The organism is Marinobacter orientalis, assembly GCF_004792665.1.
GTDB lineage: Bacteria > Pseudomonadota > Gammaproteobacteria > Pseudomonadales > Oleiphilaceae > Marinobacter > Marinobacter orientalis.
The window spans coordinates 1-57,671 of record NZ_SRZX01000005.1; the positions used below are offsets into that span (position 1 = coordinate 1).

Annotated in this window: 43 protein-coding genes and 2 tRNA genes (1 of these 45 running past the window's edge); 33 read left to right on the forward strand and 12 right to left on the reverse strand. The window is 56.0% G+C overall.

The genetic code is table 11. From position 1 onward, the window contains the following. Positions 1–116: 116 nt before the first annotated feature. On the reverse strand, positions 117–977 hold the full coding sequence (locus DIT72_RS13540; protein ID WP_135955783.1) for an ion transporter: 861 nt from the start codon (positions 975–977) through the stop codon (positions 117–119). A gap of 231 nt (positions 978–1,208) precedes the next feature. Between DIT72_RS13540 and DIT72_RS13545 the strand changes: the two genes are divergently transcribed. From DIT72_RS13545 to DIT72_RS13555, 3 genes are read left to right on the forward strand one after another with little or no spacing between them, the layout of a single operon-like run. Then, positions 1,209–3,617: a Lon protease family protein gene (locus DIT72_RS13545; RefSeq protein WP_135955784.1), complete on the forward strand. Its 2,409-nt coding sequence runs from the start codon at positions 1,209–1,211 to the stop codon at positions 3,615–3,617. Between the two features lie 37 nt (positions 3,618–3,654). Continuing rightward, complete coding sequence (fixJ, locus tag DIT72_RS13550; protein ID WP_135955785.1) at positions 3,655–4,281, forward strand: response regulator FixJ; 627 nt, start codon at positions 3,655–3,657, stop codon at positions 4,279–4,281. Positions 4,282–4,326: 45 nt separating this feature from the next. Next, on the forward strand, positions 4,327–5,916 hold the full coding sequence (locus DIT72_RS13555) for an ATP-binding response regulator (RefSeq protein ID WP_135955786.1): 1,590 nt from the start codon (positions 4,327–4,329) through the stop codon (positions 5,914–5,916). 5 nt (positions 5,917–5,921) lie between these two features. Here the strand turns inward: DIT72_RS13555 and DIT72_RS13560 are convergent, their stop codons facing one another. Beyond that, positions 5,922–6,800 (reverse strand): MaoC family dehydratase, encoded by an 879-nt coding sequence (locus DIT72_RS13560; RefSeq protein ID WP_135955787.1) that lies wholly within the window; start codon positions 6,798–6,800, stop codon positions 5,922–5,924. 128 nt (positions 6,801–6,928) lie between these two features. Here DIT72_RS13560 and DIT72_RS13565 point away from each other — a divergent pair. Then, positions 6,929–7,005, forward strand: a tRNA-Asp gene (locus DIT72_RS13565). Between the two features lie 204 nt (positions 7,006–7,209). Here DIT72_RS13565 and DIT72_RS13570 read toward each other — a convergent pair. Continuing rightward, entirely contained in the window at positions 7,210–8,268 is a 1,059-nt protein-coding gene (locus DIT72_RS13570) for an AraC family transcriptional regulator (RefSeq protein WP_135955788.1), read from the reverse strand. A 130-nt stretch (positions 8,269–8,398) separates the two neighbouring features. Here DIT72_RS13570 and DIT72_RS13575 point away from each other — a divergent pair, with 130 nt between their 5' ends. The 22 genes from DIT72_RS13575 to DIT72_RS13680 all read left to right on the forward strand — a co-directional run bounded on the left by DIT72_RS13575 (position 8,399) and on the right by DIT72_RS13680 (position 35,915). Continuing rightward, entirely contained in the window at positions 8,399–10,465 is a 2,067-nt protein-coding gene (locus tag DIT72_RS13575) for an NADPH-dependent 2,4-dienoyl-CoA reductase (protein WP_135955789.1), read from the forward strand. 127 nt (positions 10,466–10,592) lie between these two features. Next, positions 10,593–11,843 carry a DNA repair protein gene (locus tag DIT72_RS13580; protein WP_135955790.1) on the forward strand — a complete coding sequence of 417 codons (1,251 nt, stop codon included), beginning with the start codon at positions 10,593–10,595 and terminating at the stop codon, positions 11,841–11,843. Positions 11,844–11,974: 131 nt separating this feature from the next. After that, on the forward strand, positions 11,975–12,859 hold the full coding sequence (locus tag DIT72_RS13585; RefSeq protein ID WP_135955791.1) for an NAD(+) kinase: 885 nt from the start codon (positions 11,975–11,977) through the stop codon (positions 12,857–12,859). Between the two features lie 4 nt (positions 12,860–12,863). Further along, positions 12,864–13,877, forward strand: coding sequence for a metallophosphoesterase (locus tag DIT72_RS13590; protein WP_135955792.1), 1,014 nt, complete (start codon positions 12,864–12,866; stop codon positions 13,875–13,877). 3 nt (positions 13,878–13,880) lie between these two features. Further along, positions 13,881–14,756, forward strand: coding sequence for a rhomboid family intramembrane serine protease (locus tag DIT72_RS13595; RefSeq protein ID WP_135955793.1), 876 nt, complete (start codon positions 13,881–13,883; stop codon positions 14,754–14,756). A gap of 127 nt (positions 14,757–14,883) precedes the next feature. Next, positions 14,884–15,183, forward strand: coding sequence for a YeaC family protein (locus tag DIT72_RS13600; protein WP_135955794.1), 300 nt, complete (start codon positions 14,884–14,886; stop codon positions 15,181–15,183). Next, positions 15,180–16,022 (forward strand): DUF2797 domain-containing protein, encoded by an 843-nt coding sequence (locus tag DIT72_RS13605; RefSeq protein ID WP_135955795.1) that lies wholly within the window; start codon positions 15,180–15,182, stop codon positions 16,020–16,022. Before DIT72_RS13600 ends, DIT72_RS13605 begins: the two co-directional genes overlap by 4 nt. Before the next feature lie 30 nt (positions 16,023–16,052). Continuing rightward, positions 16,053–18,701, forward strand: coding sequence for an aminopeptidase N (gene pepN / locus DIT72_RS13610; protein WP_135955796.1), 2,649 nt, complete (start codon positions 16,053–16,055; stop codon positions 18,699–18,701). Positions 18,702–18,883: 182 nt separating this feature from the next. Beyond that, complete coding sequence (locus tag DIT72_RS13615; RefSeq protein ID WP_135955797.1) at positions 18,884–20,272, forward strand: DUF1329 domain-containing protein; 1,389 nt, start codon at positions 18,884–18,886, stop codon at positions 20,270–20,272. A 153-nt stretch (positions 20,273–20,425) separates the two neighbouring features. Continuing rightward, positions 20,426–21,571 (forward strand): YCF48-related protein, encoded by a 1,146-nt coding sequence (locus DIT72_RS13620; protein WP_228260821.1) that lies wholly within the window; start codon positions 20,426–20,428, stop codon positions 21,569–21,571. 49 nt (positions 21,572–21,620) lie between these two features. Then, positions 21,621–24,005 carry an efflux RND transporter permease subunit gene (locus tag DIT72_RS13625; RefSeq protein WP_135955798.1) on the forward strand — a complete coding sequence of 795 codons (2,385 nt, stop codon included), beginning with the start codon at positions 21,621–21,623 and terminating at the stop codon, positions 24,003–24,005. Positions 24,006–24,194: 189 nt separating this feature from the next. Continuing rightward, on the forward strand, positions 24,195–25,178 hold the full coding sequence (locus tag DIT72_RS13630; protein WP_135955799.1) for a TAXI family TRAP transporter solute-binding subunit: 984 nt from the start codon (positions 24,195–24,197) through the stop codon (positions 25,176–25,178). Positions 25,179–25,267: 89 nt separating this feature from the next. Then, a complete protein-coding gene (locus DIT72_RS13635) occupies positions 25,268–27,865 on the forward strand; it encodes a TRAP transporter permease (RefSeq protein ID WP_135955800.1) in 2,598 nt (865 codons plus the stop codon). A 144-nt stretch (positions 27,866–28,009) separates the two neighbouring features. After that, a complete protein-coding gene (gene thrS / locus DIT72_RS13640; protein WP_135955801.1) occupies positions 28,010–29,935 on the forward strand; it encodes a threonine--tRNA ligase in 1,926 nt (641 codons plus the stop codon). Then, positions 29,932–30,474 (forward strand): translation initiation factor IF-3, encoded by a 543-nt coding sequence (infC, locus tag DIT72_RS13645; RefSeq protein WP_135955802.1) that lies wholly within the window; start codon positions 29,932–29,934, stop codon positions 30,472–30,474. The genes thrS and infC overlap by 4 nt, the downstream gene beginning before the upstream one ends. A gap of 94 nt (positions 30,475–30,568) precedes the next feature. Next, entirely contained in the window at positions 30,569–30,760 is a 192-nt protein-coding gene (rpmI, locus tag DIT72_RS13650; protein WP_135955803.1) for a 50S ribosomal protein L35, read from the forward strand. A gap of 51 nt (positions 30,761–30,811) precedes the next feature. Next, positions 30,812–31,165: a 50S ribosomal protein L20 gene (gene rplT, locus DIT72_RS13655; RefSeq protein WP_135955804.1), complete on the forward strand. Its 354-nt coding sequence runs from the start codon at positions 30,812–30,814 to the stop codon at positions 31,163–31,165. A 138-nt stretch (positions 31,166–31,303) separates the two neighbouring features. Next, positions 31,304–32,302, forward strand: coding sequence for a phenylalanine--tRNA ligase subunit alpha (pheS, locus tag DIT72_RS13660; protein WP_135955805.1), 999 nt, complete (start codon positions 31,304–31,306; stop codon positions 32,300–32,302). A 58-nt stretch (positions 32,303–32,360) separates the two neighbouring features. Continuing rightward, a complete protein-coding gene (pheT, locus tag DIT72_RS13665; RefSeq protein WP_135955806.1) occupies positions 32,361–34,733 on the forward strand; it encodes a phenylalanine--tRNA ligase subunit beta in 2,373 nt (790 codons plus the stop codon). Between the two features lie 3 nt (positions 34,734–34,736). After that, complete coding sequence (gene ihfA / locus DIT72_RS13670; protein WP_071264800.1) at positions 34,737–35,039, forward strand: integration host factor subunit alpha; 303 nt, start codon at positions 34,737–34,739, stop codon at positions 35,037–35,039. After that, positions 35,020–35,385 carry a MerR family transcriptional regulator gene (locus tag DIT72_RS13675; RefSeq protein ID WP_135955807.1) on the forward strand — a complete coding sequence of 122 codons (366 nt, stop codon included), beginning with the start codon at positions 35,020–35,022 and terminating at the stop codon, positions 35,383–35,385. Before ihfA ends, DIT72_RS13675 begins: the two co-directional genes overlap by 20 nt. A 158-nt stretch (positions 35,386–35,543) precedes the next feature. After that, positions 35,544–35,915 carry a VOC family protein gene (locus DIT72_RS13680; RefSeq protein ID WP_135955808.1) on the forward strand — a complete coding sequence of 124 codons (372 nt, stop codon included), beginning with the start codon at positions 35,544–35,546 and terminating at the stop codon, positions 35,913–35,915. 96 nt (positions 35,916–36,011) lie between these two features. Here DIT72_RS13680 and DIT72_RS13685 read toward each other — a convergent pair whose 3' ends face one another. From DIT72_RS13685 to DIT72_RS13695, 3 genes are all read right to left on the reverse strand, one after another. After that, on the reverse strand, positions 36,012–36,221 hold the full coding sequence (locus DIT72_RS13685) for a hypothetical protein (RefSeq protein WP_135955809.1): 210 nt from the start codon (positions 36,219–36,221) through the stop codon (positions 36,012–36,014). 272 nt (positions 36,222–36,493) lie between these two features. Then, a tRNA-Pro gene (locus tag DIT72_RS13690) sits at positions 36,494–36,570 on the reverse strand. A gap of 113 nt (positions 36,571–36,683) precedes the next feature. Further along, on the reverse strand, positions 36,684–38,330 hold the full coding sequence (locus DIT72_RS13695) for an FMN-binding glutamate synthase family protein (protein WP_135955810.1): 1,647 nt from the start codon (positions 38,328–38,330) through the stop codon (positions 36,684–36,686). Between the two features lie 241 nt (positions 38,331–38,571). Here DIT72_RS13695 and DIT72_RS13700 point away from each other — a divergent pair, with 241 nt between their 5' ends. Together DIT72_RS13700 and DIT72_RS13705 are read left to right on the forward strand one after the other, a co-directional pair. Next, the gene (locus DIT72_RS13700) at positions 38,572–40,161 is read left to right on the forward strand and encodes a BCCT family transporter (protein ID WP_135955811.1); all 1,590 of its coding nucleotides are present in this window, start codon (positions 38,572–38,574) and stop codon (positions 40,159–40,161) included. Between the two features lie 172 nt (positions 40,162–40,333). Continuing rightward, positions 40,334–41,923: a BCCT family transporter gene (locus tag DIT72_RS13705; protein ID WP_135955812.1), complete on the forward strand. Its 1,590-nt coding sequence runs from the start codon at positions 40,334–40,336 to the stop codon at positions 41,921–41,923. Positions 41,924–41,988: 65 nt separating this feature from the next. Here the strand turns inward: DIT72_RS13705 and DIT72_RS13710 are convergent, their stop codons facing one another. From DIT72_RS13710 to DIT72_RS13720, 3 genes are read right to left on the reverse strand one after another with little or no spacing between them, the layout of a single operon-like run. After that, complete coding sequence (locus DIT72_RS13710) at positions 41,989–42,939, reverse strand: alpha-L-glutamate ligase-like protein (RefSeq protein ID WP_135955813.1); 951 nt, start codon at positions 42,937–42,939, stop codon at positions 41,989–41,991. Then, positions 42,939–44,456, reverse strand: coding sequence for an inactive transglutaminase family protein (locus DIT72_RS13715; RefSeq protein WP_135955814.1), 1,518 nt, complete (start codon positions 44,454–44,456; stop codon positions 42,939–42,941). The genes DIT72_RS13710 and DIT72_RS13715 overlap by 1 nt, the downstream gene beginning before the upstream one ends. Continuing rightward, positions 44,453–45,238, reverse strand: a complete 786-nt coding sequence (locus DIT72_RS13720; RefSeq protein WP_228260822.1) for an ATP-dependent zinc protease family protein — start codon at positions 45,236–45,238, stop codon at positions 44,453–44,455. Before DIT72_RS13720 ends, DIT72_RS13715 begins: the two co-directional genes overlap by 4 nt. Before the next feature lie 291 nt (positions 45,239–45,529). Between DIT72_RS13720 and rmuC the strand changes: the two genes are divergently transcribed. Together rmuC and DIT72_RS13730 are read left to right on the forward strand one after the other, a co-directional pair. Then, positions 45,530–46,885, forward strand: coding sequence for a DNA recombination protein RmuC (gene rmuC, locus DIT72_RS13725; protein ID WP_228260833.1), 1,356 nt, complete (start codon positions 45,530–45,532; stop codon positions 46,883–46,885). Between the two features lie 5 nt (positions 46,886–46,890). Next, positions 46,891–47,748 carry a hypothetical protein gene (locus DIT72_RS13730; protein WP_135955816.1) on the forward strand — a complete coding sequence of 286 codons (858 nt, stop codon included), beginning with the start codon at positions 46,891–46,893 and terminating at the stop codon, positions 47,746–47,748. Here the strand turns inward: DIT72_RS13730 and DIT72_RS13735 are convergent. After that, the gene (locus DIT72_RS13735; RefSeq protein WP_135955817.1) at positions 47,733–48,752 is read right to left on the reverse strand and encodes an AraC family transcriptional regulator; all 1,020 of its coding nucleotides are present in this window, start codon (positions 48,750–48,752) and stop codon (positions 47,733–47,735) included. The genes DIT72_RS13730 and DIT72_RS13735 overlap by 16 nt on opposite strands. Positions 48,753–48,937: 185 nt before the next feature. Between DIT72_RS13735 and DIT72_RS13740 the strand changes: the two genes are divergently transcribed. Further along, positions 48,938–50,062 (forward strand): CaiB/BaiF CoA transferase family protein, encoded by a 1,125-nt coding sequence (locus tag DIT72_RS13740; protein ID WP_135955818.1) that lies wholly within the window; start codon positions 48,938–48,940, stop codon positions 50,060–50,062. Between the two features lie 173 nt (positions 50,063–50,235). Next, positions 50,236–52,944 (forward strand): penicillin acylase family protein, encoded by a 2,709-nt coding sequence (locus tag DIT72_RS13745; protein ID WP_168355062.1) that lies wholly within the window; start codon positions 50,236–50,238, stop codon positions 52,942–52,944. A gap of 125 nt (positions 52,945–53,069) precedes the next feature. Here the strand turns inward: DIT72_RS13745 and DIT72_RS13750 are convergent, their stop codons facing one another. Next, entirely contained in the window at positions 53,070–55,874 is a 2,805-nt protein-coding gene (locus tag DIT72_RS13750; protein WP_135955819.1) for a hypothetical protein, read from the reverse strand. Positions 55,875–56,170: 296 nt separating this feature from the next. Next, positions 56,171–56,944 (reverse strand): enoyl-CoA hydratase, encoded by a 774-nt coding sequence (locus DIT72_RS13755; RefSeq protein ID WP_135955820.1) that lies wholly within the window; start codon positions 56,942–56,944, stop codon positions 56,171–56,173. 202 nt (positions 56,945–57,146) lie between these two features. Here DIT72_RS13755 and DIT72_RS13760 point away from each other — a divergent pair, with 202 nt between their 5' ends. Then, positions 57,147–57,671, forward strand: the beginning of a protein-coding gene (locus DIT72_RS13760; RefSeq protein WP_135955821.1) for a fumarate hydratase. Its footprint extends 990 nt past the window's final position; only the first 525 of its 1,515 coding nucleotides appear in the window; it begins with the start codon at positions 57,147–57,149; its stop codon lies off the right edge, out of view.

Here is a 57,671-nt window from a genome sequence, read left to right on the forward strand (position 1 = left end):
TGCCTACTTCGATCGGCTGAAAGTGCCGCGTCTCTCCTGACCTCAACTTCTCGAACCGCCCGGTGCGGACCCGCTTGCCGGGTGGTGTGGGAGGGGCGGAGCCTGACGGCTCCCCCCTATCCCGATTCTTTGCGGGGGTCAATGGTGTCCTCGTTAAGCCAGGTTCCGCAGAATTTGCAGTAGCGCGCATCCCGTTCGTGGCGATCTCTCCCGCAGCCGGGGCAGGCTTCAGCAGAGTAGCGTTCTTCCCGTAGAGCCCGGATCACCTCTGCCGAGAAAACACCGGCAGGCAGTGCAATTATCGAGTAGCCGATGAGCATGATGGCTACCGATATGAACTGTCCCAGCGGGGTGACCGGTGTGATATCGCCATAGCCTACGGTTGTCAGGGTAACAATGCCCCAGTAGATTGCCTTCGGAATACTGGTGAACCCCGCCTCGGCAGGTTCAATCAGGTAAAGAACGGAAGAGAAGATAGTGACCAGCATCAGGACGCTAAACAGGAATACAAGGATCTGATGTCGGCTTCGTATCATCGCATCCATCAGGAGTCGCTTTTCTCCTTCCAGGACCATCATGTCAAACACCCGGAATAGCCTTAATCCTCTGAGTATCCGGACAATAATCAGGGTCTGGGAGCCCGGTATGATCAATGTCAGCCATGTGGGCAGGATTGCGAGAAGGTCGATGATGCCGTAGAAGCTCTTCAGGTAAAGCCAGGGCTTTTGCAGGCAGTAGATCCTCAGAGCCAGTTCGACGGTAAAAAGAACGGTGATGCACCATTCGGTATAGAAAAACAGGTCACCATAGCGCTGGTGATAGCTCTCTATGCTGTCGAGCATGACAATGCCGACACTGGCAAAGATCAGTATGATCAAGCCAATATCGAAGGCCTTGGCTGCGGGGCTGTCGGATTCAAAAAGCAACTTGAAAAGCCGGGTACGCAGTCCCAGGCCGGCAGGCTCAAGGGTTGGCATGTTTTAAAATCTCCAGTCCGGTATCGGGCGTCGGAACCAGTCTAGATGCTATCGGAAAGGTCTGGAAGTGGGGTTCTGGTGCGATTGTCTGGAAAACCGTCAAATCGGGAAGTGTGATCGATTTGTCGGCGAGTCTGGCGAAATATTTAGCCTGACCGCGACAGGGCGGGCCCCAGATTCTACAATGACCGGCCAACACCAAATGCTTTCCTACCGTTACAGGACCGAACCTTGAAGTCACTGTCCCTGAACCAGCTCTATAAAGCCTGTGTTTTAAAAGATTTACCGTTCAAGACCACCCGCCAACTCGAACCACTGGCAGAAATCGTCGGACAGAACCGGGCCCAGGCGGCGGTACGTTTTGCCCTGGCCATGCCCCATGGTGGCTACAACGTGTACGCGGTCGGTCGTAACGGCCTGGGCAAGCGTACCATGATGCTACGCTACCTCGAACATCATGTGGACACGGATAACCAGAGTCATGACTGGTGCTATGTGGCCAACTTCGAAGAGCCCCGTGTGCCCAGGATGCTCCAGCTGCCCAGCGGCAGGGGCACCGAACTGAAGCAGGACATGGAAAAGCTGATGGGGCGTCTGATGAAGATGATTCCCCAGACCTTCGATAGCGACAGCTTTCTGGAGCGTGCGGAAAAACTGAAGAACGAGTACGTCAAAAAACAGGAAGAGGAACTGGAAAAGGTCGCCGCACAGGCAAAGCGGAAGAAAGTCAGCCTGAACATCACAACGCCCGGCGGTTATCGTCTGGTGGCCATGAATGGGGATGAACCCCATACCGCCGAGTCGTTTCAGGCCCTGACCGAGGAGCAGCGTGACAGGTTTGAAAGCGATATCAACAAGCTTGAGAAAAAACTGCGCCAGGCACTGCGCAAACTGGCAGACTGGGAGCAGGAATACGCTGAGGACCAGCAGGCGCTGAATGAGGAAACTCTGGAGGGGATCTCGGGCCACCAGATTGATGAACTGGTAGAAAAATATCGGGACCAGCCGGACGTAGTGGCCTACTTCGAGGCTGTCCGTAAAGACCTGTCTGAAAGTCTGGAAATTTTCCTGGAAGACAATGAAGAGCAGGCAGCCATTGCCTACGCGTCCCTGGACAAGAAAATGCCCCGCCGCTATCTGGTGAACGTGCTGGTGCACCAGAAAACCGATGAGGTGCCTGTGGTGGTGGAGGATAATCCCACCTACCACAACCTCTTCGGTTACGTGGAAAGTGTGACCTTCAAAGGGACCGTGTTTACCGATTTCTCCCTTATCCGTCCCGGCAGTCTCCACCGTGCCAATGGCGGCTACCTGCTGATGGATGCCATCAAGGTCCTGGAGCAGCCGTTCGTCTGGGATGGCCTCAAGCGGGCGTTGCGATCCAAGTCCATCCAGATCAATTCCCTGGAACGGGAACTGACACTGTCGGGCACTATTTCGCTGGAGCCCGAGGCAATTCCGCTGGAGGTGAAAATCGTCCTGTTCGGCGACCGCGAAACCTGGATGCTGCTGCAGGACTACGACCCCGAGTTTGCCGAGCTGTTCCGGGTGACGGCAGATTTCGAGAACGAAATGATGCGCACGGATGAGAGCCAGGTTCTGTACGCCAAGTTCATCGCCAGCCTGGTGGATGAAAAGAAGCTGCTGCACTGCAGCAACAAGGCCGTCGCCCGCATTATCGAGCACAGTGCGCGCATGGCCGAGCACCAGGATCGCCTGTCACTCCATGCAGCGGACATTGCCAACCTGTTGCGCGAGTCGGACTACTGGGCGCGCCAGGCCGGTGCCCGTCTGATTCAGAACGCTCATGTGGACCAGGCACTGGAAAGCGCCCGTTATCGCAGTAGCCGGATACGGGATCAGTTCCATGATTCCATTCGTGACGGGTCGACACTGGTGTCTACCACGGGCACCTGCGTGGGGCAGGTGAATGCGTTGTCGGTGCTCTCGACAGGGGGCTTCGAGTTCGGTCTGTCCAACAGAATTACCGCCACCTGCTATTATGGGGATGGCGGCGTGATGGATATCGAGCGTGACGTGAAGCTGGGGGGCAATATCCATTCCAAGGGCGTGATGATACTCAGTTCCTGGCTTTCCGCCCATTTTGCGATCACTGATCCCATGCATTTGTCGGCCAGCCTGACGTTTGAACAGAACTATGGCGAAGTTGATGGTGACAGCGCTTCCCTGGCAGAGATGTGCGCACTGGTATCTGCTTTGTCCGAGCTGCCTGTGCGTCAGGACCTGGCGATCACCGGGTCCGTTAACCAGTTTGGCGAGGTTCAGCCGATTGGCGGCGTCAATGAAAAGGTCGAGGGTTTTTACAGCACCTGTAAACTGATCGGGGAATTGACCGGAACCCAGGGTGTGATTGTGCCTGCAACCAATGTGCAAAACCTGATGCTTGATCAGGAAGTGGTTCAGGCTGTCCGCGACGGCAAATTTATCGTTCACGCGGTGACCCGGGCAGAAGAAGCCATCGCGCTGTTGCTGGGCAAGCCAGCTGGCAAGGCAGATAAGAAAGGCAGGTATCCCCGACAGAGTGTTTTTGGCATGATTCAGCAACGTCTGGAAAAAATGCGCGAGCATGAGCGCCAGGAGCATGCCCGGGACGATCACAAAGATCCGTCGATTCACTGAGCCCCATTGACGGTAATTGAAGGGAGAGGCAAGGCACATGACTGATACCCAGCAAACGGTATACGTGGTTGAGGACGACGAGGCAGTTCGTGACTCGCTGGAGCTGCTGCTGAAGTCCGATGGCAAGTCCGTCAGCACCTACGAGAATGCCAACGCATTTCTCAAGGATTATTCCGACAAGATGGCTGGCTGCATTGTGCTGGATATCCGTATGCCCGGCATGGACGGAATGGAGCTTCAGAAAAAGCTGAACGAAAAGCATTCGATTCTTCCGATCATCTTTGTGACCGGCCATGGTGATGTTCCGATGGCCGTTGATGCCATGAAAGAGGGGGCGGTGGACTTTATCCAGAAGCCTTACCGGGAAGAAGCGTTGTTGCAGAAAATCGAGGCTGCGCTTGAGCAGGACAGGGAGCAGCGTAAAACCCTCGGCGAGAAACAGGAAATCCTGCGCCGGGTGAAAAGCCTGACGCCTCGTGAACACGAGATAATGGACCGTATGATTGCAGGGCAGGCCAACAAGGTCATTGCCATCGAGCTTGAAATCAGCCAGCGAACCGTCGAAATACACCGTTCACGGGTGATGCACAAGATGGGTACCCATTCACTGGCACACCTAGTTCGTATGGTTCTGTCCGTAAAGGACCTTATCGACGAGCACTGATTTGGCCGGCATTATACGATGACTATCGTAACCGGCTGTATTCATATGACAGATGCTGTCCTGGAGACAACAGACGTAACGGTCCTGCTGGTTGATGACAACCCGCAGAACCTGAAAGTTCTCTATGAAACGCTCAAGGACAAGGGCTATCGCCTGTTAATTGCCAACGATGGTGAAAAGGCTCTGGACCTCGCCCACCGCCACCAGCCCGAAGTGATCCTGCTGGACATCATGATGCCGGAACTCGATGGCTATCAGGTGTGTGAGCGTCTGAAAGCGGACCCGGTCACGTCAGACAGCGCTGTTGTATTCCTCTCCGCCCTGGACGATCTCCAGGCCAAAGTCCGTGGCTTTTCCCTTGGGGGCGCCGATTACATCTCCAAGCCCTTTCAGGCCCAGGAAGTAATTGCCCGAGTGAAAACCCATGCCCGGGTTATCCGCCTGGAGCGGGAGCTCCAGGCCCGTAATCGCCAGCTTGAAAACGACCAGGCCCGCATACTGAACTCCATCAGCGAAGGCATCTATGGCCTTGATGCCACTGGTACTATCATATTTGCCAACCCTGCTGCAGCCCTGATCATGCGCAGCTCTGCGGATGAGTTGATCGGCCAGAATTTCTTTGTTCTGCATTTCCGCACGGCGGGTCAGGGATGCGCGTCGTTACCGGTTTATGCCACCTGCAGCCAGGGTGTCGCGGAAAACCAGCGAAATATTGAAATGCTGCGCGCGGATGGCACCTCATTTCCGGTGGAATACCGCGCTACGCCCAAACTTGACGGGAATGAACTGCACGGAGCGGTGGTTGTTTTTCGTGATATCACCACCGAACTTGAGAGTGAACAGGCTCTTGAGGATGCCCGCAACCTGGTCCAGGAGCAGCGCGAGCAGATTGCCCATTTCTCACGCCTGACCACCATGGGCGAGATGGCTGCGGGCGTGGCTCACGAAGTGAATCAGCCGCTAACCGCCATTACCAACTATGCGCGTGTTGCCAGGCGGGTGCTGGCGAAGGAGCAGCCGGATCAGCAGTTGCTTGAGGACACGCTGGAGAAGATTGAAGCCCAGTCACACCGCGCCAGCGAAGTGATTCGTCGGATTCGCCGGTTCATGAAAAAGCCGGCGGCAGGTAAAGACGTGCTTTCCATTTCTGCGCTGCTTGAAGATACCCGCCAGTTTGCGGAAGTGGATATTCGCAATAATGAAGGTGGTGTTGAAATTTCTGTCGCTGATGACGTGCCGGAGGTAGTGGCTGATCCCATTCAGGTCCAGCAGGTAGCGCTGAACCTGATCCGCAACGCCCTGGAGTCAACCCGCAGTGCGAACTCCTCGGCACCGGTGGAAGTGTCAGTCTCGATGTCTGACGGTCGCTGCGTAAGAGTTGCGGTGACCGATCATGGCGTTGGTTTGCCGGACGATGCAGAAGAAAAACTGTTCCTGCCGTTCTACACCACCAAGGAAGAGGGCATGGGGATCGGGCTGCCAACGTGCCGCTCCCTGATTCAGGCACAGGGGGGCGATATCGGCTTCGAGCGTCCGGCACAGGGCGGCGCCCGTTTCTATTTCACCTTGCCGGTGGCCGGAACCGGGGGCGCTGCCTGTGCACCCGAGCCCGGCCCGTCAAAGCCGGCAGACTAACCGGTTCAGCCTTCCCGGCTCACTTTGCCGCTAAGGTGAGGGGCGTCTCCGGCCGCGTTCAGCAATTGATATTCCCAGCCAGATTGCCCGGTCTGCCAGTTCAGCTGTGCGGTTCCCGGCAGAAACAGCGGTTTCTTGAACTGGCATGACACCGATACCGCACCATTTGGCCAGCCCTTCTGCTGCTCCAGCAATGCCAGCACCCGGGCCTGGCTCCACATTCCGTGGGCGATGGCCCTGGGGAAACCGAATGCCTTGGCTGTCAATGCATGCAGATGTATCGGATTCCTGTCCCCGGAAACGCCGGCGTATTGCCGGCCAATGGATTCCGGTGCGCTGATATTTGTGGTCTCCGGGTAGCTCGGCAGTTCTGGTGGCTTGTCACCGGCGTGTTTGCTGCTTTTGTCCGGTTGCCGGAACAGGTTGGTGCTGGTTTCTTCCCATACCAGGCGGCCGGCTGCCCGGGCTTCGGTTACCAGATCAAATTCCAGCCCCCTTGGGGTGGTGTTCTGACCTTCCAGCCTCACAGTAATATCCAGGTTCTCCCCGGCACCGATAGGTCGGTGCTGGATTATATGGTTACGTAGATGCACCAGACCCAGCAGTGGCAGCGGAAAAGCCCTCTCTGTCAGCAGCTTCAGATGTAGTGGAAATGCCAGAATGTGGGGCCAGGTGATGGGCACAGTCGTTCGTGGTCCGAATCCACATACTTTCTGGTAGCGCCCCAGGTTATCGTTGACGGTACTGACGCCAATCAGTCTCGCGCACAACCCGGGAATCCGGATATCACTGCCGGAGGGCGGTTTCCCTTTGGGGCGCAGCACCTTGCTGTAAAGCGACCACAGGCCTGGCGGGTGATTGTGATAGATCGCGTTATCTGTCATGGCGTTAATTCTCCTGGAACACCTTTTTTCATGAAAAACGTTGACATGCAGGGCGGCGTCTTTATAATGCGCCCTCGTTGTCACCGAGCAATCACACCCTTGATTGCGCCCGAGGTGGCGGCTCACGCGGAGCGGTAGTTCAGCTGGTTAGAATACCGGCCTGTCACGCCGGGGGTCGCGGGTTCGAGTCCCGTCCGCTCCGCCATTTTTCCTTCCCTGCATTGCCGTATCTGTTGTCATCCCTGCTTCATCACAGTGTAACAATCGCCTGTCATCGTTTGCCTGTCTGATGCACAGGAGATGAATGATGTCTGATTATGAAGAAGAGCTGATCGACTGTCAGTTTGAAGATTATGACGACGACGATGCTGCGGATGACGCCACCGAATTGTAAATCCGGTTTCAGCGCCTAGTGAATGCCTTTGGTTGCCTGCTGCGCGAGGTAATCTTTTCTGTATTCCCCCGGGCTGGTTGCAAACCAGCGGCGCCAGGCCTTGTGAAACGCTGCCGGATTGGCAAAACCCAGTAGCCAGGCAATTTCCGATAGCGATGTCCGGGTCTCACGGATGTATTCCACTGCCAGTTCTTTGCGGGTTTCATCCACCAACTCCCGAAATCCGGTTTCTTCTTCCGCCAGATGTCTCTGCAGTGTCCAGGGTGCCATGCCAAGTCTTTCCGCAATAGCGGCCAGTGTCGGCGTGCCTCCCTGCAGCAGGGAGGGGAGAAGATCCTTTATCCGGTCGCCAGTGCTCCAGCCGGCGCGGATTCTCGAGAGCTCCTTCTGACAGTCACCTGACAACTTTTCAAACATGGCCGGCTGCGCCTGCAGTGAGACTGCTTCCGCTATGCCCGGGGCCAGCCTCAGGCTGTTGCTCCCGGCACCAAACCGCACGGGGCAACCGAACCATTGCTCAAACACGCCCTCCATACCTTGCGACGGATACTCGATGGTCACTCTTTCGATGACTTTGTCATGGCCGGTAATTATTCTCAGGAACCGAGTCCAGGCCGCCAGTACTGAATCCACCACGAAAAAGTTGAAAACGTTGTAGGGTTTGATCGAGTAGAAGTGAGCCTCCCTGCCGCGATTGGTTGTCCAGGGAGCCCCCCGGCTATTGCGACTGGTCAGCAGGGCATAATGAATCAGGGTGCGGATAGCTTCACCGGCGGTGGGGGCAGACTGGCCGGCAAGCCCTGCTATCCCCGCGTCCACTGGCCGCGAAAGCTGGCCCATGGTGAGACCCAGCGCCGGGTTACCGGTGAGTGTAATGGCTGCCTGACCCATCCGCATGAATCGCGGGATGCTGATGCGGGCCTGCGGTGCCCCCAGTGCCTGTTCATCCAGCCCGAAACGGCCCAGCAGATCCGTCGGATCGGCGCCTTCAGCCCGGACCGCGCGGACCATGACAGCAACGTACAGCACGCTGATATCACCGAGCGGATTCTTGTGTCTGCTGGTGGTGTTCATGGCTCAATATTGTCTTACAAGTTTCTCAGGGATATCAGATTGTGCCTCAGGGATATTGTCTCCCTCAAGTGCGGAAGCTACTTTAGAGCCCGTGATTCGGCGCCGCCGACCTGATAAGAGGAGACAGACCATGACTGCATCAACACCGGGGGTTACGCGCTATCCCAACCTGCTGGAACCCCTGGATCTGGGATTTACACGCCTTCGCAATCGCACCCTGATGGGGTCCATGCATACCGGACTGGAGGAGGCAAAAAACGGCTTCGAGCGGCTTGCAGCCTTTTACTCCGAGCGAGCACGCGGCGGCGCCGGCCTGATCGTGACCGGTGGTATTTCTCCGAATGTTGAGGGTGCCGTATTCCAGCATGCCGCCAAGATGAGTACTCAGGAAGAGGCCGACAGGCACAGGGTCATCACCCGCGCAGTGCATGAGGCAGATGGCAAGATCTGTATGCAGATCCTTCACGCCGGCCGCTATGCGTATCATCCGGAACTGGTTGCACCATCTGCCATCCAGGCGCCCATCAACCCGCTGAAGCCGAAAGCGCTCGATGAAGCCGGCATCGAGAAACAGATCGAGGATTATGTGAACTGCGCGGCGCTGGCCCGGGAGGCAGGGTATGACGGCGTGGAGATCATGGGTTCAGAAGGCTACTTCATCAATCAGTTCATCGTCGCCCATACCAATCACCGTACTGATCAGTGGGGCGGCAGTTATGAAAACCGCATTCGCCTGCCAGTCGAGGTCGTTCGCCGGATTCGCCAGCGTGTGGGCAGCGATTTTATTCTGATTTACCGACTGTCGATGCTGGATCTGATTGAAAATGGCAGCACCTGGGACGAAGTGGTGCAGCTGGCCAGGGAAATTGAAAAGGCCGGAGCCACTATTATTAACACCGGCATTGGCTGGCACGAGGCCCGGGTACCAACCATCGCCACATCGGTGCCTCGGGGAGCCTTCACCAAGGTTACGGCGCGCCTGAAAGACGAAGTCAGCATTCCCCTGGTGACCACCAACCGCATCAATATGCCGGATGTTGCCGAAAAAATTCTGGCGGAAGGTGATGCCGATATGGTTTCCATGGCCCGTCCGTTCCTGGCGGATGCGGACCTGGTTCTCAAAGCAGCAGAAGACCGTGCCGACGAGATCAACACCTGCATAGGCTGCAACCAGGCCTGCCTGGACCATACCTTCAGTGGCAAGCTGACCTCATGCCTGGTCAACCCCCGTGCCTGTCATGAAACCGAGCTTGTCTACCTGGAAACGGCAGCGCCGAAAAATATCGCTGTGGTCGGTGCCGGCCCCGCTGGTCTGGCATTCGCTTCCGTGGCAGCGGAGCGGGGTCATAAAGTCACTCTTTTTGATGCCGGCAGTGAAGTGGGTGGCCAGTTCAATGTTGCCAAGCTGATCCCGGGCAAGGAAGAGTTCTATGAAACCCTGCGTTATTACCGGGTGATGCTGGACAAACACGGCGTGGACGTTCGCCTGAATACGCGGGTGGATGTGGATGACCTGAAGGCCGGTGACTTTCACCATGTAGTGCTGGCTACCGGGGTCAGACCCCGTACACCGGACATCGAGGGTGTGGATAATCCCAGGGTGATCGGCTACCTGGATGCCCTGCTGGGGCGGAAACCCGTTGGCCCGAAGGTGGCGGTTATTGGCGCCGGCGGTATCGGTTTCGACGTCTCTGAGTTTATCGTTCACATGGGCACGTCGGCGGCGCTGGACCCGGAGCACTTCATGCGCGAATGGGGCGTGGACCTGAGTGTTGAGCACCGTGGCGGTATCGAGGGTGTGAAACCAGAGGTGCCCGAGCCGGCTCGTGAGGTATACCTGTTGCAGCGCAAGACCTCCAAGGTGGGCAAGAACCTGGGCAAGACCACTGGCTGGATTCACCGTACCGCTCTGAAAAAGCGCCAGGTTCAGATGGTGGCGGGGGTCAGTTACCGCAGGATCGATGACGAGGGGCTGCACATCACCGTCACCCCGAAAGGCGCCGAAGAGGGTGAAGGCCGGGTGTTGCCGGTGGATACCATCATAATCTGTGCCGGCCAGGAGCCGCTGCGCGAATTGCAGGAGGGGCTGGAGGCTGCCGGCATGCAGGTTCACCTGATTGGTGGTGCGGATGTGGCGGCGGAGCTCGATGCCAAGCGCGCCATTGATCAGGGCAGCCGCCTGGCAGCGGAGCTCTGAAAGTAAAGACCGTGCTTCAGGCCACATGATCACAAAACGTTGCAGTTTTCCTGTGTTCAGCGGGCATTGACCCGCTAGACTATTAGCCGGAAGTTTTTTCAGTATTTCGGAGAGCGGGGAGTCTGCAATGGGGTCTGCCGACCAGGCAAGTGATGGTTATTCGGCGGTGATGTTCATGGAAGGCAGCAATGTATCGCGGCAGATGCGGGCATCGGAGTTCGGTGCCTTTCTGGATGGCTATGTGGGGCTTTCGGATCTGGCGGACACAGACGTCAGGGCTGTGTATGTGCTCCTGGGTAGCGACCTTCTGGTGCGTTCCCTGGTGTTTTTTCGCATCTATTTCGATGAAGAGGGCCGGGCTGATAGCAGCTGGAATCTGCCGATAGAGAAGCTTGCGAAAAAGGGTGCCAAGGGTCCCGATATGGGGGGCGGTCCGATCCGCCTGGTGTGCCGTAGCCAGCGCCCGAAGTCCGCCAATGGCGAGGATCTCTGGGATCCGGACATGACTCCCGGGAGTAACCACTTCCAGGCGATTCGCCGGGCCGTGGAAGCCAACGGTCTCAAGTTCCGGAAAGTGGAGCCCGCCCCCGAGGAAGACATTCCCGTTCTGGGTGACGATTCCCGCTCTGCGGAAGATTCGGAGGCATCTGCTGACCGCGCCCGCCTGGCGCAGGTCATCCGTGAACAGCGGCTTCGCATCAAGACACTGCAAAGTGTTCACAGGGATGCCCTGTCTGACATCCAGCGCGAAAACCGCCACGAAATGCAGGCCCTGCGTAACGAGATGGCCGAACTTCAGCAAAAGTTCGAGCGCCAGAAGCTCACTAACGAACAGCTGAAAAAACGCCTTGCCGAGCGTAATGAACAGTATCTGTCAATGCAGGAACAGATTGCCGGCGGAGATGAGCGCCAGCACCGTGAAGACGCAACCACCGATGCAGAGGTTGTGTTGCTGAGGGAGCAATTGGAGCGCCGGCAGCGGGAGCTTGAGCTCCGGGACGAGAAAATCGTGGCTCTTGATCAGGAAAACCACGAGCTTCGTCACCAGGCGCCCACGGAAGACTCGGTGATGGACCATTTGCAGAGCCACTCGGTTTTCCTGGTGGCTTATCACCCCGGCGTTGGTCACATTACTTTGCCGTATGACGATATCGAAACCTACTTCCGTAACCCGGTGGCCTACGCCGCCGAGCGCTGCGGCCTCAACGAGCCTGCCTACAGGGAATGGCTGGAGCACTACGAGAAGCCTGTCTGTTACCATCAGGATGAAGATGGTACCCGCTGTGAAGAGCCGGTCATGCGGGTCAGCCAGCCTGCCGATTTCCGGGCGGGAATCGATGATCGCTGCGAAAAACACCAGCCCCAGGGTGAGAATTAACACCGCATTACCCGCCCGGAACGGGATCTTTTTTCAGAATCAGGCCGTATTTCGTTACTATGGTCTCCCAGACGTGTCCGGGAGACCAGTCAGATCGCCCCCGGCCCATACAGATATCCACAGGAAGCTACATGGATCAATTCAGAAACATTGGCGTGATTGGCCGCATGGGCAGTGTCAAAGTGGTCGAATCGCTACGTCAGCTCAAGCAGTATCTGGTGAACAACCATTATCACGTGATCATCGAAGAAGACACTGCCAGCATGCTGCCGGGCCACGGCCTGCAGGTGGCAAGCAAGAAGCTTCTGGGGGAAATCTGTGATCTGGTGATCGTGGTTGGTGGTGACGGCAGCCTGCTTGGCGCCGCCAGGGAACTGGCCAAGTCGAAAATTCCGCTGTTGGGTGTGAATCGTGGCCGCCTGGGTTTTCTGACCGACATATCACCGTCTGATCTGGAAGAGCGGCTGGGCAAGGTCCTCGACGGTGAATACATCGAAGAGACGCGCTTCCTTCTGGATGGGCATGTAGAACGCAATGGCCAGCCCCTCGGATTCGGAACCGCACTGAACGACGTTGTGCTTCATCCGGGCAAGTCCACGCGGATGATCGGCTTCGATCTGTATATCGACGGTCATTTCGTATACAGCCAGAGATCGGATGGCCTTATTGTATCCACACCGACCGGGTCGACTGCGTATTCTCTCTCGGCGGGCGGGCCCATCATGCATCCCAAACTTGATGCCGTTGTGCTTGTGCCGATGTTCCCGCACACCCTGAGTAGCCGACCGATCGTGGTAGACGGTAAAAGCGAGATCAAACTGGTGATTGGTGAAACCAACGAAACCTATCCGCAGATCAGTTTCGACGGCCAGATGAACATTGCCTGTGCCCCCGGCGATATCATCCGTATCACCAAGAAGCCCTTCAAGATCCGTCTTATTCATCCAGCGGATCACAATTTTTACGCCACATGCCGGGACAAGCTGGGCTGGGCCAGTGAGATTGCAGCGAGTTAAAAACATGGTAGGACAGGCTAGATCCGCAAGCCGCGGCTACGACATCATCGGCGATATTCACGGGTGCGCCCACACTCTGGAGCGCCTGCTGGCCCAGATGGGCTACCGTAAGGTCAACGGCATTTACGAGCACCCGCGGCGCCAGGCCATATTCATCGGCGATATTATTGACCGGGGCCCCCGTATCCGCGAGGCACTGCACCTGGTGCGGGGCATGGTCGAGCACGGCTCCGCCCGCATTGTCATGGGAAATCACGAATACAACGCCCTTGGTTATTGCACCCGCGCCCGACCGGGCAGCGGCAAGACTTTCCTGCGTGAGCACAACGCCCGCCATGACCGTCTGATCCGTGAAACCCTTGAGCAGTTCGAACATCATCCCCATGAATGGAATGAGTTTCTGGAGTGGTTCTACACCATTCCGCTGTTTATCGACGAACAGGACTTCCGCGCGGTGCATGCCTGCTGGGACAGTGATCTGATCAACAAATTCAAGGAAAGCCAGGGTGGTGCCTGTATTGACGACGATTTTCTCCACGCCTCTGCTGCTATCGAGTCTTTTGCCGGCCAGGTAATGGATACGCTTCTGCGGGGCACCGATCTGCGGCTACCGCCGGGAGTCAAAATCACCGGCAAGGATGGTTATGTGAGGGAGTTCTTCCGCACCAAGTTCTGGGCGGACAACCCGAAAACATACGCCGATGTGGTGTTTCAGCCGGATCCGTTGCCCGCAGAGGTTGCCTGTCGTGAGCTGACCGATGCCGAGCGCAGCCAGTTGATCAGCTATCCGGCCTCGGCACCGCCGGTGTTTGTGGGTCATTACTGGATGGAGGGTGAGCCGGTGCCCCTCAAGCACAACGTCGCCTGTATAGATTTCAGTGCCGTCAAGTACGGCAAACTGGTGGCTTATCGGCTGGACGGCGAACGCACCCTGTCCCGGGACAAGTTTGTCTGGGTGGATGTGGAACGGCCGGAGCAGGCGGAGTATCCCGCCAGTGAAGACAGCGTGGCGAGGTAGCCTGTGTACCGAATCAAGCAGATCGACACTTCGATCAACCTGGAAGGTTTCAGCCGCTGGCTGAAAGAGCAGGGAGTAGACCACCGGATTACCGAGGAGGGCGGATACCAGGTGCTCTGGCTGGAAAATCCGGAGCATACGGAGCCGGTGCTACAGGCCCTGGAGCGTTTTCTGAGTGAGCCTGAGATCCAGCAGGCAGTCAATACCACCGTACAATCGCCGGTCTTTGTGGGCGGACGGTGGCAACCGTCGCCCCGCCACGCCCCGATAGTGCTGGGGATGATTCTGCTGGCTCTGCTAATGGCATGGGTGACCGCCATGGGCCAGAATCAGCTATCCACCCTGCTGATGTTTGTAGATCCACGATTTTACGACTGGGGCACCATGGCGGATCGTGTTGAGGCGCTTTCCTCAACCCTGGCGAGTGGTCAGATCTGGCGCCTGATTACGCCGGATTTCCTGCACTTCAGCTGGACTCACATCATATTCAATTCTGTCATGCTCTGGTTTCTGGGCAGCCAGATAGAGTGGTTTGATGGTCGTGCCCGGTTATTGTTGTTATTTGTGGTGACCAGCCTGCTGTCCAATGGATTGCAGTATATCGTTTCCGGCCCCTTGTTCGGTGGCCTGTCCGGGGTGGTTTACGGCATCCTCGGCTACTGCTGGCTGAGCCAGCGGCAGGTGCCCAGGTTCCAGTTTCCTCCTGCCCTGATTACGTTTGCTGTGGCGTGGATGGTCATCGGTTTCACATCCCTGCCGGAAGTTCTGGGATTGGGCCGGATGGCGAATGAGGCCCACCTGGGGGGCTTCGTGGCTGGCCTGGCCCTGGCGGCGGTTTTGCCGGTGCCAAAAAAAGCCCCGCGCAGTGGCGGGGCATGAAAAGAGCGTTTAGCTCCTGATGAGAGAGACCAAATGAACACGACCTTCGTCATTTGGTGAGTTAATGATAATCATTATCGTTTATTGCTGTCAACGGGTTTGCCCACTTTTTTAGCTGGAGAATGAAATGACATACGAAGAGCTGATCGAGCGGCTGGATCCGGCGGTCTATCAGAGTCTCAAGCGTGCCCTGGAGCTGGGCAAATGGCCGGACGGCCGCAAGCTGAACGACGAGCAACGCTCGATCTGCATGGAAGCGGTTATCTATTACGAGGATCATCACCAGATCCCCATGGAAGAGCGGGTTGGTTACCTTGATCGTGGCAAGAAAGCCGGTACCGCGTGTGACCCCAGTGTTGCACGCACTGCAGGGAATTCCGGCAATGGCGCGGCGGACCCCGACCAGTTCTTCGAGGTGAAGTCTTGACCGCACTGGTTGATGTGACTGGCCGCCTGCGCAAGATGCCGGCCGAGCCTGGTAACCCGGTCAGCTATACCATCCGGGTGGGTGACACCCGTGTGCCATTGAACGAGATGATCGGTTATCCCCTGCAGTTTGATTTTGACGGGGTGATACGCTGTATCAACTGCGACCGGAAGACCAACAAGAGTTTCAGCCAGGGTTTTTGTTATCCCTGTTTCCGAAAACTGGCCGCCTGTGACAGCTGTATCATGAGTCCCGAAAAGTGCCATTATCATGAAGGCACCTGCCGCGAGCCGGAGTGGGGTGAAACACACTGCATGATTGAGCATGTGGTTTATCTGGCCAACTCGTCCGGCCTGAAAGTCGGCATTACCCGTGGCTCGCAAGTACCCACCCGCTGGATTGATCAGGGTGCCGTCGATGCCATCCCCATGGTGAGGGTTACCACCCGCCAGTTGGCGGGGTTCGTGGAAGTGGTGTGCAAGAAACACGTGGCGGACCGCACCAACTGGCGGGCGATGCTGAAGGGTGACATCCCGGAACTGGATCTGGTTGCCGAGCGCCGGCGCATCCTGGATCTGGTTGCCGACGACCTGTCCGCACTTCGGGCCACCCACGGTGAAAGCGCCATCCGGGCTGTGGATGAGCAGAGCCTTGCCCTGGGTTATCCGGTCCAGGTGTGGCCCAGAACCATAAAAACCCATAATCTGGACAAATTACCCACCGCGGAAGGTGTGCTTCAGGGGATAAAAGGCCAGTACCTCATTCTCGACACAGGCGTGATCAACATCCGCAAGTACACCGGTTACGAAGTCCGCTTCCGGGTCTATTCGAACAACTGAGCCGGGCCCAACCACTTATGGAGATAGCGAATGCGTACCAGCCAGCCACAGACCATTTACCTGAAGGATTACCGCGTCCCTGTTTTTCTGGTGGACCACGTTGACCTGCGTTTCGAACTGTTTGACGATGGCGCACGGGTGCACAGCGTCCTGTCCATGCGCCGCAACCCCGGCAGCGACAGTGCTGACAAAAGCCTGGAACTGAATGGCGACCCCCTGACAACGCTGGAGTCGCTCAGCCTGGATGGCAGTGAGCTGGCAAAAGATGCTTTTGAGGATCGTGCCGATAAACTGGTGATCCATGAAGTGCCGGACAGCTTTGAACTGGATGTGGTGACCTGGCTCGAGCCACAGAACAACACCCGCCTGGAAGGTCTATACCAGTCTTCCGGGATGTTCTGTACCCAGTGCGAGGCCGAAGGTTTCCGCTGCATCACCTATTTTCCCGATCGTCCCGATGTAATGGCCCGTTTTCGCACCCGTATCGAAGCGGACAAGGCCAGCTTCCCCATCCTGCTTTCCAATGGCAATGATGTGGAAAAGGGCGATCTGGACGGAGGCAGGCACTTTGTAACCTGGGAGGATCCATTTCCCAAGCCCTGTTATCTGTTTGCCCTGGTGGCTGGCAATCTGGTGGAGAAACGGGATAGCTTCCATACCATGTCCGGCCGCGATATCGATCTGCGCATGTACGTGGAGCCGCGCAACGCCGAGAAGTGCGAGCACGCCATGGATTCCCTCAAGCGCGCCATGCGCTGGGACGAAGAGGTGTACGGCCGCGAATACGATCTGGATATCTTCATGATCGTGGCGGTGGATGACTTCAACATGGGCGCCATGGAGAACAAGGGGCTGAATATTTTCAACTCCTCCTGTGTGCTGGCCAGCCAGGAAACCGCAACAGATCAGGCCTTCCAGCGTATCGAGTCGATCGTGGCCCACGAGTATTTCCACAACTGGTCCGGAAACCGCGTTACCTGCCGTGACTGGTTTCAGCTGAGCCTGAAAGAAGGCTTCACCGTGTTCCGCGATTCCCAGTTCTCCGCCGATATGGGTTCGCCTACGGTCAAGCGTATCGAAGACGCCGCCATGCTGCGAACGGCCCAGTTCGCCGAGGATTCGGGGCCTATGGCCCATCCGGTGCGCCCCGAGTCCTATATGGAAATCACCAACTTCTACACCCTGACGATCTATGAAAAGGGATGTGAAGTGGTTGGTATGATCCACACGCTGCTTGGCCCCGACATGTTCCGCAAAGGCAGCGACCTTTATTTCGAGCGGCATGATGGCCAGGCCGTGACCACCGACGACTTTGTCCGGGCCATGGAAGACGCCAGTGGCCGGGATCTGTCACAGTTCCGCCTCTGGTACGAACAGGCGGGCACACCAGAGCTGACGGTGCAGGATGAATATGATCGGGCAGCCGGGATCTATCGCCTGACGATTGATCAGACAATTCCGGAGACCCCGGGCCAAACCAACAAGAAGCCCCAGCATATCCCCTTTGCCATCGGGCTTTTGGGGACTGGCGGTGAATCCCTGCCGCTGAAACTGGGCGCCGGTGAAACCGAGGCACCGACAGACCGGGTGCTGGAGCTGACCGAGGCCAGCCACACCTTTGAATTCCATGATCTCAGCGAGCGTCCGGTTCCATCCCTGCTGAGAAACTTCTCGGCTCCTGTCAGGGTTTACTATCCCTGGACACGGGACCAGTTGATGTTCCTTATGAGTCACGACCCGGATGGATTCAATCGTTGGGACGCCGGCCAGCGACTGGCCGTTGATGTGATCAGCGGGCTGGTGGGAGAAACCGGTAGCGAAGCGGTCGATTCCGGATTAACCGAAGCTTACCGGGGACTGCTGGCAGATGAGTCCCTGGACCAGGCGCTGGTTGCGAAAATGCTGCAGTTGCCCTCCGAAGCCTACCTGATTGAGCTGGCTGACAGCCCTAATGTGCCGGATATTCACCGCGCCCGCGAAAAGGTGCTTGGGCACCTTGCGACTGCTCTGCGGGATGATCTGCTTGCCTGCTATCAGCGCAACACCGTCGAGGGCAGCTATGAGGTGACGCCGGATGCGGTTGCCCGCAGGAGCCTGCGAAATACCGCGCTCGCCTGGCTGCTCCATATGGATGATGAGGAGGGCCGGACACTGGCGGAAAGCCAGTTTGAAAAGGCAGACAACATGACCGACCGTATGGGGGCATTGCGTGCACTGGTGAATTCCGGTTATGAGCAGGAATGTGAGCGGACACTGAATGCCTTCTATGAGCAGTGGAAGGACGACCCGCAGGTAGTGGAACAGTGGTTTGCGGTTCAGGCCGGCAGCAGCCGCAGAGGAAGTCTGCCTGAAATTCGTCAGTTGATGGCTCACCCCGCGTTTGACTGGAAAAACCCCAACAAAATCCGCTCCGTGATTGGTGTGTTTGCCGGCCAGAACCTGCCGGCATTTCATGCCGAGGATGGCTCAGGCTACCGGTTCCTTGAAGAGCAGGTGCGCCGGCTTGACGACAGCAACCCGCAAATCGCCGCGAGACTGGTGTCTCCTCTGACCAGGTGGCGCAAGTTTGCGCCGGTGCACGGCGAACAGATGAAAGCGGCACTTGAAGCCATCAGGGACAAACCCGGCTTGTCCCGGGATGTCTACGAGGTGGTCCACAAAAGCCTCGCCGGCAAGTAGGTGAAGGGTTCAGTTGTGTCGGCCTGCGGTTTCGCCAGGCCTGCCGCAGGCGGATACAAAATCGCACTTTCGGTCGATAGACACTATCGGCCGATCGGTTAGTCTGTCAGCAGCCGCTATTCCATGACAACACAATAAGAAAAGCCTTACGCAGGGCTTTCAGACAGATTTAAGGTTAAACAATGAAATACAAAAACAACGTGATTCTAGGCAGTTTGTTTGCTTTTTCTGTTTTTGCCATGCCAGTCAATGCTGCTGTTTCCGCCAGTGAAGCTGCCCGTCTGGGGCAGGATCTGACTCCGTTCGGTTCCGTCAAAACCGGTAACGAGGCCGGAACCATTCCGCCCTGGACCGGGGGGCTGACTGAAGTGCCTGAGGGCTACGGGGGGAGTGGCCAGCACCACATCGACCCGTTCCCGCAGGACGAGGTGCTGTTTACCATCACTCCGTCGAACATGGACCAGTACGAAGAACACCTGACCGATGGCCTCCGCGCCATGCTGGAAACCTATCCCACCACCTTCCGTATTCCGGTCTACAAAAGCAGGCGCACCCACGCCGTTCCGGACTGGGTTGCGGAAAACACCAGAGAAAATGCTGTTGAAGCGGAAATCGTGGGGGAAGGTGCGGGCATTGATGGCGCTTTTGCCGGTTATCCCTTCCCGATTCTTCACGGCAACAACGAGGAAAAAGCCTGGCAGGTTATCTGGAACCATCTGACCCGCTGGCGCGGGGTCAATATCACCCGTCGCTCCAGTGAAGTTGCCGTACAGACCGATGGTGATTACTCACTGGTTACCTCACAGCAGGAAGCCTTCTTCAATTATTACAACCCCGAGGGCAGTGAGGAAGAACTGGATAACGTTATCTTCTATTACCTGTCGTTCACTCAATCCCCTCCGCGTCTTGCCGGTGGTGCTATTCTGGTCCATGAAACCCTGAACCAGATTATCAATCCGCGTAATGGTTGGGGTTATAACGCGGGCCAGCGTCGTGTTCGTCGTGCGCCCAATCTCGGTTACGATTCTCCGATCGCAGCAGCAGACAATCTGCGCACAGCCGATGACACCGACATCTTCAACGGTGCTCTTGATCGCTATAACTGGGACTATGAGGGAATGCGCGAAATCTACATTCCTTACAACAATTACGAGCTTGGCGAGGCAGGAACGCCTTATTCAGAGATACTGGGCATTTCTCACCTGAATCCGGATCTGACACGTTGGGAGCTCCACCGGGTGCACGTGGTGGAGGCGACCCTGAAGGACGGAGAACGTCACATCTATGGCAAGCGTCGCTTCTACGTGGATGCTGACAGCTGGAATACGGTCCTGCTGGATCAGTATGACGGCCGCGGCGAACTTTGGCGCGTGACCATGGGCATGCTGAAGAACTATTATGAACTTCCGGGCGTCTGGACGGTTCTGGACGTGTATTATGACCTGCAGGCACGTCGTTATCACGTGCTGGGGCTGGATACCGAAGAGCCATCCACCCGCAGGTTCTCTGATGAAGTGCCCAATCGGCGTTACTTCTCACCGTCATCACTGCGGCGCAGGAGTGTGCGTTAACGTTTGCGCTTGCGGTGGTGCCTGATTTCCGCCGGAAACCTATGGTGGTGAACAGTGCCGGTGGCCGCAAGGTGCCGGTACGTTCGTAGTTCAAGCCGGTAGCGCCGGTAAAAGTAAAGTGACACAGTTCAAAACAACATATAGGCAATCTGAATGGATACAAGGTTGATGTGCAAGACTCTGGGAGCGGCCTGTCTTGGACTATCCATGGCAATGTCCGCGCCCTCGGTGTTTGCACTTGCAGACATCATCGAAGTCCCGTCCCGGCCGACCCTGCTGGCACCCGAGAATCTGCTCACCGATGCAGACCGTGCGGGTGAGCAAATCGTTGCGGTCGGTGAGCGTGGTCATATCATCTTCTCCGAAGATGAAGGTGAAACCTGGGATCAGGCCGAAGTTCCGGTATCCGTTACACTTACCGGTGTCGATTTCGGCACAGAGCAACATGGCTGGGCTGTGGGTCATAGCGGTGTTGTGCTCCATTCCAGCGATGCCGGCGAAAGCTGGGAGCTTCAGCTGACAGGTATCCGCGCCATGGAGCTTGTCATCGAAAGTCGCCAGGAACAGATTGAAGAACTGGAACAGAAAATAGAAGAGGCTCCTGAGGAAGAGGTAGCTGATCTGGAGTGGGAGCTCGATGACCTGTGGTTCTCCCTGGAGAATCTGGAATCTGATCTCGACATCGGCCCGGTTAACCCTCTTCTTGATGTCTGGTTTGAGAATGAAAATCACGGTTTCGTTGTGGGTGCCTATGGCATGTTTCTGCGCACCACAGACGGCGGAGCGACCTGGCGAGACTGGTCACCCCGGGTCGACAATCCTACCGGATTCCACCTCAATAGCATCACCCGGATCACCGGGGGCGCTCTGGTAATTGTGGGCGAGTCGGGCCAGATTTTTGTTTCCGTCGATGGCGGCGATAGCTGGGAAAAACGTGAAAGCCCCTATGAAGGTTCACTGTTTGGTGCCATCGGCACGGGCGAGGTGAATGAAATTCTGGCGTTTGGCCTGCGCGGCAACATGATTTTCTCCAGCGATTTGGGTAAGAGCTGGAAAGTGGTCCCAAACGAGGCTGGTGCAACACTCAATGATGGTGCAGTGGCAGACGACGGTAGAATCACCGTGGTTGGTAACGGCGGCACGGTCCTGATGAGTACCGATGGTGGTGAAACTTTCCGACCCTATTCCAGGGATGATCGGGAAGGTGTGATGGACGTGGTACCGCTCTCCGGAAACAATCTCCTGATCGTGGGCGAGGGTGGCGCGAAGCATACCGACGCTCGTGGCAAGAGCCTTTAATAACGCCCTGATGCGGCACCAACAGATTGAAAACGAGAGGGGCTTTTGAATGTCGAACCCGAAGCATGACAAGGGCGAGCATTACCTGACGACACCGAAGGCAGAACCGTTTCTGGAACGGCTGATCTTCAACAATCGGGCGATTATCCTGATTGCATTTTTCTTCCTCACCCTGTTTCTGGGCTACAACGCGGTCAAGATCCAGCCGGATGCCAGCTTCGAGCGGATGATTCCGCTGGAGCATCCGTACATCGTCAATATGCTGGAGTACCGGGATGAGCTGGAGAACCTGGGTAACTTCGTGCGTATCGCCGTGGAAGTGGAAGAGGGCGATATTTTTACAGAACAGTACATGGAGACCCTGAAACAGATCACTGATGAGGTGTTCTATCTCAACGGGGTGGATCGCTCCGGACTCAAATCACTCTGGACCTCCAACGTCCGCTGGGTGGAGGTTACCGAGCAGGGGTTCCAGGGCGGCACGGTTATACCGGATAACTATGATGGGTCCCGGGAAAGCCTTGAGCAGTTACGCCAGAACGTACTCCGGTCGAACGAAGTGGGGCGCCTGATTTCGGACAACTTCAAGTCCACGATCGTTTATGCGCCGCTTTATGAAAATAACCCGGAAACCGGTGAGCCACTGGACTACGGTGAATTCTCGCGTCAGCTGGAAGAGAAGATACGTAACAAGTACGAAGCGCAGAACCCCAACATTGATATCCATATTGTTGGGTTCGCGAAAAAAGTGGGTGATCTGATTGAAGGTATCGGCTCCATTGCCTGGTTTGCCGGTATTACCATCATTTTGACCACGCTGCTGCTGTTCGGTTACTCCCGCTGCATTAAAGGGACACTGGTGCCGGTGTTTACCTCGATCATCGCCGTGTTCCTGCAATTGGGTACGTTGCGACTGCTGGGTTACGGGCTGGACCCATATTCCGTGCTGGTTCCGTTCCTGGTGTTTGCCATCGGTATCAGTCATGGCGTTCAGATTGTCAACGCCATGGCGGTGGAAGCGGCAAAAGGATTCGATTCTGTTACCGCAGCCCGACTGGCATTCCGGGCGCTTTATATTCCGGGCATGCTGGCCCTGATTTCCGACGCCTTCGGTTTCCTGACCCTGATCTTCATTGAAATTGATGTGATCCGGGATCTCGCGGTTGCAGCCGGTATCGGTGTGGCATTCGTCATTCTCACCAATCTGGTGCTGCATGTACTGATCATGTCCTACCTTGGCATATCCAAGGGCGGCGTTCGCCATGTGCAGAATCACGGCGAAAAACAGGACCGCAAATGGCGCCTGATGTCGTACTTTGCGCACCCCGGTGTGGCGCCGATTTCACTGCTGATCGCAGTGATTGGCCTGGGGGTTGGTCTCTACTTCAAGCAGGATCTCAAGGTCGGTGACCTTGACCAGGGCGCTCCAGAGCTGAGAGCCGACTCGCGTTATAACAAGGATAATGCCTTCATCATCGAGAACTACTCGACGAGTGCCGATGTGTTGGTGGTGATGGTGAAGACCGAAGAAGAGCAGTGTACCCAGTACAATGTTCTGCGCGCCATGGATACCCTGCAGTGGGAATTGCAGAATACTCCGGGTGTTCAGTCCTCGGCCTCGCTGGCGAACGTGTCCAAACTGGTCACAAAGGCCCTGAACGAGGGCAACTGGAAGTGGTATGAAATTTCCCGTAACCAGACCATCATCAATGCCTCTATCCGTGAGGCGCCAGCGGGCCTGATCAATACCAACTGTGATCTTACTCCGGTACTTGTTTTCCTGGAGGATCACAAGGCAGAGACACTGGAGACAGTGACCGAGCGTGTTGAGGAATTTGCCAGCAACTATAATACCGATGAATACAGGTTCCTGCTGGGCGCCGGCAATGCGGGCGTGGAAGCGGCAACGAATGATGTTATCTCCAGCGCCAAGAACAAGATGCTGATGTTTGTCTACGGCGTGGTTGCCCTGTTGTGCCTGCTGACGTTCCGTTCAGTCCGGGCGGTACTGTGTATCCTGATTCCGCTGGGGCTGACGTCGATTCTGGCCGAGGCGATCATGGCGGTGTCCGGTATCGGGGTCAAAGTGGCAACATTGCCGGTTATTGCGTTGGGCGTTGGTATCGGTGTCGACTATGGCATCTATATCTACAGCAAACTCGAGAAGTTCCTGCTTGAGGGTAATACCCTTCAGGAAGCCTATTTCGAAACCCTGAAATCTACCGGTAAGGCCGTTATCTTTACCGGGGTCACGCTGGGTATCGGTGTGGTGACCTGGATCTTCTCGCCCATCAAGTTCCAGGCGGATATGGGGCTGTTGTTGTTCTTCATGTTCATCTGGAACATGGTTGGGTCCATCTGGCTGCTACCGGCTCTGGCGCGCTTCCTGCTGCGCCCGGATCGCATGGTTGCCAGGGCTCGCGCGAGTAAATAACGTCTCGCCGAAGTGATCAGAAAAGCCCGCAAGGCGGGCTTTTTTGTTTTTCGTTCAGATGGTTAGCGTGCTAATTCCCGCTTTATTAATGGCGTAAAGTGGTCTATGTTTTAAGATGAATGTGGAAAGCGTCTGTGCGATTGCGCAGACCCAAAAAAAGCAATAATGAGCAGAAATAAGGGAATAGTCATGGCACTGAAACAGAAATTTTCCGTACTCGCGGTCGCAGCGGCAGTCAGCTTCGGAGCGGCCTCTACAGTGGTTAACGCACAGGAGCAGCAATTCGTCACCATCGGCACGGGTGGCGTGACGGGGGTTTACTACCCGGCGGGCGGCGCCATTTGCCGGCTGGTCAATATGGACCGCAAGGAACACGGTATCCGTTGCTCCGTAGAGAGCACCGGGGGCTCGGTCTACAACCTCAACGCGATCCGGCAGGGTGAGCTGGACCTGGCGGTTGCTCAGTCTGACTGGCAATACCATGCCTATAACGGTACCGGCCAGTTTGAAGATGACGGCCCCAATAAAAAGCTTCGGGCAGTTTTCTCCCTGCACCCGGAACCGTTCACTGTCGTCGCCAGCAAGGACTCAGGTATCAAAACGTTTGAAGATCTTGAGGGCAAGCGGGTTTCCGTCGGCAACCCGGGCTCCGGCCAGCGCGCGACCGCAGAAGTGCTGATGGATGAAATGGGCTGGACCATGGACAAGTTTTCTCTGGCCGCAGAATTGAAAGCGGCTGAGCAGTCCCAGGCCCTGTGTGATGGCAACATTGATGCGTTCTTCTATACGGTCGGTCACCCCTCCGGTGCGATCAAGGAAGCAACGACTTCCTGCGACAGCGTGATTGTCAGCGTTGATAACGAGGCCACTGAAACCCTTATCGAAGAGAATTCGTATTATCGGGAAGCTGTCATTCCGGGCGGCATGTACCGGGGCAGTGATGAGGACACCACCACCTTTGGTGTTGCTGCCACATTTGTGTCCTCCACCGATGTTTCGGAGGACGTGGTGTATGAAGTGGTCAAGGCGGTCTTCGAAAATTTTGACAGCTTCAAGCGCCTGCATCCGGCGTTCGGCGTCCTGAACAAGGAAGAAATGGTATCCGATGCGCTGAGTGCACCTCTGCACCCGGGTGCAGAGAAGTACTATAAAGAAGCCGGCCTGATCGAGTGATCCTGTAACCGGGAAAAAAACAACACCGCAGGCAAGCCAGCCTGCGGTGTTTTGATCTCCGACCCGCTATATTTATACAGGATCGAGCTATGGCCAATAGCGAACCGAGAGCCGGGGATAAGATCGACAGCAACAAAGTTGCCGAGGTTCTCCAGACCGAAACCGGTGGAAGAGCCGCCACTGGCATGGCTGCAAGGATACTTTTTGTTGTCCCCCTGCTCTGGTCACTTTTTCAGCTATGGATAGCCTCACCGCTTCCTTACATCGTCGAATTCGGTGTGTTCAACTCGACTGAATCGAGATCTATCCACCTTGCATTTGCCACTTTCCTGGCCTTTTCTGCTTACCCGATGATTCGGGGCAGGGATATTGATCACGTTCCATTCTATGACTGGATTCTGGCATTGGCCGCTGCCTTTGCAGCCTCCTATCTGTTTTTCTTCTATGACCAACTTTCGACCCGCCCAGGGGCGCCCATAACTCAGGATCTTATTGTTGCTCTTGGTGGCATTATCCTGCTGCTGGAAGCTACCCGCCGGGCCCTGGGATTACCCCTGACCATCGTGGCAGGCGTATTCCTTATCTATGCCCTGGCCGGCCCCTACATGCCGGATGTCATTTCCCATAAGGGCGCAAGCCTGAGCAAGCTTTCTTCCCATATGTGGCTGGGTACCGAGGGTGTATTCGGTGTTGCTCTGGGGGTTTCTACCAGCTTTGTTTTCCTGTTCGTTCTCTTTGGTGCGCTGCTGGAGCGCGCCGGCGCAGGTCACTATTTCATCCAGGTCGCCTATGCGATGTTGGGACACATGCGCGGGGGCCCCGCCAAGGCAGCCGTTGTGTCCAGTGGTCTGAGCGGGGTGATTTCCGGCTCGTCCATCGCCAACGTGGTAACCACGGGTACTTTCACAATCCCGCTGATGAAGCGGGTTGGCTTCCCGGCTACCAAGGCCGGCGCCGTAGAGGTGGCGGCCTCAACCAACGGTCAGCTGACTCCCCCCATCATGGGCGCGGCAGCTTTTCTGATGGTTGAGTACGTGGGGATTTCCTATCTGGAAGTCATCAAGCACGCGATCCTGCCGGCAATGATTTCCTACGTAGCGCTGATTTATATCGTTCATCTGGAAGCCTGTAAGCTGAAGATGAAGGGCATTGAGCGCCTGGACCGCCCGACACTGGCCCAGCGAATGCTGAACTGGGTTGTGATTCTGCTCGGGCTGAGCGTTCTCACCTTCATTGTCTATTACGGCATCGGCTGGTTGAAGGTTGTGCTTGGAGAAGCAGCTGTCTGGGTGCTGGGACCGTTGCTGCTTGCTGTCTATATCGCACTGGTCTGGTACTCAACCCGTTTTCCGGTACTTGAACCGGATGATCCCGAGTCTGCCATGGACACGCTTCCGGAGGTCGGGCCAACGGTGAAAACCGGTCTTTATTTCCTGCTGCCGGTGGTGGTCCTGGTCTGGTGTCTGACGGTTGAGCGCTTCTCTCCCCAGCTATCTGCATTCTGGGCTACGGTGTTCATGATCTTCATCGTCATTACCCAGCAGCCGCTGAAGGCTTTTTTCCGCAACAGAGGTGGCTTTCTGTGGGAAACAAAAACCGGTTTTGTCGACCTGCTCCATTCGCTGGTAACGGGCGCGCGCAACATGGTGGGTATCGGTGTCGCGACTGCGACAGCCGGTATCGTGGTCGGCACAGTGACGCTGACCGGTATCGGCCTGGTGATGACCCAGTTTGTTGAGTTTATCTCGGGCGGCAACCTGCTGCTGATGCTGATATTTACCGCCATTATCAGCCTTATCCTCGGTATGGGCCTGCCTACCACGGCCAACTACATTGTGGTTTCCACATTGATGGCACCAGTGATCGTTACCCTCGGCGCCCAAAATGGCCTATTGGTGCCTCTCATTGCCGTCCACCTGTTTGTGTTCTATTTCGGCATACTGGCGGACGATACGCCGCCCGTGGGACTGGCCGCCTACGCGGCGGCCGCAATATCGGGGGCGGATCCGATACGAACGGGTATCCAGGGCTTCACCTATGATATCCGGACGGCGATTCTGCCATTCATGTTCATCTTCAATACCCAGCTGTTGCTGATCGGACTGACAGGGTGGCTGGATCTGCTGGTCACCATAGCCAGCGCGGTGACGGCAATGCTGGTGTTTTCAGCAGCTACCCAGGGATACTGGTTCACCAAGAGCTATAAATGGGAGTCAGCGCTGCTATTGCTGATCACCTTCACCCTTTTCCGGCCGGGATACTGGTGGGACATGGTGTACCCGCCTACAGCGGACCGGCCAAGTACAGAGATTGTAGAGCATGTCGAAAATGTTCCTGCTGGTGAGTCTATCATTCTGCAGGCATCCGGTATGTCTTTGAGTGGCGAGGATGTGTCCACTTACCTGAGCCTGGAGCTGCCGGCAGCGGAGTCCCCGGAAGCAAGGCTGGAGAGCGCCGGCCTGGAGTTGTCCCGTCAGGACGATACCATGGTGGTGGACTTTGTCGGCTTTGGCAGTGCGGCTGAGGATGCCGGCATCAGCTTCGGCTGGACCATTGACTCGGTGCAGGTTGAACTCGATCGTCCACCCAAAGAACTCATGTTCATACCTGCGCTCATCCTGCTCGGGCTGGTTGCCTTCGGCCAGTTGCGGCGACGAACGCCCGAAGAAGCAAGCGCATACGCCTGATCCCCGCCCCTGCAAGCCCGGCATTAACCTGTCGGGCTTTTTTCTGTTAAACTCCTGCGCGCAGCGGTCCGCGGTTTGTATCGCGGCCAACCGTCAACATGTGGTCTTTGGTACGGATCACCTCTGAGACTCAAGGAGCCAACTATGCCTGTTGTTACCCTGCCGGATGGCAGTCATCGCAGTTTTGCCGAACCCGTAACCGTTCACGATGTTGCCGCAGACATCGGCGCCGGTCTTGCCAAGGCCGCTATTGCCGGCCGAGTGAATGGCACCCTGGTTGATACCAGTTTCCCCATTGAAGAAGATGCCGATCTCGCCATTGTTACCGAGCGTGACGAAGAGGGCGTTGATATTATCCGCCACTCCACCGCCCACCTGCTTGCGATGGCCGTCAAGGAGCTGTTTCCCTCCGCTCAGGTGACCATCGGCCCGGTTGTGGATAACGGGTTCTACTATGATTTCAAGTTTGACCGGCCATTTACCAATGAGGATCTGGGCCGGATTGAAAAACGCATGGAAGAGCTCGCGAAACAGGACATTCCCGTTTCGCGCTCAGTGATGTCCCGTGATGAAGCCGTGCGTCTGTTTGATGAAATGGGTGAAGAGTACAAGGTTCGTATCATCGAGGATATTCCCGGTGACGAGGACCTGTCATTTTATCGCCAGGGTGATTTTATTGACCTGTGCCGTGGCCCCCATGTGCCCAGTACCGGCAAGCTCAAGGCGTTCAAGCTGACCAAGGTGGCCGGCGCCTATTGGCGTGGCGATACCAGCAATGAGCAATTGCAGCGTGTGTACGGCACCGCCTGGGGCAACAAGAAGGACCTGAAAGCCTATCTCCATCGCCTGGAAGAGGCAGAGAAGCGCGATCATCGTAAAATCGGCAAGAAGCTGAGCCTGTTTCACATGCAGGAAGAGGCGCCGGGTATGGTGTTCTGGCATCCTGATGGCTGGTCCCTGTATCAGGAAATCGAGCAGTACATGCGCCGCAAGCAGCATGAGCATGGCTATCAGGAGATCAAGACGCCACAGGTGGTCTCCAGGTCGCTGTGGGAGAAGTCCGGTCACTGGGACAAGTTCAAGGACGACATGTTTACCACCGAGTCCGAGAAGCACGACTACGCCATCAAACCGATGAACTGCCCGTGCCACGTGCAGGTGTTCAATCAGGGCCTGAAGAGCTACAAGGATCTGCCCCTGCGCCTGGCGGAGTTCGGCTCCTGTCATCGCAACGAGGCGTCCGGTGCATTGCACGGCCTGATGCGGGTGCGTGGGTTTACCCAGGATGACGCTCACATTTTCTGTGAGGAAGATGCGATTCAGCAGGAAGTGTCTGATTTTATCCAGATGCTCCACGAGATTTACAAGGATTTCGGGTTTACCGAAATTCTCTACAAGCTGTCTACCCGGCCGGAAAAGCGGGTTGGTTCGGACGAAGTCTGGGACAAGGCGGAAGCAGCCCTTGAACAGGCTCTCAACCGTGAAGGGGTGGATTGGGAGTTATTGCCTGGCGAAGGTGCATTTTACGGCCCCAAAATCGAGTTTTCCCTCAAAGACTGCATCGGCCGGGTATGGCAGTGTGGTACCATTCAGGTCGATTTTTCCATGCCGGGGCGTCTGGGTGCCCAATATGTTGCGGACAATTCCGAGCGCAAGACGCCCGTTATGTTGCACAGGGCAGTATTGGGATCGTTTGAGCGCTTTATTGGCATCCTGATCGAGGAATATGAAGGGGCTTTTCCCACCTGGCTGGCCCCGACGCAGATTGCCGTACTTAATATTACCGACAATCAGCGTGATTATTGCCAGAATCTTGCAAAAAAATGGGATTCTCTGGGCTATAGGGTTAATGCTGACTTGAGAAACGAGAAGATCGGCTTTAAAATCCGCGAGCATACTATTAACAAAGTCCCCTTCCTTGTTGTTGTCGGCGACAAAGAAGTTGAGAACAACGCCGTTGCGGTGAGAACCCGCAAAGGCGAAGATTTGGGGACTTTATCGCTGGAAGCGTTTGAGCAGCTGATGGCTGACGAAATCAATCGCAAAGGCAGAACCAAAACGGAGATCTGATTATTAAACAGCGAGCGAATCGGGGGCGCACACCAAAGGCGCCGATCAATGAGAATATTGACGCAACTGAAGTCCGTCTTATTGACGCAGAGGGCAACCAAGTCGGTGTAGTGCCGATCGAAGATGCAATCAAGCAGGCAGAAGAAGCGTCTCTTGACCTGGTTCAGGTTACGGATTCCGATCCGATCGTCTGTAAGATAATGGACTACGGCAAGAAGATCTTCGATGAGAAGAAGGCCAAGGCTGCTGCGAAGAAGAAACAGAAGCAGACCCAGGTCAAAGAGCTTAAGTTCCGTCCAGGAACTGAAGAAGGGGATTATCAGGTCAAACTACGCAACCTGGTACGTTTCCTTGAGAACGGGGACCGCGGCAAAATTACTATTCGCTTCCGTGGGCGTGAGATGGCACACCAGGAAATCGGTATGAAGCTCATGAACAGGATTGAAGCGGATATTGAAGATATTGCCCAGGTAGAACAGCGGCCAAAGATGGAAGGCCGCCAGATGACCATGGTTGTGGCTCCCCGCAAAAAGAAGTGACTCTGATCCGGTAATGATCCCCCGCGGTCGCGGGGGTTTTGTCGTTCAGGGACACGTTGATGTCATTTAAAAACAGAATGCGGAGTTTTAAAAAATGTCCAAGATGAAAACCAAAAGCGGGGCCACCAAGCGGTTCAAGAAAACCGCTACCGGCTTCAAGCACAAGCAGTCCTTCACCAGTCATATCCTGACCAAGAAGAGCCCCAAACGTAAGCGTCAGCTCCGTGGTACCAAGCTGATTGCCAAGTCTGACGTGGCGTCTGTCAAGCGTATGACAGCGTGCTGATTCAGCCGCTAACCATTCCTGAAAAGGTTTAAAAGGTAGAAGGATTAAAGTATGGCTCGTGTAAAGCGTGGCGTGGTAGCACGTCGTCGTCACAAGAAGATTCTCAGTCAGGCCAAGGGTTACTACGGAGCGCGCAGCCGCGTCTATCGTGTAGCCAAACAGGCGGTCATCAAGGCCGGTCAGTATGCTTACCGCGACCGTCGCAACCGCAAGCGTTCCTTCCGCGCACTGTGGATCGCCCGTATCAATGCCGGCGCCCGTGCCAACGGTCTGTCGTACAGCCGTCTGATTGCAGGCCTTAAAAAGGCCAATGTCGAGATCGACCGCAAGGTTCTGGCCGACCTGGCCATGAACGAGCAGCAGGCGTTTACTGCTGTTGTTGAGAAGGCAAAAGCGTCCCTGTGATCGCTTAGCTCTTTCATCGGTTACCGATCGATTCAGGCGTCTCCATGAGTTCATGAAGGCGCCTTCTGATAGGGGAAGGGCGCGCTCTTCCCCTATTTTTGTTTGGAGTGATTCCATTTCTGGATTGGAGCAGGGTCAATGGAAAACCTGGATCAACTCGTTCAGGACGGTCTGGCGGCGGTCGACAGTGCCGACAGCTTGCAGGCGCTGGATCAGATTCGTGTTGAATACCTTGGCAAGAAGGGTGTTATCACCCAGCAGGCGAAAACACTGGGCAAACTGTCCGCCGAAGAGCGCCCGGCTGCCGGCCAGAAAATCAACGAAGCCAAGGGGCAGGTCGAGCAGGCAATCAATGCCCGGCGCACGGACCTCGAGCGCGCTGCCATTGAGCAGAAGCTGGCCAGCGAAACCATTGACGTTACCCTTCCCGGACGTGGCCAGGACCTTGGTGGTCTGCATCCGGTAACGCGCACCCTGCAGCGTATTGAACAGTTTTTCGCGCGCGCCGGTTACACCGTGGAACAGGGGCCCGAAATCGAAGACGACTATCACAACTTCGAAGCCCTGAACATTCCCGGCCACCACCCCGCCCGCGCCATGCACGACACCTTCTATTTCAATCCGGGCACCTTGCTGCGCACTCATACCTCGCCGGTACAGATTCGCACCATGGAGGACGGCAAGCCGCCGTTCCGCATGATCTGCCCCGGACGCGTTTACCGCTGTGACTCCGACATGACCCACACACCCATGTTCCACCAGGTGGAAGGACTGCTGGTTGAGAAAGACGTCAGCTTCGCGGATCTGAAGAGCACTGTTGAGGAATTCCTGAGGGTGTTCTTCGAGCGGGATCTGGAAGTGCGCTTCCGTCCGTCTTATTTTCCGTTCACCGAGCCTTCCGCGGAAGTGGATATCGAGTGGGGCCGCGAAGAAGATGGCAGCATCAAGTGGCTGGAAGTAATGGGCTGCGGCATGGTCCACCCCAAAGTATTCGAACATTGCGGTATCGACGCCGAGGAATACCGTGGCTTTGCATTCGGTCTCGGCGTTGAGCGCCTTGCCATGCTTCGCTATGGCGTTAACGACCTGCGTATGTTTTTCGAGAACGACCTCCGCTTCCTGCGGCAGTTCCGTTGAACGCGTCGTCGGGCAATGGAATTAACAGGCACAACCGCATCAGGACAAGGCAGATACCATGAAATTCAGTGAGCAGTGGCTACGGGAATGGGTCAATCCGGCGAACGATACCCAGGCATTGATGGACCAGATCACCATGGCGGGTCTGGAAGTTGACGGATTTGAGCCGGTAGCCGGCAAGTTCAGTGGCATTGTGGTGGGTGAAGTGGTTTCCGTGGCGCCCCATCCGGATGCGGACAAGCTCCGGGTCTGTCAGGTTAATGATGGCAGGGAGACAGTACAGGTGGTTTGCGGCGCTCCCAATGTTCGTGATGGCCTCAAGGTACCCTTCGCCGTTGTGGGGGCAGTGCTGCCGGGTGATTTCAAGATCAGGAAGGCAAAACTTCGCGGCCAGTCTTCCGAGGGAATGCTGTGCTCGGAAGCCGAACTGGGCCTGTCGGAAAATCACGAAGGTCTGATGGAGTTGCCGGATGATGCGCAGGTAGGCCAGGAACTGAGTGACTATCTCAAGCTGAACGATGTCACCATCGATGTGGATCTGACGCCGAATCGCAGTGACTGCCTCTCCATTAAAGGCATCGCCCGTGAAGTCGGTGTGCTGAACAGCATGGTGGTCGAGGGGCCGGAAATCGGACCTGTGGAAGCGGTCCATTCGGACGTGCCGGAGATTGCGGTCAAGGCGCCCGAAGGCTGTCCCAGGTACCTGGGCCGGATCCTGCGCAACGTGGACCTGGGTATTGAATCACCGCTGTGGATGCAGGAAAAATTGCGTCGCTCCGGTATTCGCTCTATCGACGCGGCCGTGGATGTCACCAATTACGTCATGCTTGAGCTGGGGCAGCCGCTTCACGCCTTCGATCGTGATGAAATCGAAGGTGGCATCGTTGTGCGTATGGCGAAGCCGGGTGAAAAGTTGGTGTTGCTGGACGGGCAGGAAGTGGAGCTGACCGCTGATACCCTGGTGATTGCCGATCACGCCAAGCCGATTGCCATCGCCGGTGTCATGGGTGGGGAGCACTCCGGTGTCAGCGAAAGAACCCGCGATCTGATCCTGGAGGCGGCATACTTCGACCCGATTACACTGGCCGGTAAGGCGCGCCATTATGGCCTTCATACCGATGCCTCCCACCGGTTCGAGCGTGGTGTCGACTATGAGCTTGCCCGGGACGCCATGGAGCGGGCCACAGCTTTGCTGATGTCTATCGTTGGCGGTGAGCCCGGCGATGTTGTTGAGGTGGTCAGCAGGCAGAATCTGCCGGAAGATCGCACAGTGGATCTTCGCGAGCAGCGCGTTGCGGATGTATTGGGTCTGCGAATCGACCGGACCACGGTCGAAGAAATCCTGACACGCCTTGGCTTGAATATCGACAAGTTACTGAAGAACGGTTGGCGCGTGCACGTGCCCAGCTTCCGCCCTGATATCAGTATCGAAGAGGACCTGATTGAGGAAATTGGCCGGATCTACGGATACAACAATCTGCCGGTGACCGAGCCCACCGGTTCCCTCGGCCTGCGGCCGCAGCAGGAAGCGGTTCGCCCGGTTTCCGCGATCCGCGACTACTTTGTATCCTGTGGCTACCAGGAAGCGATCACCTACAGCTTTGTGGACCCGAAGGTCCAGAACCTGGTCGATCCGGAGCAGGAGGGTATCGCTCTGGCAAACCCGATTTCTTCCGACCTTTCGGTCATGCGCACCACACTGTGGAGCGGATTGCTGAAAACAGTGGCGTACAATCAGAATCGGCAGCAGCCACGGATTCGACTGTTCGAGACCGGGCTAAGCTTTGTAAAGGAAGCCAAGCGAATCGAGCAGCAGCCCATGCTTGCCGGCGTGGTGGTTGGCAACCAGCTGCCTGAAAACTGGGCAAACGGGCGCAGGAGTGCCGATTTCTTTGATGTAAAAGGGGAACTGGAGAGTTTATTCCAGCTTCTCGGCATTGAGGTGCAGTTTCTTGCGAGTCAGCATCCAGCCCTGCACCCGGGCCAGACGGCCGAATTGCTTCGCGACGGCGAACATGTAGGCTGGCTGGGCACATTGCACCCACAAGTTCAGAAAAAACTGGAACTTAATGGCACGATTCTGATGTTTGAGCTATTCTTGAATTCGATCGTTTCGGGATATGTGCCTAATTTCAAAGATATTTCAAAATTCCCTGAAGTTCGGCGGGATTTGGCTATTATTATCGGAAGCGGTGTGGGGTTTGCAGATGTCGAGCGTGTGGCGAAAAAACACGCCGGTGAGCACCTCACGGCTTTGCGTGCGTTTGATGTCTATGAAGGTGAAAGCCTGGGTGAAGGTAATCGAAGCCTTGCCCTCAGCCTGTTCTGGCAACATCCCGAACGCACACTAAATGAAGTAGAGGTGCATTCGCTCTTCAACGGTGTAATCGAGGCACTGCAGGAAGAGTTGGGGGCAACATTGAGGAGTTAACAGATGGCGGCTTTGACGAAAGCGGAAATGGCGGAGCGTTTGTATGAGGAGTTGGGCCTTAACAAACGTGAAGCCAAGGAGATGGTAGAAGCTTTTTTCGACGAAATCAGAGGCGCTCTCAGCCATAATGAACAGGTGAAGTTGTCCGGATTCGGCAACTTCGACTTGCGCGACAAGAAGCAGAGGCCGGGACGGAACCCGAAAACTGGTGAGGAAATTCCAATCAGTGCACGGCGTGTTGTTACGTTTCGACCGGGGCAAAAACTAAAACAGAAAGTAGAAGCTTATGTTGGAACCCAGTCATAACAACGAGTTACCCACGATACCGGGTAAGCGTTACTTTACCATTGGCGAGGTTGCCGAACTCTGCGCGGTGAAGGCGCACGTTCTCAGGTACTGGGAGCAGGAGTTTCCCCAGCTTTCGCCGGTCAAACGCCGTGGTAACCGCCGCTATTACCAGCGTGCCGACGTTATCACCATTCGCCAGATACGAAGCCTGCTGTATGACCAGGGCTATACTATTGGAGGTGCCAAGCAGAAGCTCAGCAGTCATGAGGTGAAAGACGATACTTCCCAGTATAAGCAGTTGATCCGGCAGATGATCACCGAACTTGAGGAAGTTCTGGATGTCCTCAACGCCTCGGTGAAATGAAGGCCTGAATCAAAAATCAAAAAACCGGAGGTTCGCCTTCGGTTTTTTTGTTACAGCCGCCATTTTTCAGGAACAATACCCGCGGGCAAGTGGCCATTTTTGTCCAATGTCTCGTATGGCTATCTGTATCTATTAATTACAAACAGGAGTACAGCAACATGATCGGCTACGTAACCATCGGTGTGAAGGATATCGAGAAGGCCAAGAAGTTTTACCTGGACCTGCTGGGCGACCTTGGTGCAAAAGAACTGTTGGATCTCGGCCGAATCGCGTTTATCGGTAAAGATATGAAGTCACCGATGCTGGCAGTCTGCACGCCGGCAGACGGACTGGACGCAAACTGCGGCAACGGCAATATGTTCGCCATTCCCCCCGGGTCAAAAGAGGCGGTGGATGCCCATTACCACCGTGCGATCGAATTGGGTGCCACCAGCGATGGCGAGCCCGGCCAGCGAATTCCGGATCAGTTTTATGGTGCCTACGTGCGCGACCCGGACGGTAACAAACTGGCCTTCTTTCACTTCGGCTAGTCGTAGCCGGCCCGCTGTCGCCATCGGTGATCTGATTGGTGATTTACTCGGTGCCAGCGGGGCGACAATCACTTTCTCACTGGCCAGGAGAGGGTCTTACCGCTTCTGGATCTGCTCGATCAATTCGACGCGCTCGGAAGCAGTTTTCAGGTCTTCTGATGCTGTGCCGGCGGAGTCCGGTGCAAGTGCAACCAGAACGATTGTCATGATCGCAAAAAGCAGGGGCACGACAAGGCCGGCGATCTCAACGGCATCGAAGGAAATGTCCGCGGGTTCAGCGGCGCTGATGTCATCTGCGTGTTCCATTGGATAAAGCCTTATGTTTTCGTGATTGCCGGTTACGCCTCACAGAGCGTCGTCAGAAGCCGCCTGAGCCGCGCAAATTTTATGGGTTGATGAGGAAGCGGGCAATCGATTTACCCGAATAATAAGGTTCCATATCGGTATTCGCTTACTTGCTACATCCGCAATTGTAAGCGTTCGTTAGCGGCTGCTTCTTGCAGCGAAAAACGGCCGGCTGGGGGTTTTCCGGGAACAACAAAGCCCGGACCTTTCGGCCCGGGCTTTGTGTAGGGAATTGGTCGGGACGGCAGGATTTGAACCTGCGACCCTCTGCACCCCATGCAGATGCGCTACCAAGCTGCGCTACGCCCCGATACTGCTAGTGGCCAGTGAAACTTGAGATAAATCTCAGTGGCTTAGCGGGAGCGAAGTCTACACCAGCCTCCGCTAAAAATAAACATCCTTTCGGCAATTTGCCGGGTATTTCTATCGCAGCTTGGTGTCCCGTAATTTCCGGATAAATTCCGGTGGCTCGAAGCTGTCTGCGGTGGCCTCTGGCCAGTAGACATCGAACACTCGCTCACCGGTTTCGCCCTTCAACAGAGCGCCGGGTTCGAGGAACGGAAACAGGTCCAGATAGGAGTGGACTTCCGTTCTCGAGGTGCGGCGAATGATATGTTCCGGGCCCAGTTCGGAAGGATGTTTGAGACCGGAGGCCGCAAGCAGGTTCTTGAGCGCATCAACGGTGTTTTTATGGTAGTTGTAAACCCGCTGGCTTTTGTCCCTCACGTCGAGCTTTTCACTGCGCCTGGGATCCTGGGTTGCAACGCCGCTGGGACACTTTCCGGTGTGGCAATTCAGCGACTGAATGCAGCCCAGTGAAAACATATAGCCGCGGGCTGCGTTACACCAGTCCGCACCCAGCGCCAGGGTCCGGGCCACGTTGAATGCCGATATGATTTTACCGGCAGCGCCTATGGCGATGTCTTCCCGTAAATTGGTGCCGACCAGCGTGTTATGGACCAGTAACAGTGCCTCCTTCATGGGTGTTCCCAGGCGGTTGATAAACTCCAGGGGAGCCGCACCTGTCCCCCCTTCACCGCCATCAACGACGATAAAGTCCGGTTTTTTGCCGGTTTCGAGCATTGCCTTGACGATGGCAAACCATTCCCAGGGATGGCCTATGGCCAGTTTGAACCCCACTGGCTTGCCGCCTGACAGCTCGCGCAACCGTTCCAGGAACTCCAGCAGTTCAATGGGCGTGGAGAAAGCCGAATGGCTGGCGGGGGAGACTACGTCCTCACCGGGGCTGACGCCACGGGCTTTGGCAATTTCGGGTGTTACCTTTTCGCCGGGTAGTATGCCGCCGTGCCCCGGTTTTGCTCCCTGAGACAGTTTGACCTCGATCATTTTGACCTGGTCTGTGGTGGCGTTCTCGACAAACATTTCTTCATTGAACGTACCGTCCTTATGCCGGCACCCAAAGTAGGCAGACCCGATCTCCCATACCAGATCACCGCCGGGTTCCCGGTGATAGCGGGAGATGGAGCCTTCACCGGTATCATGATAGAAACCTCCCATTTTTGCGCCGCCGTTCAGACTCAGAATGGCGTTGGCAGAGAGAGAGCCGAAGCTCATGGCAGAAATGTTGAACACGCTCGCGCTATAGGGCCTGGCGCAGTGTTTGCCGATGGTGATGCGAAAGTCGGAATCTGTCAGATTTACCGGTCTGAGCGAGTGATTGATCCACTCGAAACCCTCGTCATACATACTCATTTGGGAGCCGAAAGGACGCTTGTCGAGGATGTTCTTGGCCCGCTGGTAGATAATCGTGCGCTGCTCCCGCGAAAAAGGACGCTCGTCGGTATCTGACTGGATAAAGTACTGCCGTATCTCGGGGCCAATGGATTCGAGAAAATACCGGAAGTGGGCAAGGATCGGATAGTTGCGGCTGACGGTGTGTTTACGCTGCAGCAGATCCCAGGTGCCCAGTACCGCCAGTGCGCCGAAAATGAACGGCAGGGCAAGGTACCAACCCTGGAGCAAAGTCCCTGCCATCAGTGACAGCAGCAAGCCTGCCAGGCTCAGTGCATAGGCGGTGTAGCGGAAAGGGATGGTTCGGGTTTTTGCCATTGGATCCTCTGAACACAAAACGACAGGTTGACCGGATGTTACCAGCATTCAAGCTGGCGATACGTGTCTTGAGCTGAAATCGATTCACCCGGTTTTCCTCGCATATCCGAATATTGGTCTAAGATTGATCTCAGGGCGTAAACCTGCGCTCTTTGATGTTTTGAGCTCAAAGCAATAGGATGGACAACTTGTAACGTTTGCATCCGGATAAAGCCAGCTTACCCGAACAGGAGGCTCAAACGTGGGCGACGTTGTAAAAGACGAATACTCAACGGATTACGTCGCAGGCCAGGATAATATTCAAAAGTATGGTCTCGACCTGCATGCGCCAGTATTCCCGATTACGGCGATACTGGTCCTGACGTTCGTTATTGGTACCCTGATCTTCCCGTCGGAAGCCAAAGAAATTCTTGACGGAGCAAAATGGTGGATACTGGGTCAGTTTGACTGGTTTTTCCTGATTAGCGCCAACATCATGGTGATCATTGCGTTAGCGCTGATTTTCCTGCCAATAGGCAGCATCCGTATCGGCGGTGTAGACGCCACACCGGATTTTTCGACATTTTCCTGGTTCGCAATGCTGTTTGCCGCAGGTATGGGTATTGGCCTGATGTTCTGGGCCGTTGCTGAACCGGTGGCCTATTACACCGGCTGGTATGAAACGCCACTGGGGGTTGAAGCCAACACCCCGGAAGCTGCCAATCTGGCGATGGGCGCCACCATGTACCACTGGGGCCTGCATCCCTGGGCAGTCTACTCGCTGGTCGCCCTGTCACTGGCGTTTTTCGCTTACAACAAGAACATGCCGCTGACGATTCGCTCAGCTTTCTTTCCCCTGCTTAAAGATCGGGTTTGGGGCTGGCCGGGCCACGTCATCGATACTATGGCCGTATTTGCAACAATTTTCGGGCTTGCCGCCTCGTTGGGTTTCGGCGCCCAGCAGGCCGCATCCGGGCTGGATTATCTGTTTGGAATTTCAGCCACCGTCAACGTACAGATGGCGATTATCACCGGTGTGACGGCAGCGGCTCTGATCTCGGTTCTGCGGGGCCTGGATGGCGGCGTGAAAGTCCTCAGCAACATCAATATGGCACTGGCAGGCATCCTGATGTTCTTCATTATTTTTGCCGGCCCAACCATGACCATTATCGAGACGATCTGGATTACGTCGTCCAGTTATGTCGCTAATGGCCTGGCGTTAAGCAACCCGTTCGGTCGCGAGGACGAGACCTGGTTCCACGGCTGGACCGTGTTCTACTGGGCCTGGTGGATCTCCTGGTCGCCGTTCGTTGGTATGTTTATCGCCCGGGTTTCCCGCGGCCGCACGGTTCGTGAGTTTGTCACGGCGGTGCTGCTTGTTCCGACCGTTATTACCGTGGTCTGGATGAGTGCGTTCGGTGGCGCTGCACTGGAACAGGTCCGGGAGGGCATTGGCGCACTGGCTGAAGATGGCCTGACCGACGTTTCCCTGGCTTCGTTCCAGATGCTTGCCAACCTGCCGCTCATTGGCGTTACGTCTTTCGTTGGTATCGTACTGGTACTGGTTTTCTTCGTAACGTCTTCCGATTCCGGTTCGCTGGTTGTCGACAGCATTACCGCCGGTGGCAAAACCGATGCGCCGACCGCACAGCGCGTATTCTGGGTGGTAATGGAAGGTGCGATCGCCGCTGCAATGATATTTGGCGGTGGCGACGACGCGCTGGGTGCGATTCAGGCAGTTGCGATATCGGCCGGTCTGCCGTTTACTGCGATCTTGCTGGTGATGACCTGGGGACTCCTGAAAGGCCTTACACATGAACGCAAACTGCTTCTGTCGGAAGGCAAGCTCTGAAAAGCGTGCAGGCCAAAAGGGGGTCTCGCACCAGAAGGCGCTACACTGCTGGATGTCCGGACAGTGCGGCATCCAGTCTTTGATGTTTTGAACTCAAAGCAATAAGATGGCGAGCCTTTAATGTTCGCATCCGAATACAAAAAAGGTTTTACTCAAACAGGAGGCTCAAAACGTGGGCGAGGCGGTAAAAGACGAATACTCAACGGATTACGTCGCAGGCCAGGATAATATTCAAAGGTATGGTCTCGATCTTCACGCGCCGGTATTTCCGATCACGGCAGTACTGGTAGTAGCGTTCGTTATAGGTACGCTGATGTTCCCGGGAGAAGCGAAAGAACTCCTGGACGGCGCGAAATGGTGGACAATTGCCCAATTCGACTGGTTCTTTCTGCTCAGTGCCAATATCTTTGTGGTGGTTGCTCTTGCCCTGATTTTTTTGCCCATGGGTAAAATCCGCATTGGCGGCATGGACGCAACACCGGATTTCTCGACGGCGTCCTGGTTTGCAATGCTGTTTGCAGCCGGTATGGGTATCGGCCTTATGTTCTGGGCCGTTGCGGAGCCGGTAGCCTACTACACCGGTTGGTATGAAACGCCTCTGGGTGTTGAAGCCAATACGCCAGAGGCCGCCAGGCTGGCCATGGGTGCCACCATGTACCACTGGGGCCTGCACCCCTGGGCAATCTACGCGATTGTGGCGTTGTCGCTGGCGTTCTTTGCCTACAACAAGAACATGCCGCTGACAATCCGCTCAGCCTTCTTCCCGTTGCTTAAAGACCGTGTGTGGGGTTGGCCGGGACACATCATCGATACCCTGGCGGTTGTGGCGACAATATTCGGTCTTGCCACGTCTCTCGGTTTTGGTGCCCAGCAAGCCGCAGCCGGCCTGGATTACCTGTTCGGGATCTCGTCCGGTATCAACGTGCAGATGGCGATTATTACCGGCGTGACGGCAGCTGCCCTGATATCGGTTCTGCGGGGCCTGGATGGCGGTGTGAAACTCCTCAGTAACATCAACATGTCACTGGCGGCACTTCTGCTGTTTTTCATCATTTTCGCTGGTCCGACCATGACCATTGTCGAGACAATCTGGATCACCTCCTCCAGTTACGTGGGTAATATCGCGCAGTTGAGCAACCCGTTCGGTCGCGATGACGAGGCGTGGTTCCACGGCTGGACGGTCTTCTACTGGGCATGGTGGATTTCCTGGTCACCGTTCGTTGGTATGTTTATCGCCCGGGTTTCCCGCGGACGTACGGTTCGCGAATTCGTAACGGCGGTACTGATTGTCCCGACAGTGATCACCGTGGTCTGGATGAGCGCATTCGGTGGCGCTGCCCTGGAGCAGATCCAGCAAGGCATCGGCGCACTTGCCGAGGACGGTCTGACAGAGGTTCCCCTGGCTTCGTTCCAGATGCTTGCCAACCTGCCATTCGTTGCAGTGAGCTCCTTCATTGGCATTATTCTGGTTCTGGTATTCTTCGTGACCTCTTCGGATTCCGGCTCGCTGGTTGTTGACAGCATCACAGCCGGTGGCAAAACCGATGCGCCGACCGCTCAGCGTGTATTCTGGGTGGTAATGGAAGGTGCGATTGCCGCGGCGCTGATCTTCGGCGGCGGCGACGACGCTCTGGGTGCGATCCAGGCGGTCGCCATAACCGCTGGACTGCCTTTCACGGCCGTGCTGCTGGTGATGACCTGGGGGCTGCTGAAGGGCCTCTCCCATGAGCGCAAATTGTTGCTTTCCGAAGGCAAGCTCTGATTGCAGCGTTTGACCTAAAAAACCGGGGCCTTGGCCCCGGTTTTTTTGTATCTGGAATTCGCGGTTCAGATGCTGGAGGCAAAGGTTTCCATTGCGAAGGCCGCCCGTTCTTCGGGTGTGAAGTGTGGCTTGCGAATGGCTTCAATTTGCCTGAGGCGTGGCAGCAGTCCGCGCCCATTGGCCATCTGGATAGCCAGGCCAGGGCGGGCATTCAGCTCCAGTAGCAGTGGTCCCTCGTTGACATCGACCACCAGATCGACCCCCATATATCCCAGCCCGGTGGCCTCGTAGCAACGGGATGCCATCACCAGCATTTCCTGCCAGTCATCGATAACGATGTTTTCCAGTGCCAGGCCTGTATCCGGGTGTAACAGGATAGGGCGGTTGAATTGCACCGCATTCAGGCCATGTCCGTTGGCGATGTTCAGGCCTACGCCAACGGCGCCTTGATGCAGATTCGCCTTGCCATCAGAAGCCTTGGTGGCCAGCCTTAGCATCGCCATCACCGGGTAACCCTGAAAAACCACGATACGGATATCCGGCACACCCTGGTAAGAGTACCTGGCCAGCCCCGGAATCGACTCCACGAGATTTTCAACAACGGCCACGTCCGGTGTACCGGCGAGTGAATAAAGGCCGGCAAGGATGTTGGAGAGATGTCGCTCGAGATAGGCTGAGGGCACGCGCGCCCCCGAGGCCTTGATATATTCGTCGCCGTCTCGCCCCGTTATCACGGTAATGCCCTTGCCGCCGGACCCCTTGGCGGGTTTGATGGCAAAACCCGTGAGATCGTCGGCTATTTGCCTGAAATGGGGAATCTCGTGCTGCTGTCTCACTACCTGAAGCAGGCGAGGTGTACGGACATCATACTCGGCCACCACCAGCTTGGTTTTGAGCTTGTTGTCTACCAGTGGATAGGAGGCCCGGCTGTTATAACGGGCAATGTAGTCCACATTGCGCCGGTTCATGTTCAGCATCCCCAACTGATTGAGCTTGAAGGGTGAGATCCAGCCCATCAGTCGTAGGCCTTCATGGGGTGAAACCGGCGAAGCTCAGACAATTTGTAGCCGGTGTATTGACCCATCAGCAGGATCAGCCCCAGCACCACGAAGTGCAACTCGGGAAAATTGAACGTCAGATGCTCTGCCAGGGGGGCACTCATCAGCAGAAAAGCGCAAACTGCCACGAAAAGGCTGCCAGCACCCTGAACGAAGACCTCACGGGCGCCTTCTTCCTCCCAGAGTATGGACATGCGTTCGATGGTCCAGGCGATAATCACCATGGGAAAGAAGGTCACCGTCATGCCGGTGTTGAAGCCCATCTGGTAGCCGACAATGCTGAGTCCGGCGGTGATGAAGATCACCAGAATAATGAGTGCCGATATTCGCGATACCAGAAGCAGGTTCAGGCTCGACAGGTAGCCGCGCATCAACAGGCCGATGGCCACCACGGACACAAAGGCGATGAGCCCCGGAATCAGCGTGGTCTGTACGAAGGCCACGGCAATCAATATCGGCATAAAGGTGCCGGAGGTTCTTATGCCCACCACGATACGCATGAATGCGACAACAAGGGCGCCCAGTGGCAGCAGCAGAAGCATCCTGAACATGCCCTGTTCTTCGATGGGCAACTGGTAAAGGCTCAGAAAGCCCAGCCCGTTCTCGGCGGACTGTGCCTGGGCCAGCTGTAATGCCGGCACAGTTTGCCTCAGCATGGAAAAGCTCACTTCAGAGTCGTCTCCCCCCACCACATCAAGCAGGGACGTGGCAGCCTGGCGCCACAGCAGCACGTTTTCCGGCAGCCCCTGCTCGGCAGTGCGGGGATTAAAGGTCAGCCATTTGTTGCCATCGTAGATCTGCAGGAACGGGCGCAGCTGCTGCCGGCGCCGTGCATCTTCCAGGGCCAGTCCGTCGGCAGTGCGCGCGGGAATACCGGCGTGGTTGAGCATCCGGTTCAGCAGGTTAATATAATTGTCATTGGAAACCAGCAGGGTTGTATTCTGTGCGCTGCTATCTGGTTGCAGCAGTTTGATCAGCTCCCGTGTCATGCTTTCCGGTGTGCTCGACCTGGCGGCGGCCTGCTGAAGCAATTCTTCCACGGCGGTTGCTTGAGGCTCTTCCCAGAATGCCGGTTCAGGCTTCGGCTGCTGCCGGGGCCTGTCGGGCTGTATCTGCTCGTCGGGAACCAGCTGCACCTTGAAATAAAGGGTCTGGGCTCCGCTGACATCGCGTTTTGACCACTCGGCCCGGCGTTCGCCGGAATCTTCCACGATAGAAAAACCATAGCCCGGTGAGGCGGCCTGTTCGGAAATGATCCGGAACCCCGGGGGCTGGTCCGGGATGTTCATGCTGGCGAGCACCGGCTCGCCGGTACCTGTAAAATCAATTCGGGCCTCTACCATCCACACCGGTTGCTGCTCGCCCGTAAACCAGGGAATCCTCAGCTCTACATGGCGCCAGACAGCGATAGAAATCCCTGCCGCAATCAGCAGGAGAATGGCAAAGTAAAAGGGTATGCGGGAGCGCGAAGTCAAGATTCATCCCCATTGTTTTCTTCGGGGAGGTCATCGGGAAGTTCCGTCGCGAATTCCTTGCCAACGTCGATCAGCATGACGTCTCTCAGTATATTGCGTCCGACGAGGACGCTATGGGACAGATGTTCGCGGTTTGTCAGGGTAAATTCCGCCTGTTGCCGATGATCACCGATCATGAATTGCAATTCGACCACCACGCGCCGTTCGGATTCGTCCGTAGTGGACTGGATGATTCTGACGCGGCGGGAAACTTCGTGCTCGATGGTTTCAAGATCATCCGAACCCGGCACCGGAACGTCAAAGCGGACCCAGTTATTGCCATCCCGCTCGAAACGGGTAATGTTTCTGGCATCAAGTGACGAGGTTTCAGCTCCGCTGTCAATGCGGGCGTCATAAACAAGCCCCGGTCCCACCAGATAGAATTTTTCCACCTTGCCGACAATGACCTTGCCTTCGAGCCTGTCGGCTCTGCCATCGCTACTACTTTCGGCTATGGTGCAGACCGGTTGTTCCGGCGCTGGTGGACAGGCGGGTTTTTCGACCTGTTCGGTGATAGCCTGCAGGATGGTTTCGGTGGATTCCCTATTAACGCGGGTCAGAGCCTGGACGTTTTCCTCTGCACGGCTTTCAAGGCTGGAAATCTGCTCACTCTGCTTTTCGACCGAGGTGTTCAGGGTCTCAAGGTCGTTTTTTTCCACCATGAAGTAGCGATCTGTAGTGCAGCCAGATAGCAGAAACAGAAACATTGTGGCGGCCGTAATCTTTCCAAAACCCGAGCGCATAAAAAACATCCGAAACCTCTGAAGCCGCGGCGTGAATTCTCGAATCCCGGAATACCGTCATAAAGAATGCCGCAATTAACGTCGTTGCCGTGGTGGGGCAAGTTGAATGATTCATAACGGGGAAGTATACAACATCACGTATCCAATGGGGGCACCGCGCAAAAAGGTTCCGTTAATACGGTAAACTGTGGTCACAACGTTATTTTCCAGTAATCAGTCAAGGAGATCAGGGTGCCCGAGGCCGTTGTTGCTGTAATGGAGAACCAGCCGGAAATCGTAGTGTCCGGGATCATGCTGGCCCTGGCTTTCTGCTTTCTGATTTTCCTGGTTGTGAAAGGTAACCGTGCCACCGAAAGCTGGCGCCAGCGCGCAGCAGCGCTGGACAATCAGGTGGCCGGTCTGGAGTCTGAAAGCAGATCCCGGCTGGCGCGAATCGAGCAACTGGAAACCGAAAGAGTATCGCAGCAACGGCGTGCCGATGAGCTTGCAAGGGAACTCGGCAACGCAAAAGTCGCCCTGCGAGAGCAGGAAGTGACTCTGGACAAGGAGCGCCGGGCCACCACAGAAAAGCTGGAACTGCTGGAGCGCAATCGTGAATCGCTGAAACAGGAATTCGAGAATCTTGCCAATCGTATTTTCGAACAGAAAAGCGAACGCTTCAGCCAGCAGACCCGCACCAGCATCGATACCCTTCTGAACCCGTTCCGGGACCAATTGCAGGATTTCCGCAAGCGGGTGGAAGATGTCTACACCAGCGAAACCCGCGATCGCCAGGCCCTGAGAAGCGAGATCAAGTCGTTGCAGGAGCTGAATCGCCAGATCACCGAAGAAGCTTCCAACCTTACCAGGGCGCTCAAGGGTGACAAGAAAATCCAGGGCAACTGGGGTGAACTGATTCTGGAGCGGGTACTGGAGCGCTCCGGCCTGCGCAAGGGCATCGAGTACGAAACCCAGGGCAGCTACCGCGACGATGACAATCAGCTGTTGCGGCCGGACGTGATCGTTCACCTGCCTGACAAGCGCAACCTGGTGGTGGACTCGAAAGTATCCCTGCTGGCCTATCAGCAGTGGGCAACGGAGGAAGACGAAGCCGCCCGGGAAGAACCCTTAAGGCAGCATGTCGAGGCTGTGCGCAACCACATCCGCACACTGAGCGAGAAAAACTACAGCCAGCTCCACGGCATACATTCGCCCGACTTCGTATTTCTTTTCATGCCCATCGAACCGGCATTCGTGGCCGCTTTTCAGCAGGACGAGAACCTATTCGCAGAAGCATTTGAGCGAAAGATTATTGTGGTTACACCAACCACGTTACTGGCCACACTGCGCACCATCGAGAACATCTGGCGATACGAACGCCAGAGCCAGAACGCACGGCGGATTGCAGACAGGGCCAGTGCGGTTTATGACAAACTACGGGTGTTTGTGGAGGCCATGGAAAAGCTTGGCAGCCAGCTGCACACCGCCCAGGGCAGCTATGATTCGGCAATGAACACCCTGACCCGGGGCCGGGGGAATCTGATATCCCAGGCCAATCGCTTTGTGGAGCTGGGGGTTCGTGTTAAAAAAGAACTTCCGAAAGCGATTATGGACCAGGCAGAAGTGGATGCCGAAGAAGACGTCGCCCGGGACAACCAGCAGGAGTAGATAACATGGTGAGGATAATTCGAGCCGGGCGCAGTTCTGTTTGTGGCCTTGTGTTGGCATCTCTACTGATGAGCAGTCAGGTTGGCGCACTGGAGCCGGAACATGAAATCCGCCGCTTCATGCTGGCCACTGAAGAGGCTGTTGCCGCAGAGAACTGGAGTGAGGCAGGAGAATACCTGAACCGTATTCAGCAATTGGAAGGGGAAAAGCCGGCGGATTATTTCTATTATCGCGGCCGGGTAATGATGGAGTCGGGCCACTTCAACGAGTCGCGAGCGGCACTTGAACACTACGTCGGCCAGGCGGGTGCAGAGGGCGAGCACTATACCGACGCGCTGAAACTGATTACGCGTGTCGAAAAGGTTCGAAAACAGGAGGGTGCCCGAGCCAGCCAGAGCAGCAGTGAGCCCGTCGCAATTATCAAGCCGGCGGATGGCGAGTCAGTGGAAAAATTGAAGCAGCTGTATCTGGCGGATTCGGATGCGCAAGCCCTGGTGATTCACGCCAATACTCTACTTGAGGGAGCCGGGTGGCGAGAGGACCAGCGGATCGTAAGGCTTGACCAGCCCGCCGACATTTCCTACAAGCTCGACAGGCGTAACGATCTGATCAGCATTCAGGAATCCCGGCGCGAGGACAATGGCAGGGTGGTCAGAACCGCAGAGAGCCTGGGTGTGTTCGGGGTTAATCCGCAGGTCGAGTGGAATTGTGAAAGCGCCATCGCCAGTTGCTGGATATACGACCCGCGGGACGGTTCGCGTCTGATGAAACTGGGCCATGACCGCGAGCAGGCGCGTGACATCGCGCGCACCCTTGGTCGCCTGATAAAGACGATGCAGAGTACCGGTCAGTCCGGCAACTGACCCCGTTCACCCTCGCGGTAAGCCCCGGGGGTGACCCCTGTCCACTTCTTGAAGGCGCGATGAAAGGTGGACGGCTCGGTGAAGCCGACCCGGAAGGCAATATCATTGATGGGCAGGTCCGGTCGCGACAGGTAATAGATGGCCATATCCCGCCTGAGCAGATCCTTGATCTCCTGAAACGACGTGTTTTCCTGCTTCAGCCGCCGCCGCAGGGTCTGTGGGCTGGTGTGAAGCTCCGTGGCAATCCACTCGAAATCCGGCAGAGAGCGGGTAAAGTCGCGGCCGATCAGCGCCCGGATACGGCCGGTGAAGGTGTTGCTCTCATCGGGGCGGGACAACAGGTCGGCGGGCGAGGTTTTGAGGAACTGGCGCATTTCCGGTTTGTCGCGGATCACCGGTGCCTGGAGAAAACGCTTGTCAAACGTCAGCGCAGTCTCACCGGCATCAAACGAAAGTGGGCAATGGAATATATGCCGGTACTCGTCGCCGTGGGGTGGCCGAGGATAGCTGAATTCTGCTTTGAGCAGTTCCACCGGCTGCCCGATCAGCCAGCTGCCCAGCCGATGCCAGATAACCAAAATGCTTTCCCGGAAAAAGTACATCGGGTCATCAATATCGCCTTCAATGACCGTTTTCAGCCGCGCCGCTCTGTCGTCCACTTCCAGCTTCATGGCTACCATCGGCTCGAACAGCCTGCAGAACTCGTACGCACGGCGGTACACCGCCTCGAGATTGGGGCAGTCGATCACCAGGGCACACATGGTGGCAAAGGTTCCGGTACGACACCTCCTCGGGCCCAGCCCCATGAACTCATCTTCCATCACATTCCAGACAGCCTGCAGCAGGCGGCTATACTGGGTGCTGCTGACCCGGGCCATCTCGATCTTCAGCAGGTCCGGTGAAATACCGGCGTCCCTGAGCAGGGCCCGGCTATCAAAACCGGTCCTCTCGGCGCCGATGAGTGCGGCTTCCACGAAGTGCCTGGAAACGGTGAGTTCCGACATGTCATCCTTTATCCTTCTGTGAATGAAGCCCATCATAAAAGCCCCCGGGTACAATGCAACCATTGCCCCGGCTGTACGCTGGAAGAAATGGCCAATTGGAATGACGAAACCGGCAGTTGGCCCGGCGAAGGAAACAGGGCAGCATCAGCACTGCACCAACAACAGGAACAGAAAAGGAGAAACACATGCCCGGCCCGCTAAGCCAACTGAAGGTACTGGATTTCAGCACACTGCTGCCTGGCCCCTATGCCACCATGCTGCTGGCAGATATGGGCGCTGACGTACTGCGAGTGGAAGCCCCTGACCGGCTGGACCTCACCCGGGTCATGCCTCCGCTGGAAGACGGCGTAAGTACCGCCCACACCTTCCTCAACCGTGGCAAACGCTCTCTGGCCCTGGACCTGAAAAAAGAGGGCAGTGCGGACGTCATCAAACGCCTGGTCAAGGATTACGACGTGGTGATCGAGCAGTTTCGCCCGGGCGTGATGGACAGGCTGGGAATCGGCTACGACACCCTCAAAGCCATCAACCCCGACCTTATCTATTGCGCCATCACCGGCTATGGCCAGACCGGCCCTTACAAAGACCGGGCCGGGCACGACATCAACTACCTGTCCCTGGCTGGCGTGTCCAGCCACTGTGGCCGCAAGGAGACCGGCCCACCACCGCTGGGCATCCAGGTGGCCGACGTGGCTGGGGGCTCTCACCATGCGGTAATGGGCATCCTGGCAGCAGTGATTCACCGCCAGCAAAGCGGGGAAGGGCAATACATCGACATCAGCATGACCGACGCCGCCTTCGCCCTGAATGGCATGGCCGGAGCCGCGGCTCTGGCAGGAGGCCAGGAACAGCGACCGGAAAGCACACTGCTTAATGGCGGCACTTTCTATGACTATTACCAGACCAGCGACGGCCGCTGGATCTCCGTGGGCAGCCTGGAACCACAATTCTCGGCACGATTGTGCGATGCCCTGGATATCCCGGAGATGAAAAGCTTTGCACTCAGCCAGAATCCCGAGCATCAGCAAACCATTCGCGAGGCCCTGAAAGCGGCTTTTGCGCAGAGGACGCTGGCGCAGTGGGAGGAGGTATTCTCGGATGTGGACGCCTGCATTGAGCCGGTGTTGACGATCACCGAAGCCGCTGATCATCCCCAGATGAAAGCCCGCAATATGGTCATCGAGGTGGCCAAAGGCGGTGGCGGCTTCCAGAAGCAGATCGGCCATCCGATCAAGTTCAGTGCGACGCCGTGTGAGACTCACTATGCGGGGCGCCTGCTGGGCACGGATAACGACGATTTGCAGCGTTGATCTGTTCCACTTCGCCTTAAAATACTCATTCTGACAATCAATCGCATTGCCATCCGAATAGGAAAGGAATGCAGAATTAGCTCATATCGGATTATGGGTTTCTCTGCTAATTTTTGAGAGTGAGTCCTCTTTGGCTCACTCTCAAGATCACAATGGACAATGGATAAAGGACTATGAAATTACTTCCTAAACCTTTCAGGAATGGCAATAAAGGCGTAGTGAAAGCGGCTGGAGTGGCGCTGGCCAGCAGCTTTTTGATCGCGGGTTGTTTGTACAGTAGCGGCTCTTCAGCTTCCGAGGGCGCAGTGTCCGATAGGGCAGTTTCCAAAAGCGCAATGAAGAAACGGCTTTCCCCACCAAACGATAAATATAAGGCAATCATAAGAAGAACGACGAACGGGGTTCCCCATATCAAGGCGGCTAATCTTGCTTCGGCGGCGTTCGGGCATGGTTATGCGCAGGCCCAGGATAATGTATGTGTATTGGCGGAAGCGATTGTCAAGGCCAGAAGCGAAAGGGCGAAATATTTTGGCCCCGGTCCGGACACTCAATTTGGTGTGGGACTGAACATCGTCAATGATTTCAGCTATAAGGCACAAAAAATTCACAGTGGTGCTGAAGCCGAGTTTGCGGCACTGACTAACGAAAGCCGTGCACTGACTGAGGGCTTTACTGAAGGCTATAATCGTTACGTGACGGAGACGGAGCCGAGCGACCTGCCCGAGGAGTGCAGGGATCAGGAATGGGTGAAAGTGATTACACCTGCTGATCTTCTGGCCTATTATCGGGTGGTGGGGCAGTACGCCAGTGGGGCTTTATTCGCCACTGGCGCTGTATTTCTGGCGGTTCCTCCCGGCCAGAGCCCTGCACCGCGTGCGGTAGGTCCGGTTAGCAATGCGGAGGCAGTGGATAAGCTCCTTGAAAACGTCGTGGCAACTGCCCGGGCCGGGGCGAAATCGGACACCAACTTCTCTGGCACCGGTCTTGCCAGCAACGCCTGGGGGATAGGTAAATCCATGACCGAGCAGGGGCGTGGCGCCCTCCTGGCAAATCCGCATTTCCCCTACACAGGACATCGTCGCCTTTACGAGGTGCAGATGACAGTGCCGGGTTATCTTAATGTTCATGGCGCCGGGCTTTTGGGTACAGCTATTCCACTGATCAACTTCAACGCGAATCTGGCCTGGTCCCATACCAATACCGCAAGCCGTCAGTTTACCTGGTACGAATTGGTGCTCAAGGATGGCGACAACCTTGCGTACGTAAAGGACGGTGTTGAGAAGCCGATCACCACCGAGACCTACCAGATTGATGTAAGTGTGGACGGTATGGCTGAACCTCTGGTTCTGGAGAGAACCTTTTACTTCTCCGAGTACGGGCCAATGATTGCGGCGAATGCCCTCAGCAACCAGTTGCCAGCCTGGAGTGATAATGGAGCACTGAATTCTTCAGCACCTGTGGCGCATACCTATCGTGATGCCAATCCCGATACAGGTGGGCTGCTCGAAACCTGGCTGCAGATGAGCCGGGCCAGCAATCTTGATGAATTCCAGAGCATCTTCAAAAATTGCGGCTCCACCTTGTGGACCAACACGGTCTACGCTGATGATCAGGGCAATGCCTTTTATATAGACAGCAGCTCCGTACCAAACCTCTCGCAAGAAGCTCAGGCATTGGTCAACCTCAGGAGGGCAGTCAGCCCCGCCTATGCCGGTCTTTTCGATCAGGGTGTCACCTTGCTGGATGGCAGTTGGTCGCAGGAAGACTGGATTGAAACTGAATGCGGTCCGCTGGTGCCCTATGAGCAGAAACCAAAACTGGTGCGTTCAGACTGGGTTCAGAACTCCAACAGCAGCCATTGGGCCACGAATCCGGATGACTTCCTGACAGGTTTCTCACCGCTTTTCGGTGATGAGGAAGCACCGATCAACGCCCGTACCCGGCTGGGCCTCAAGATGCTTCAGAACCCCATGGATCCGGGTTTCGCCGATGCACCGCTACCTGCTGGCCAGGATGGGAAATTCAGTGCCGAAGAGCTGGTCGGTGTAATCTGGAACAACCGCGCCTGGTATGCAGAACAGTTCCTGCCCGAACTTCTGGAGCGCTGTGATGCGATTGGAAATACCGCCGTCAATGGAGTCGACCTGTCGTCATGGTGCGCTCCTCTGGGTTCATGGGATGGGTTGTACAACCGGGACAGCGTGGGCGCGCACATCTTCCGGGTGTTCATGGCGAACTATCTGGGCGATATGAGCACAGATCTGACGACACCCTTCAACCCCGCCGCCCCGGTAGCAACACCTGCGGACCCATCGCGGGACAACGCCGGTACCGCTGACGACACCATGCTGCTGGCGCTCGCTGATGGTGTTACTGTCCTGCAGTCCCAGAGCATATTGCCGACGGATGCCCTTGGTGACCTCCAGTACCACCGTCCTTCGGGCGGGGTGGTGCCGGGTAGTGACGGTATTCCTTACTTCCAGACTCAACCGATCCCATGGCATGGCGGAGATGAGAGGGTTGATGGGGCTTTCAACGCGATCGGTGTGGCGCCGGATGAATTCGCTGAAGACACCCGCTTCCCGCGGATTGCTCCGACTATTATTCCGAACACTGCAGGGCTCTCCGACGGTACAGACGGAGTCGATGGGTGGCTGGTGGCTCAGGGCACCAGCTGGCTCTTCGGCCTGGAGTTCACCAAAAAGGGCCCGGAAGCCTATGGCCTTGTGAGCTACTCCCAGTCTACTGATGCCATGTCCCCGTTCTTTAGCGATCAGAGTGAGCGTTATTCCAACAAGGCCTACCGCCAGCTGGTATTCACTGAAAAAGATATTCAGGCAAACCTGTTGCCGCAGGGCAAGACAGTGATTACACAGGAGTGAGATCGCACTACAAGTAATTGCAGGTCCTTCTCTGATTCTGCGATCTTCAGCACCAAAAAAAGCCCCGGAATTCTTATGTCTTCCGGGGCTTTTTTGTTATCGGAATGGATTCCGAGTTGCTGTTGTTACGGGTTTTGTGGCGTCGGTTCGTTGTCTTTCACGAAGTTGGCATTATTAAACCCGATTGACCCACCATCACTTGCAAAGAACGAAATGATATTGGTTGCCATATCAGCAAATACAGCGGTGCCTGCCTGATCTTCAGGCTGAATAATGGTGTTATGAGTCCCTGCTTCAAAGCGAACCACGTTGGCGCCAGCGCCCGCAACTGTGGCTTCAGTGGCATTTCCGGCAATGGTGGTGGCTTCCAGTTGCATGATCAGTGGCTCTGTTCCAGCCAGTGGTGCAGGAAGGGCCATTCCAAGTGGAGCGGTGTAGTCACCGGCGTAAGCGACATCGGCTGCTACCGGAACAGTCCGGTCCTGCGTCGAGCGGTTCGTGCCGTCACCATAGATTTCATTCAGGTATAGCTGGGTTCCACCGACGACAAGAGAACCGGCAAAGTTATGGGGTTCTACGCTGTCCAGGGATGCCTGAGCGACGTTGAAGAACAACTCCAGATTGCTGGTTCCCTGAGTAAGCCCGGACTGCCCGAGGCCAGCAAGAATCCGCGGCGCGATTGACTGCGAGTTCTCCAGCAGTTTGGCGATACCAGCACCCGGGGCGACGAAGGCCGCTGCGGTGAACGGGATCAGATTACTGTTACCGATGGTTGCTTCCTGGGCGGCATCGTTAACCAATGTGACCAGTGAGGTGCCAAGGATGCCGCCGAGTGAATGGCCGACGTAGTAAACTTTTGACTGGCCGGTACCATCTAGCTGGACGTCGACATCGTCTACGAATCCGTTGCCATCAATGTCTAACAGGTTAAGGTTTACAAGACTGGCATTAAGGTTGAGAAGATCGACTACGCCCTGACGATTATTATCGCGGGCCGCCGGCAGATTCGACAGATTGAGGAAGAACTGAGCAGAAGAACCTACCGCTTCCTCCACCTCAGTAGAGTACTGCATGCGGGCTGGGTCCCCGGTTGCGGTCTGCCCCCAGCCAAAATGCCTTTCATTCATAGGTAGTGGGCTATCTGCAAATGTACCGTCTTGCTGTTGGACTACATCCACGCTGAAGGGCAGCGAAGGATCGAGTTCGCCTGTGGCAAGTTTAGGAGCGATACCGTGCATCGGGAGGTCCATAGCAACAGTGATATAGCAGGACCCTGCCAACTGATTTCCCAAAGCGAGGCTGTGAGAACGATTGCCAAAAATACCATGCTGATAGATGACTACGTCATAAGGCCCAGCGCAAGCTGTGGTGGCCTCGTCAGGGACGGAAAGCATAAGTGGTACAAAGACGATGTCCTGTTGTCCGGCAAACGGATAACGGTAGGTGATTTTGTCTGATGGAGGAGTGGTTCCTGGATCATTGCCTGCACCTGCATCAATGATGCCGCCGACAGTCGTAGACGCTTTCCATGTTGCATTAAGATTGGACGGATCTGTAGCCGTCGGGACAGGCAAGTAATAGGGCAGTTGAATGCCTGCCTGGATAATTTGGCCGGGGTTTGCTGATTCGCCCAGTGCATCGCTGGCGGCAATGCGAGTATCCTCAATTAAGTTTATATCGCGAGGCGTGGGATTACTGAAGTCGGCGCCATTAGTTGCGAGGCTTGCTTCAGTTCCTGCGGCCCGCTCCTTGAGTGTCGGAGAAACGCTCTCTGCCTCGCCGACAGCCTGACCGGCAACTTGCGCAAGAGTTCCGTACTGTTGTGAAGGATCCAGTTGCTCGAATGTGTCCGCATTGGCTGCCAAGTATTTTGCAATGGCTTCTTGACGAGTCGAAACGATGGAGTTTTTGTAAAAGAACTGGGCAGGGGATGTCGCAGCTTCAAGCACATCCTCAGTGCCACCGGTTGTGAACGTAAGAGTCAGAGCAAGACTGTCCGCAGTCAATGGAGGCAGACCTGCGGCTTCACGGCTGTTGTTGGTTAGCGCGTTGAAGTACCCGGTCGCCAGGCTTTCCCAACCCTGGATAGCGCCACGAACCGGGGCTAATGCGGCGTTACCAAGCGGCTCATCTGGATTGCTGATATTTTGGTAGGAGGGTGAGCCGACAATAGGGTCCCCTGCATCGTCCTCAATTTCGTTGGTTACGACGACCAGGTATTTCTTCTTGGGATCCAGCGGGCGCAAGGGTGTTATGCGCAGGACATTGTCTGTGCCACCATCCAGGGAAACGATTTCGGCACGAAACTCGTTATTGAAATCAAATACCGCTCCAGCGGTTTCCGGACTGGGGTTTTGTTGCGCAGCGCGGAAGGCAAGTCCCAGATCAAAAGTGGGGGTTTCTCCGGGGAAGGAGGTCCTCTCAGGCGCGGGGATTTCACCTTCCTCAACCAGTTCATTGATCAGCTTGGTGTAATGACTTCCATTATTCAACAGAGAGTCACCACCGGGAAAGTCCAGCGAAAGGAGAAAAACGTTCTGCTGGGGGTTCGGTGCAGGTGCTCCGCCAGCACCTTCGATGACAGACGTGTAATTCAGGGTATTCGGATCGACCGATGCAGAGAGTTTGATGTCGAACTGAGCTGTCGTGGATGAACCATCCATAAAGTCCAGCGCGTTAGTAATAGCATTCTCATCAGAGCCATTCAGCGTGCCGTCCGCGCCGGCGCCCTGAGCAAACTGAAGATCTGTCGGAACAGGAAGCTCACTGGTAAGAGGATTAAAAACGGGCCAGGTTTTTCCTGTAAAATCCGGATTGGTAATCTGCGGACTAGGATTAGCGTTTTTGGACCCTGAGCCGGCGCTGTCAAAGCAACCTGTAAGCCCAACGGAAGAAGCCACGGCAAGACTTATTAGAGTTTTCTTGAGCATGGGGTGGAACCTTTTCCTGTTGTTGTGTCGTTATTTTCGGCAGCTGACGGGGCCGGTCTGGCCCGGTAAACCCGTTGTCAGTGGCCTGTTCTGCTTATCTTTTTGTCTGAAATTCTGGCCAGCGATCTGTGCCAATTTCTGTATCTTTGACTATAGCGAGAGTAAGGCAACAGTTGATCGCTCTAAAGTGTGATTCTGGCCATTGGAAGCCCACCCGCACGGTCGGAGTTCGGCTTCATTGAAAAATAGTTTGCCCCGGGAGGTTTGTCGAGTCCTTCCGAGGGCCTGCAGCCCGCCTAACTGAAGTTTGAGAAGTCCGGCTTTCTTTTTTCCGTAAAGGCCTTGATGGCTTCGGCGTTTTCCGGCGATTCCAGGCGTTCTGCAAACCGTTTTCCCTCGGCCAGCATGGTGGTTTTCAGATCATCTGCGTTGGCCTTGTTCAGCAGTTCCCGGGTGGCGCGGATGGCGGCAGGCGGCTGGGCCGCAATCCTGGCGCAGGCTTCCAGCGCAGAGGCTTCCGTCCGGGCCGGCTCGCACACGCGACTGATCAGGCCCATGTGCAGGGCTTCATCGGCGCTGAAGGCGTCGCCCAGCATCAGCAGTTCCGCTGCGCGTACCCGACCAAGCCAGGCGGGCAGCAGCAGGCTGGAGCCTCCTTCCGGGCACAGTCCCAGGGAGGCGAAGGGCATCTGGAAGCGGGTGTTGTTGCCGGCGAACACCATGTCGCAGTGCAGCAGCATGGTGGTGCCAATACCCACGGCCGGGCCGTTTACGGCTGCGATGATGGGTGTGTTGGTGGTCGCCAGCAGGAACAGGAAACGCCCCACCGGTGTGTTTTCGAAATCGCCGGGCAGGCCGGCGGCAAAATCGGCCAGGTCGTTGCCGGCGGTGAAGCAGTCTTCGCTGCCGGTGTAAAGAATGCAGCGAATATCGCTGTCTTGCTGGGCCTGTTCAATGGCCTCGCCGAGGGCAGTGTACATATCATGGGTGAGGGCGTTTTTGCGGTCCGGGCGGTTGATGCGGACCGTCAGAATATGATTGTTCTTTTTGGTGAGGACGAGGTCGGTCACGGTGTCTCCTGCGATGAAATAATCGAAGATGGCGACGATGTTACATTTTTTCGTGGCTGTTTAGCCAAGATTCCGGTTAAAAACCTTCGCCGTCTGTCTGATCCCGCGTTTTCGGATTTTCTGGTAAACTTCGCGCTTCTGTTTTTCGAGCTTTCACAGTTTTTACAACCCCGATCGATAAACCTGACCTGATGAGACGCCTATGACCACCGTAATCCGCCAGGACGACCTGATTGAGAGCGTAGCGGACGCGCTGCAGTTCATTTCCTACTACCACCCGAAAGATTTTATTCAGGCAGTGTACGAGGCCTATCAGAGGGAAGAATCCCAGGCGGCGAGGGATGCCATGGCGCAGATCCTGATCAACTCCCGCATGTGTGCCCAGGGCAAGCGGCCGATCTGTCAGGACACCGGCATTGTGACGGTGTTCGTCACCATCGGCATGGATGTCCAGTGGGATGCCGACATGGCGCTGGACGACATCATCAATGAAGGCGTACGCCGGGCTTACACCAATGCTGACAATGTATTGCGGGCGTCGGTATTGGCAGATCCGGACGGCAAGCGTGCCAATACCAAGGACAATACGCCGGCTGTTATCCACTACAAAGTGGTGCCGGGCAATACCGTGGATGTGCACGTGGCCGCCAAGGGCGGTGGTTCTGAAGCCAAGTCCAAGTTTGCCATGCTGAATCCGTCGGACTCGGTGGTGGACTGGGTACTGAAG

Coding starts and splice junctions, on each gene's coding strand:
- DIT72_RS13540 (WP_135955783.1), bottom strand. CDS start 977: ATGCCAACCCTTGAGCCTGCCGGCCTGGGACTGCGTACCCGGCTTTTC.
- fixJ (WP_135955785.1), top strand. CDS start 3,655: ATGACTGATACCCAGCAAACGGTATACGTGGTTGAGGACGACGAGGCA.
- DIT72_RS13555 (WP_135955786.1), top strand. CDS start 4,327: ATGACAGATGCTGTCCTGGAGACAACAGACGTAACGGTCCTGCTGGTT.
- DIT72_RS13560 (WP_135955787.1), bottom strand. CDS start 6,800: ATGACAGATAACGCGATCTATCACAATCACCCGCCAGGCCTGTGGTCG.
- DIT72_RS13570 (WP_135955788.1), bottom strand. CDS start 8,268: ATGAACACCACCAGCAGACACAAGAATCCGCTCGGTGATATCAGCGTG.
- DIT72_RS13575 (WP_135955789.1), top strand. CDS start 8,399: ATGACTGCATCAACACCGGGGGTTACGCGCTATCCCAACCTGCTGGAA.
- DIT72_RS13580 (WP_135955790.1), top strand. CDS start 10,593: ATGGGGTCTGCCGACCAGGCAAGTGATGGTTATTCGGCGGTGATGTTC.
- DIT72_RS13585 (WP_135955791.1), top strand. CDS start 11,975: ATGGATCAATTCAGAAACATTGGCGTGATTGGCCGCATGGGCAGTGTC.
- DIT72_RS13590 (WP_135955792.1), top strand. CDS start 12,864: ATGGTAGGACAGGCTAGATCCGCAAGCCGCGGCTACGACATCATCGGC.
- DIT72_RS13600 (WP_135955794.1), top strand. CDS start 14,884: ATGACATACGAAGAGCTGATCGAGCGGCTGGATCCGGCGGTCTATCAG.
- pepN (WP_135955796.1), top strand. CDS start 16,053: ATGCGTACCAGCCAGCCACAGACCATTTACCTGAAGGATTACCGCGTC.
- DIT72_RS13615 (WP_135955797.1), top strand. CDS start 18,884: ATGAAATACAAAAACAACGTGATTCTAGGCAGTTTGTTTGCTTTTTCT.
- DIT72_RS13620 (WP_228260821.1), top strand. CDS start 20,426: ATGGATACAAGGTTGATGTGCAAGACTCTGGGAGCGGCCTGTCTTGGA.
- DIT72_RS13625 (WP_135955798.1), top strand. CDS start 21,621: ATGTCGAACCCGAAGCATGACAAGGGCGAGCATTACCTGACGACACCG.
- DIT72_RS13630 (WP_135955799.1), top strand. CDS start 24,195: ATGGCACTGAAACAGAAATTTTCCGTACTCGCGGTCGCAGCGGCAGTC.
- DIT72_RS13635 (WP_135955800.1), top strand. CDS start 25,268: ATGGCCAATAGCGAACCGAGAGCCGGGGATAAGATCGACAGCAACAAA.
- thrS (WP_135955801.1), top strand. CDS start 28,010: ATGCCTGTTGTTACCCTGCCGGATGGCAGTCATCGCAGTTTTGCCGAA.
- rpmI (WP_135955803.1), top strand. CDS start 30,569: ATGTCCAAGATGAAAACCAAAAGCGGGGCCACCAAGCGGTTCAAGAAA.
- rplT (WP_135955804.1), top strand. CDS start 30,812: ATGGCTCGTGTAAAGCGTGGCGTGGTAGCACGTCGTCGTCACAAGAAG.
- pheS (WP_135955805.1), top strand. CDS start 31,304: ATGGAAAACCTGGATCAACTCGTTCAGGACGGTCTGGCGGCGGTCGAC.
- pheT (WP_135955806.1), top strand. CDS start 32,361: ATGAAATTCAGTGAGCAGTGGCTACGGGAATGGGTCAATCCGGCGAAC.
- ihfA (WP_071264800.1), top strand. CDS start 34,737: ATGGCGGCTTTGACGAAAGCGGAAATGGCGGAGCGTTTGTATGAGGAG.
- DIT72_RS13675 (WP_135955807.1), top strand. CDS start 35,020: ATGTTGGAACCCAGTCATAACAACGAGTTACCCACGATACCGGGTAAG.
- DIT72_RS13680 (WP_135955808.1), top strand. CDS start 35,544: ATGATCGGCTACGTAACCATCGGTGTGAAGGATATCGAGAAGGCCAAG.
- DIT72_RS13685 (WP_135955809.1), bottom strand. CDS start 36,221: ATGGAACACGCAGATGACATCAGCGCCGCTGAACCCGCGGACATTTCC.
- DIT72_RS13695 (WP_135955810.1), bottom strand. CDS start 38,330: ATGGCAAAAACCCGAACCATCCCTTTCCGCTACACCGCCTATGCACTG.
- DIT72_RS13710 (WP_135955813.1), bottom strand. CDS start 42,939: ATGGGCTGGATCTCACCCTTCAAGCTCAATCAGTTGGGGATGCTGAAC.
- DIT72_RS13720 (WP_228260822.1), bottom strand. CDS start 45,238: ATGCGCTCGGGTTTTGGAAAGATTACGGCCGCCACAATGTTTCTGTTT.
- rmuC (WP_228260833.1), top strand. CDS start 45,530: ATGCTGGCCCTGGCTTTCTGCTTTCTGATTTTCCTGGTTGTGAAAGGT.
- DIT72_RS13730 (WP_135955816.1), top strand. CDS start 46,891: ATGGTGAGGATAATTCGAGCCGGGCGCAGTTCTGTTTGTGGCCTTGTG.
- DIT72_RS13735 (WP_135955817.1), bottom strand. CDS start 48,752: ATGTCGGAACTCACCGTTTCCAGGCACTTCGTGGAAGCCGCACTCATC.
- DIT72_RS13740 (WP_135955818.1), top strand. CDS start 48,938: ATGCCCGGCCCGCTAAGCCAACTGAAGGTACTGGATTTCAGCACACTG.
- DIT72_RS13745 (WP_168355062.1), top strand. CDS start 50,236: ATGAAATTACTTCCTAAACCTTTCAGGAATGGCAATAAAGGCGTAGTG.
- DIT72_RS13750 (WP_135955819.1), bottom strand. CDS start 55,874: ATGCTCAAGAAAACTCTAATAAGTCTTGCCGTGGCTTCTTCCGTTGGG.